Below are 54,241 nucleotides of genomic sequence, written 5' to 3' on the forward strand. Positions count from 1 at the left end.
CGCCCGGCACCGACACCCGGGTCGGGCCGCCCGCGCTGAGCGTGACCTTCTTGCCGAGCACCGAGACATGACCGAGCACGTTCGACTCGGCGACGGGCTGCTTGCCGGCCTCGCAGTGTGCCTTGGAGGTCACCTTCTCGACCTCGATGAGCGAGAGCCCCGGGAGTCCGGGCACATGGATCCGGGCCTTCGCCAGGTTGGTGTACCCCTCGGCCTTGTGCTCGTCGACGGTGGCGGCGGCGGTGGCCACATCGGCGCGCAGGACGCTGACCGGGCGGCCCTCCACCCCGTCCAGGTCCACGGTCAGCGCGGTCTTCTCGGCACTGGCCGGGGCCTGCACCTCGTTGAGCGTGGCCTTGAGGGGCACCTGGACGGACTTGTTGAGGAGCGAGATGTCGAGCCCGGTACGGAGCACGACCGCGCTCGCCCTGCCCTCGCCGCCGGTGGTGGGTGTCGCCGGGGCTGCGTGCGCGGGGACAGCGGCGAGCAGAGCGACGGGGGCGGCGGCGACCGCCAGTGCGGCGAGACGGAAGGTGTTGCTGTTCAAGATGGTGGAACCCCCACAAGAGACATGGAGCCACCGGCACGGTCCAATGGGGGACATCGCCCGCGCCGGCGGCCTCGACTCCGTGAATCTTTACGCACTGTGGGTGAACCGGCGGACACCTGGCGTGAGTTCACCCCAAAGGGTGGTTTCCGCGCGCATATTCGAATCTTTCGGAACGTACGTTCCTCCACGCCCCGCCCGCGTCACCCGTTTCACCGAGCGCGAGCCGTACGGCGGGCGGGAGCGCCGGAGCATCCGCAGAAGTGCTTCAACGAGCCGGAGCCCGTATCCGTCACCGCCGGTCAACCCCGCGCACCGCCCTGCGCACCTCAGCCGACCACGCGTCCGTTCAGCACGATGTGGCGCGGGGCCGCCAGCACCCGGACGTCGGCGCGCGGGTCCTGGTCGTACACGACCAGGTCCGCCGGAGCGCCCTCCTCAAGCCCCGGCCGCCCCAGCCAGCGCCGCGCTCCCCACGCGGTGGCGGAGAGCGCCTCCAGGGGCGGGATGCCCGCCTTCACCAGCTCGGCGACCTCGCCCGCGACCAGGCCGTGGGCCAGCGAGCCGCCCGCGTCGGTGCCGACGTAGACGGGGATGCCCGCGTCGTACGCGGAGCGCACGGTGTCGTAGCGGCGCTCGTACAGCTGCCTCATATGGGCCGACCAGCGGGGGAACTTGGCCTCGCCGCCCGCCGCGAGGTCGGGGAAGGTGGCGATGTTGACCAGGGTCGGCACGATCGCCACCCCGCGTTCGGCGAACAGCGGGATGGTGTCCTCGGTGAGGCCGGTGGCGTGCTCGATGCAGTCGATGCCCGCCTCCACCAGGTCGGTGAGCGACTCCTCGGCGAAGCAGTGCGCGGTGACCCGGGCGCCCAGCCGGTGCGCCTCGGCGATGGCCGCCTCGACCTCGCCGCGCGGCCAGCAGGCGGTCAGGTCCCCGGCGTCGCGGTCGATCCAGTCCCCCACCAGCTTGACCCAGCCGTCCCCGCGCCTGGCCTCCTGGGCGACGTAGGCGACGAGGTCGCCGGGCTCGATCTCGTGGGCGTAGTTGCGGATGTAGCGGCGGGTCCTGGCGATGTGGCGACCGGCCCTGATGATCTTCGGCAGGTCCTCGCGGTCGTCGATCCACCGGGTGTCGGAGGGCGATCCCGCGTCCCGGATGAGCAGGGTTCCGGCCTCCCGGTCGGTGAGCGCCTGCTTCTCGGCGGTCGCCGCGTCGACCGGACCGTGCCGGTCCAGGCCCACATGGCAGTGCGCGTCGACCAGACCGGGCAGCGCCCAGCCCGCGACGGTCGGCGCACCGTCCGCGGCCGGCGGCCGCTCGTAGGTGATCCGCCCGTCGACGGCCCACAGTCCGTCCCGCACCTCGTCCGGGCCGACGAGGACCCGCCCCTTCACCCGCAGCACCCGCTGCCGCTCCTGATCACTCATACGCGGCACTGTACGAGGCCATCGGTAGGCTGCCGGAGGTGCCCGGAGGGACCCGCCGCCCGGCCACCCGCAACATGACCGACCGCCGACCGAACCCGAAGAGAGCACCACCGTGACGCACCCCTTCCTCGACCTCCCGCCGCTGACCGCCGAGCACTTCGCGGCCATCGAGCGGCGGGTGGCCGCGCTCCTCGCCACCGAGCAGGACGTCGTCATCGCCCAGGGCGAGGCGCTGCTGCCGCTGGAGGGATGCATCCGCAGCGGCGCGCGGCCCGGCTCGACCGCGCTGAACGTGGTCACGGGCCCCTACGGGCAGACCTTCGGCAACTGGCTGCGGGACTGCGGCGCCGAGGTCGTCGACCTCGCGGTGCCCTTCCACACGGCGGTGACCGCCGATCAGGTCGCCAAGGCGCTGGCCGAGCACCCGGAGATCGACTTCGTGTCGCTGGTGCACGCGGAGGCGGCGACCGGCAACACCAACCCGGTCGCGGAGATCGGCGAGGTGGTCCGGGCGCACGGGGCGCTGTTCATGCTGGACGCGGTCGCCTCGGTGGGCGCCGAGCCGCTGCTTCCGGACGTCTGGGGCGTGGACCTGTGCGTGATCGGCGCGCAGAAGGCGATGGGCGGTCCGGCCGGGGTGTCGGCGGTGTCGGTGAGCGAGCGGGCCTGGGAGCGGATCGCCGCCAACCCGGCCGCCCCGCGCCGCTCCTACCTCTCCCTGCTGGACTGGAAGGAGCGCTGGATCGACGGCGGCCGCAAGGCTCTGCCGCACGCCCCGGCGCAGCTGGAGATGCTGGGGCTGGAGGCCTGCGTGGAGCGGATCGAGGCCGAGGGCCCCCAGACCGTGATGGCCCGGCACGCCTCGGCCGCCGCCGCGACCCGGGCCGGGGCGGTGGCGCTGGGCGGGGGGCTTGAGCCCTACGTCCACGACGTACGGGACGCGGCCCCGGTGGCCACGACCCTGCGCGCCCCTGCGGGCACCGACGCGGCCGCACTGGTCGCGCAGGCGCTGGCGGCGGATCCCGCGCTGCCGCTCGTCGCGGGCGGCGGGGCGCTGTCCAGGGAGATGATCCGGGTCAACCATTACGGGGCGGATGCGACGCGGGGCGCGGTGCTGTCCTCGCTCGCGGCTCTGGGGGCGGCGCTGGCCGATGCGGGCCGGCGGGTCGACTTCGAAACTGCCCGCCGTGCGGTATCGGAAACCTGGCCTGGCGCCTGATATCCATAATGCGGGGAGCTGCTTTATCGAAAGCAGCTCCCCGCATTCTTGTTCCCGCTGAATCCACTCCTAAACGCAGAAGTTTTCGCGCCGCCAGAACTCCGTGATTCGGACGCGTCTCGCGAGAGTTACAACCCTGTGACCGAATCCACACCGGAGGCGTTTTGCCCGATAAATTCCGGGCAAAAGGTGAGAAAGCGTAGCCGGTTCGCGCGAGAGTACGCGCCCGCCTGATATCACATACGGGCCCGTCACCCAACCCTCCACGTCGATGCAATTTCGATTTTTGCTGGGTAAATTGAATTCACATGACCGCCGCACCAGCAGATTTTGCCCGTGCCCGAAGCGAATTTCTCAGTATCGACACCCCACGAGTGGAGGACGGAGCCGCGATCTGGCGCATCGCCCGCGACTCCGAGGTCCTGGACCTCAACTCCTCGTACAGCTACCTGCTGTGGTGCCGTGACTTCGCCGCCACATCCGCCGTCGCCCGGGGTGAGGATGGCGAGCCGATCGCCTTCGTGACGGGCTACATCCGGCCCGACCGCCCCCAGACCCTCGTCGTCTGGCAGGTGGCCGTCGACCGGGAGCACCGCGGCAAGGGGCTTGCCGCCTCCCTGCTGGACGCGCTGACCGCCCGGGTCGCCGCCGGCCAGGGCCTGTCGTCCGTCGAGACGACGATCACCCCGGACAACACCGCCTCCGACCGGCTGTTCACCTCCTACGCCCAGCGGCACGACGTCGCCCTGGAGCAGGAGGTCCTCTTCGACGGCGGGCTGTTCCCCGAGGGGACCCACCTGCCGGAGGTCCTCTACCGCATCGGCCCGTTCACCCCCTGAGCCACCCGGCCACGACGGCCGCCCGGGCCGCCCCCGGTCGCGGCCCGGTATCCCCCACCCGACCCGACGCGCCCCGTACGCCCGGTCCCCACGACTTCTCGCGCCGGCCGACCGTCCGGCGCGGCCCCGGCCGCCTCCGTGCGGCCGGGAGCACCGACCATCGCCCGTCACACCCCCTCACGCAGGAGATCCGCTGTGACCATCACCCCGCCCGCACTGAGCGTCTTCGAGACCCTGGAGTCCGAGGTACGGAGCTACTGCCGCGGCTGGCCCGCCGTGTTCGACCGCGCGCAGGGCGCCCGGATGACCGACGAGGACGGCCACTCCTACCTCGACTTCTTCGCCGGGGCCGGTTCGCTGAACTACGGCCACAACAACCCGGTGCTGAAACGCGCGCTGATCGACTACATCGAGCACGACGGCGTCACCCACGGCCTGGACATGGCGACCACCGCCAAGCGCGCCTTCCTGGAGACGTTCCAGAACGTCATCCTTCGCCCGCGGGACCTGCCGTACAAGGTGATGTTCCCCGGCCCGACGGGCACCAACGCCGTGGAGTCGGCGCTGAAGCTGGCCCGTAAGGTCAAGGGCCGCGAGTCCGTCGTCTCGTTCACCAACGCCTTCCACGGCATGTCGCTGGGCTCGCTGGCCGTCACCGGCAACGCCTTCAAGCGGGCGGGCGCCGGTATCCCGCTGGTGCACGGCACCCCGATGCCGTTCGACAACTACTTCGACGGTACGGTCCCCGACTTCCTGTGGTTCGAACGGCTGCTGGAGGACCAGGGTTCCGGTCTGAACAAGCCCGCAGCCGTGATCGTGGAGACGGTCCAGGGCGAGGGCGGCATCAACGTCGCCCGCGCCGAGTGGCTGCGCGCCCTCCAGGACCTGTGCCACCGCCAGGACATGCTGCTGATCGTCGACGACATCCAGATGGGCTGCGGCCGTACCGGCGGCTTCTTCTCCTTCGAGGAGGCCGGGATCGTCCCGGACATCGTCACCCTGTCGAAGTCCATCAGCGGCTACGGCCTGCCGATGTCGCTCTGCCTGTTCAAGCCCGAGCTGGACATCTGGGAGCCGGGCGAGCACAACGGCACCTTCCGCGGCAACAACCCCGCCTTCGTCACGGCCGCCGCCGCGCTGGACGCCTACTGGGCGGACGGCCAGATGGAGAAGCAGACCCTGGCCCGCGGTGAGCAGGTCGAGCAGGCACTGCTGGCCATCTGCGCCGAGGAGCCGACCGCGCACTTCCGCGGCCGGGGCCTGGTGTGGGGCCTGGAGTTCGAGGACCCGGCGCGTGCCTCGGCGGTCTGCACCCGCGCCTTCGAGCTGGGGCTCCTGCTGGAGACCTCGGGCCCGCAGAGCGAGGTCGTCAAGCTGCTGCCGCCGCTGACCGTCACCTCCGAAGAGCTGGACGAGGGCCTGCGCACGCTGGCCCGCTGCGTCCGCGAAACGGCCTGACCCGGCACCCCCGGGCAGGCGGGAAAAGAGAGGCCCCGGGCCGCGAGGCCCGGGGCGCTGAAGAGAGAAAGGCAACCGCTCACCGTGATCGTCCGATCGTTCAAGGACATCGAGAACACCGACCGGCACGTCAAGGCCGCTTCCGGCACCTGGGAGAGCAAGCGCATCGTGCTCGCCAAGGAGAAGGTCGGCTTCTCGCTCCACGAGACCGTCCTGTACGCGGGTACGGAGACCTCGATGTGGTACGCGAACCACATCGAGGCAGTGCTGTGCACCGAGGGCGAGGCCGAGCTCACCAACGACGAGACCGGCGAGAAGCACTGGATCACCCCCGGCACGATGTACCTGCTGGACGGACATGAGCGGCACACCATGCGGCCCAAGACCGACTTCCGCTGCGTGTGCGTCTTCAACCCGCCCGTCACCGGACGGGAGGACCATGACGAGAACGGTGTCTACCCACTGCTGACCGAGGAGGGCTGAACCATGACCACCGAAGCACGCACCGATCTGTACCCCTCGCGCGGCGCCGCCGAGATGACCACTCCCCGCCAGGACCCGGTCATCTGGTCCGCGCCGGGCGCACCGGGTCCGATCGCCGCCAAGGACCTCCAGGGCTATGAGCAGGACGGATTCCTCACCGTCGACCAGCTCATCACCCCGGACGAGGTCACCGTCTACGAGGCGGAACTGAACCGGCTGGTCTCCGACCCGGCGGTCCGCGCCGACGAGCGTTCGATCATCGAGCCGAAGTCGCAGAGCGTGCGGTCCGTCTTCGAGGTCCACCGGATCAGCGAGGTCTTCGCCGCCCTGGTCCGCGACGAGCGCGTGGTGGGCCGGGCCCGCCAGATCCTCGGCTCGGACGTGTACGTCCACCAGTCCCGGATCAATGTGAAGCCGGGCTTCGGGGCCTCGGGCTTCTACTGGCACTCGGACTTCGAGACCTGGCACGCCGAGGACGGTCTGCCGAACATGCGGACCGTGTCCGTGTCGATCGCGCTGACCGAGAACTACGACACCAACGGCGGGCTGATGATCATGCCCGGTTCGCACAAGTCGTTCCTCGGCTGTGCGGGCGAGACGCCGAAGGACAACTACAAGAAGTCGCTCCAGATGCAGGACGCGGGCACCCCGTCCGACGAGGCGCTGACGAAGATGGCCGACCGCCACGGCATCAGGCTCTTCACGGGCAAGGCCGGTTCGGCGACCTGGTTCGACTGCAACGCCATGCACGGCTCGGGCGACAACATCACCCCGTACCCGCGCAGCAACGTCTTCATCGTGTTCAACAGCGTGGAGAACGCGGCGCAGGAGCCGTTCGCGGCGCCGATCCGCCGCCCCGAGTTCATCGGGGCGCGGGACTTCACCCCGGTGAAGTAGCGGTACGCGCAGGCACCACGGGGCCCGGGACGGTACGCCGTCCCGGGCCCCTGCCGCGTAACTCGCTGGACCGGAGCCGGGCAAGCGGAGAGGGTGGCGGCCATGACTTCCCGCATACGCCACATCACGATCGACTGCGCCGACGCCTACGCGCTCGGCGGCTTCTGGGCCCAGGTGCTCGGGGCGCCGCTCTCCGACGACGACTTCCCCGGCGATCCGGAGGCGCTGGTCGAAACGCCCGGCGCGGCGATCCTCTTCGTCCAGGTGGCCGAGAAGAAACAGTCCAAGAACCGGGTCCATCTGGACATCCAGCCGCAGGACCGCTCCCGGGACGAGGAGGTCGAACGGCTGCTGGCGCTCGGGGCCACGCTCGTGGGCGACCACCGCAGACCGAACGGGCGGGGGTGGGCCACGCTCGCCGATCCGGAGGGCAACGAGTTCTGTGTGGAATGCGGTGCTGCCGAGCGGGCGGCACTGAGCGGGACCCGGCTGCCGGTGACCGCCGAGGACGTGACCTCGGCGGTGCGGCTCGCGGTGGACGCGCTGGCCGGGGCCCCGGGGGACCGCTGGGACACGCCCGCCGGAACGCTGGTGTGGACGTGCTGGGAGACGGTGGAGCACCTGAGCGACGATCTCTTCGCGTACGCCGTCCAGTTGGGTCCGCGTACGCCTCCGCTGGACGGTGAGGTGCCCTACCGGTGGGCCGCCGACCGGACGGGCGGACCGGCCAACTCGGTCTTCGCCGACCGTGCGGCCGGGCCCTCCGGGCTGCTGGCCACGCTGGAGGCGAGCGGGGCGCTGCTGGCCTCGATGGTGCGGACGACGCCGCCCGAGGTGCGCTCGTACCACGGATACGGGATCTCCGATCCGGAGGGGTTCGCCGCGATGGGCGTGGTGGAGACCCTGGTGCACACGCATGACCTGGCCGAGGGCCTGGGGCTCGGGTGGGCGCCGCCCGGCGCGCTCTGCGACCGGGTGCTGGCCCGGCTCTTCCCCGACGCCCCGGCGGGCGGCGACCGGTGGACCGTACTGCTGTGGGCCACCGGTCGCGCGGAGCTGCCGGACCACCCGCGCCGCACCTCGTGGCGGTGGGACGGGCGGCCTCCGGCGGAGCGTCGGACCGCGTCCAGCGCCGGGTAGTCGGTGTGGCCCTTGGGGTCGCCGCCGAAGGAGGCCGACGGGTCGGGGGTGAAGGGGCGGGGTGAAGGGGCCCCAGGCCTTGAGCCGGGCGGGCAGGCCCGGGGGGGCTCTGGTCGGGTGCCGGGGCTGGTTCAGGCGTACGCGGCGGGCGTCAGGCCAGGACCTCCAGCACCCGGTCCACGTCTGCCTCGGTGTTGTAGAGGTGGCAGGAGATCCGCAGATTCCCGGCCGGGGCCGAGACCGCGATCCCGGCGGCCACGAGCTCGCCCTGACGGCCGTCGAGGCCCGGCACCGCGACGATCGCCGACTCCCCCGGGACGGCCTGGTGCCCGAGCTTCGCCAGCCCGGTACGCAGCCGGGCCGCGAGCCCGGTGGCGTGCGCGTGGAGCACGTCGGTGCCGACCTCCGCGAGCAGGTCCAGGGAGTGCTCGGCCCCGTGGTACGAGAGGAAGGCGGGCGGCTCGTCGAAGCCGCGGGCCGTGGGAGCCAGACGTTCCAGCGGGCCGTAGTTGCTCACCCAGGGCGCACCGGCGGACACCCAGCCCGCGAAGAGCGGCGGCAGCGTGTCCTGCGCCTCCTCGGTGACGGTCAGGAACGACGTACCCCGGGGGCAGAGCAGGAACTTGAAGCCGCCGGTGACGGTGTAGTCGTACGCCCCGGCGTCCAACGGGAGCCAGCCCGCCGCCTGGGTGGCGTCCAGCAGGGTCCGGGCGCCGTGCGCCGCGGCGGCCGCGCGGACGGCGGCGAGGTCGGCCACCCGGCCGTCGGCCGACTGCACCGCGGAGAAGGCGACGAGCGCGGTGGAGGGGCGGACGGCCGCGGCGAGGTCCGCGAGCGGGGCGTACCGCATGCGCAGATCACCGCGGAGCGCGAAGGGGCTGACAACAGAGGCGAACTCCCCCTCGGGGCAGAGGACTTCGGCCCCGGGCGGCAACGAGGCGGCGATCAGCCCGACATGGACGGTGACCGAACCGCCGGTGGCGACCCGGTCCGGCCGGACCCCGGCGAGCCGGGCGAAGCCCACCCGCGCGGCTTCCACCGCCTCGAAGCTGCCCGCCCCCACCCGCCGCCCGGCGGCGTTCTCGTCGGCAAGGGCCTTGACCGCGGCGATCGTCCGCCGGGGCAGCAGACCCCAGCTGGAGGTGTTGAGGTAGGTGACCTCGGGGGCGAACTCGGCGGCGGCCACTCGGCTGAGCGAAGAGATCGTCATGCGCCCAGCCTGGAGCCCCCTCAACCCAAAGTCAATTGACAAAAGTCAAGGGGTGCACCCAAGTCATGCTTATGGGTGGGGCTCCGTGTGGACGGACAGGAGGGCTCAGCTTCCCTGAACCTCACAGACGCCGTCCGCGTCACAGGCCGCCGCGTCCCCGCCGACGGCGGTCAGCCCCGTGTCCGGGCGGTCCTTCCAGGCCTGCTCCAGCGCCTGGACGAAGACCTCGGACGGCTGGCCGCCGGAGATCCCGTAGCGCCGGTCCAGCACGAAGAACGGCACGGCGTTGGCGCCCAGTTCGGCCGCCTCGCGCTCGTCGGTGCGGACCTCGTCGGCGTACGCCCCGGGGTCGGCGAGCACCGCGCGGGCCTCGTCGGCGTCGAGTCCGGCCTCCACCGCGAGGGCGAGAAGCACCTCGTCGTCGAAGACGGAACGCTCCTCGGCGAAGTTCGCCCGGTAGGCGAGGGTCAGCAGCTCGTCCTGACGGCCCCGGGCCTTGGCCAGGTGCAGCAGCCGGTGGATGTCGAAGGTGCTGCCGTGGTCACGGCCCTCGGTGCGGTAGCCGAGCCCCTCGGACCGCGCGCTGGCCGCGACGTTCGCCTCCATCGCGGCGGCTTCCTCGCGGGTGCGGCCGTACTTCTCGGCCAGCATGTCGATCACCGGCGCGGTGTCGCCCTTGGCCCTGCCGGGGTCGAGCTCGAAGGAGCGGTGCACGATCTCGACCTCGTCCCGGTGGGCGAACTCGGCGAGGCCCTTCTCGAAGCGGGCCTTACCGATGTAGCACCAGGGACAGGCGATGTCCGACCAGATCTCGACGCGCATGACTCTTCTGCTCTCCAGGGCTCGTGGGGGGGGCGGAGGGGGCCTCCGCGGATCAGGTCACCGGTGCGAACACCGAACCGCACCGGGTGATTCCCGCACCGCCCGCTCCTCCCCCGCCCCCGCCGTCAGGCGCGGCCCCCGCCGACCCGGCGGGGCAGCCCCAGCGGGTTGGCCTCGCGCAGTTCCGGCGGGAGGAGCGCTTCGGGGGTGGACTGGTACGTCACCGGGCGCAGCCAGCGTTCGATCGCCGTGGCGCCGACCGAGGTGGCGGTGGACGTGGTTGCCGGGTAGGGGCCGCCGTGGTGCTGGGCGGGGGCGACGGCCACGCCGGTCGGCCAGCCGTTGACCAGGATGCGGCCCGCGAGCGGGGTGAGGGTGGCGAGGAGGCGGGCCGCGTCGGGGTCCGGGGCTTCGGTCGCGGTGTGGAGGGCGGCGGTGAGGTTCCCGGGGAGGCGGGCGAGGACGGCGGCGACTTCGTCCCTGGAGGCGTACCGGGCGATCACGGTGACCGGGCCGAAGCACTCCTCCAGCAGCGCGTCGTGCGGGCCCTCCGCGGTCAGCCGCGCGGCCGGAACGGTGAGGAACCCGGCGGAGACGGTGTGCTCCCCGCCCGCACCGGGGGTGACGGGGGCCTCGACGTCCGGGAGCGCGGCCCGTTCGCGTACGCCGGTGACGAAGGCGTCCCGGATGCGGTGGTCGAGCATCACCCCGGAGCCGGTGGAGCTGACCGTCTCGGTGAGGGTCTTCAGCAGCCGGTCGCCCGCCGCGCCCTCGGGGACCAGGACGAAGCCGGGCTTGGTGCAGAACTGGCCGACGCCCAGGGTCATCGAGCCGCCGAGCCAACCTGCTCGCGCGGGTTCCCCGTCCGGGGGTCGACGCTCCAGACTGGTCCTGCGCTCCCTGTGCTCACCGTGTTCCTCCCGGTCCTGGGCCGCACACCAGGAACGTTCGGTATTCTGAACAGAGTTCCTGGTCGTGAATGTGCTGGGACTCTATTTCCGGGCGTTCCGTGTTGGCAATCGTCCGTGCCGCCCGTCGTGGCGGCAGCCGTGGTGACAAGCTTTTCGAAGGGGGCGAGGGCGATGTCGGTCGCCGAGTCCGGTGGAGCGCAGGTCAAATCCGCGGTGCGGACGGTGGAGCTCCTCGAATACTTCGCGGGTCGGCCCGGCATGCACTCGCTCGCCGCCGTGCAGGAGGCCGTCGGCTATCCCAAGTCCAGCCTCTACATGCTGCTGCGCACCCTGGTCGAGCTGGGCTGGGTGGAGACGGACGCGACGGGCACGCGGTACGGGATCGGGGTGCGCGCCCTGCTGGTGGGCACTTCGTACATCGACGGCGACGAGGTCGTGGCCGCCGCCCGGCCCACCTTGGACCGGCTCTCCGACGACACCACGGAGACCATCCACCTGGCCCGCCTCGACGGCACGAACGTGGTCTACCTCGCCACCCGCCAGTCCCAGCACTATCTGCGCCCCTTCACCCGGGTCGGCCGCAGGCTGCCCGCCCACTCCACCTCGCTCGGCAAGGCGCTGCTCGCCACCCACAGCGACGAGCAGGTCCGCAAGATGCTGCCCGAGACGCTGCCCGCGCTGACCGAACACACCATCACCGACCGCGAGAAGCTGATCGAGGAGCTCCGCCTGGTCCGCGAGCAGGGGTACGCGGTCGACCGCGAGGAGAACACCGTCGGCCTGCGCTGCTTCGGCGTGGCGATCCCCTACCGGACGCCCGCGCGCGACGCGGTCAGCTGCTCGGTGCCGGTCGCCCGGCTCACCCCCGGGCACGAACAGACGGTCAAGGACGCCCTGTTCGACGCCCGGGACCGGCTCGCGCTCGCCACCCGGAGGCTCTGATGACCGAGATCTCCCTGCGCGCGGTGGAGGACGGCGATCTGCCGCTGTTCTTCGCCTGGATGAGCGACCCCGCGGCCACCCGCGTCGCCGCGTTCACCCCGGAGGACCCCACCGACCGCGCCGCCTTCGACGCCCACTGGGCGCGGCTGCGCGCCGGGGCCGGCGGGGTGGTGATGCGCACGGTGGTGGCCGACGGTTCGGTGGTGGGCCATGTCGGGGCGTACGGCACCGACGACGACCGGCAGGTCACGTACTGGATCGGCCGTGCGCACTGGGGCCGGGGACTGGCGACGGCCGCCCTGCGGGCGTTCCTCGACGAGACGCCCACGCGGCCGCTGCACGCGCGGGCGGCGGCCGACAACCTAGGCTCGCGCCGGGTGCTGGAGAAGTGCGGCTTCGTGGTGACCGGCACGGACCGCGGGTTCGCCCGCGCCCGGGGCGAGGAGATCGACGAGGTGCTGGTGACGCTCCGGGGATAGGGCTCAGGGCGGGAGGCTCTCTCCCCCGGATGGCGGAGGCGGATCGTCGCCGGGCAGGACGTGCGGGGCACGGCCGGCGCGGGAGCGTGGAGCCATGACAGCGAACCGGCCCTCCGCAGCGCCCCCTCCCGTCCAGCACCGCGCCGGGACGGGCAAGACACCCTCGTACCGCACCGCACCGCCCGAGACGCCCCCGTACCGCATCAGCAGAGCGCGCGTCGTGCTCCGGGCGGTCGCCATGGTGTCCTGTCTGCCCTACATCGCGCTCAAGGTCGCCTGGATGGCGGGCAGTCAGCTCGGTATCCCGGACGGCAGCGCGCTGCTCGACGGCGGCACCACGCTGCGCGTCGCCAACGGGGCCACCGTGCTGATGGACGGCGCCGTCATCGTCCTCGCTCTGCTGCTCACCCGGCCCTGGGGCAAGCGGGTGCCGGCCTGGCTGCTGGTGCTGCCGATGTGGGTGGCGAGCGGTCTGCTGCTGCCGATCATGACGGGCTTCCCGATCCAGATGGCCCTTGGACTCTTCGGCGGTGGCGACGGGCGGCCGGTCGGCGAGGGGAACTCCGACGCGTTCCTGGACCCGTGGGTCTTCGGTGTCGTCTACGGCGGCTTCATCGTCCAGGGCCTCGCCCTCGGCAGCCTCTTCGCGCTGTACGCCAGGGAGCGCTGGGGCCACCTGTGGCAGGGGAGGCTGCGGGATCTGCCGGACAGCCCGACCACGCCCGCCCTGCGCGCGACCGCCGTCGCCGTCGCTGGGGCGGCCCTTCTCCCCGGCGTCACGCACCTGTTGTGGCTCTCCGGTTCGACCGCCGGGCTCAACCCGGGCCGGGCCGCGGCCCGCACCAGCGATTTCTACGTCCTGGAAGCCGTCAGCCTGCTCTTCGTGGTGGCCACCGTCGTCGGGGTGCTCCTGCTCGCCTTCCGGCGTACCGGCCGCCTCTCCCTGCGGCTGCCGCTCGTCCTGGCCTGGGCCGGTTCGGCGGCCACGGCCTGCTGGGGCGGCTGGTTGAGCGTCACCGGGCTGATCGGCGCGGGCGAAGCGGCGGACCGGCCGATGCCGGCGACGACGACGGTCTACGCTGTCCAGATGCTGGCCGGGGCGCTCGTCATGACACTTGGCGCGTACTTCTTCGCGGAGCGCGCGGCGGCTTCCGCGCTGCCCGCGGCCGCCGATGCCCCTGCCCCGCCGTCCGACAGCCGGGTGTCATGAGGGCGGTCGCCCCGCTGTTCGGCCGGCGGGCGCGGCTGCGCTGGCTGCATCTGATCATCGGCGGCGCGCTGCTGATGCCGTACTTCCTGGTCAGCACGGTCCTGGTCGGCATGGCGAGCGGTGGGGAACAGCTCCTCTCCTCGCTGCCCGCCCAGTTCGTCGCGTTCGCCCTCGCCCTGCCGATGGCGGCGGTCACCGGCTTCTTCGCCCTGGTCCGGCCGCTGTCCGTGGCCGCCGCCCGCGCCCTGTGCGGGGTCCCGCCCGCCCTGCTGGCCGACGGGCCCGCCCGGACCCGGCAGGCCCGGGTGCGTGCGGCCGGCTGGTACACCCTGCATCTGGCGCTCGGCGGGATCGTCAGCGGGATCACGCTGGCACTGCCGCCGTTCGCGGTGACGGTGGCCGCCCTGCCGTTCTTCGCGGGGCTGCGCGACACCTGGCTGTACGGCGGGCCCGATGCGCTGCGGGAGCCGTGGGCCCTGGCCTTCGCGCCGCTCGCCGGGCTCGCGATGCTGGTGGCGATGGCGCTGGTCGCGGCGGCGGCCGGGGAGCTGCTGGCCCGACGGGCCCCGGCTCTGCTGGGGCCGACCCCCGAGGACCGGCTGGCCGCCGCCGAGCGCCGGGCCGCGGACCTGGCGGTGCGCAACCGGCTCGCCCGGGAGCTGCACGACTCGGTGGGCCACGCGCTGAGTGCCGTGACCCTTCAGGCGGGGGCGGCGCGCCGGGTCCTGGACCGCGATCCGGAGTTCGTCCGCGAGGCGCTGACCGCCATCGAGGAGACGACACGGCGGACGGTCGGCGAGCTGGACTCGGTACTGGGGCTGCTGAGGCGGGACGGAGAGCCGGACGAGGGCGGGGAAGCGGCTTACGGGCCGGGGCTGGACGCGCTGGACGGGCTGCTGGCGCACTGCGGGGTACCGGTGGCGTACGAGCGGGAGGGCGATCCCGGTGCCCCGGACAACGTGGACCCGGCGGTCTCGCGGGAGGCGTACCGGATCGTCCAGGAGGGGCTGAGCAACGCCCTGCGGCACGGCGGGGGCGGCCCGTCCCCCGTGCGGCTGCTGATCGCGATACGGGAGAGGGAGCTGGAGATCGTGGTGGAGAACCCGGTGGGCGAGCGGCCCGCCGTCGTGCGGCCCGGAGGCGGCCGCGGGCTGCGCGGCATCGCGGAGCGGGCCGTCCTGCTGGGCGGCCGGACGGAGGCGGGTCCGTACGACGGCGGCTGGCGGCTGACCGCCCGGCTGCCTCTGGCGGCCGGGCGTACGACCGACGGACATGCGGAGGAACAGCGATGAGCGAGGCTCCGGTACGGGTGGTGCTGGCGGACGACGAGCGGATGGTGCGTACGGCGCTGCGCGCGATCCTGGACGCCGAGGAGGGCATCGAGGTCGTCGGGGAGGCCACCACTGGTGCGGAGGCCGTCTCCGTGGTGCGGGAGCTGCGGCCCGACGTGGTGCTGATGGACGTGCGGATGCCGGAGATCGACGGCATCCGGGCCACCCAGCAGATCCTCGCCACGCTGGAGGACCCGCCGAGGATCGTCGTCGTGACGACCTTCGAGAACGACGCGTACGTGTACGAGGCCCTGCACGCCGGAGCGGCCGGGTTCCTGCTGAAGCGGGTCGCGGCCGAGGAGCTGGTGCAGGCGGTGCGCCTGGTGGCGTGCGGCGACTCGCTCCTCTACCCGGCGGCGGTACGCACGCTGGCCGCCGAGCACGCCGCGCGGCAGGCGCCCGGGGCCCCGGCGTGGGTGGCGAGGCTGACCGGGCGGGAGGCGGACGTACTGCGGCTGATGGCGGCGGGGCTGACCAACGCGGAGATCGCGGAGCAGCTCGCAGTGGGCCCGGCGACGGCGAAGACCCATGTGGCGTCGGTCCTCGCGAAGACCGGCGCCCGGGACCGTACGCAGGCGGTCATCGCGGCGTACGAGTCCGGCTTCATCACCCCGGGCTGAGCGGCGGCCCCCGTGCACCGCGTGAGAAATCGGTGAGAAGGGGCACGTGGGGGAACGGCCGGAACCGACCCGCTCGTCCCTCCAACGGGATGAACAAGACAATCAGGCGCGCTTCGGCCTTCTGCCTGCTCATGGTGCTCGCCCTGCTGGTGCGGGCGACATGGGTGCAGGGCTACCAGGCCAAGGCGCTCGCAGACGACGAGCACAACCGGCGGAACACCATCGCGCAGTACGCGCAGCCGCTCGGGGACATCATCGTGGCCGGTTCGCCGGTCACCGGATCGAAGGGGACCAGTGGCGGCGACCTCCGGTACAAGAGGACCTACCCGCAGGGCGAGCTCTATGCGGCCGTGACGGGCTACAGCTCGCAGGCGTACGGCGCGACCCAGCTCGAAGGCATCTACAGCGACGTCCTGGACGGCACGGACGACCGCCTGAAGAACCCCAAGGACCTGCTCACCGGCGAGCAGGCCACCCCGGGCAACGTCCTGACCACCATCGACCCGGGCGTCCAGAAGGCGGCCTACGAGGCGCTCGGCGACGACAAGGGCGCGGCGGTGGCCATCGATCCGAAGACCGGGCGCATCCTGGGCATGGTCTCCACACCCTCGTACGACCCCTCGACGATCAGCGGTACGGGAGACGGCGACGCTTGGAAGAAGCTGCTGGACGACCCGGACAAGCCGCTGGTCAACCGGGCGCTGCGGCAGCCGCTGGCGCCGGGCTCGACGTTCAAGCTGGTGGTCGCGGCGGCGGCGCTGGAGAACGGGCTGTACGGCTCGGTCGACGAGGCGACCAGGAGCCCCGACCCGTACACCCTTCCCGGCACCACCACCGTCCTCCGCAACGAGAACGCCTCCGCCCCCTGCGAGAACGCGACCCTGCGCACCGCGCTCCGCTACTCCTGCAACAACGTCTTCGCGAAGGCGGCCGCCGACCTCGGCCAGGACAAGGTCAAGGAGATGGCCGACGCGTTCGGGTTCGACACCGAGAAGCTGGACGTCCCGGTGCGGGCCGCGAAGAGCGTCTACCCGACCGGTATGGACAAGGCCCAGACAGCCCTGACGGGCATCGGCCAGTTCGAGGTCACCGCGACCCCGCTCCAGATGGCGATGGTCACCTCGGCCCTGGCCAACGGCGGTGAGCTGGCCGCGCCGCACATGGTGTCCCAGGTGACGGACGGGGACGGCACCGTACTGGAGGAGACCGGCGACGGCGACACTAAGCGCGTGGTGAAGGAGTCGACCGCCGAGCAGCTGCGCAGTGCGATGGTGACGGTCGTCGAGGAGGGCACCGGCACCAACGCCCGGATTCCCGGAGCCGAGGTCGGCGGGAAGACGGGGACCGCGCAGAACGGCGTGGACAACAGCAACACCCCGTACGCCTGGTTCACCTCGTACGCGAAGGACGACCGCAGCGGCAAGGAGGTCGCGGTCGCGGTGATCGTCGAGGACTCCGGATCGGCGCGCTCCGAGGTGAGCGGCAACGGCCTGGCCGCACCGATCGCGCAGAAGATGATGAAGGCGGCGCTGGAGCGGTGAAGGCAACGGGTACGGGGGGGGGCGGCGGCCGGGGCGCATCGCGCAGCGGCTCCCGTGCCCCCAGCGCCTCTTAGCGCCTCCCAGGGCATCCGTTCCTAGGGCATCCGCCCGATGCCACCGGACCGTCTTACTCCGCAGCATGAGCCGCACACGGCCCGCGGCCTGCGCCGCACGGCGCGGGCGCGGAGCGCGGGGACGGAGGGAGCGGAGGCATGGGCGGTCCGGCGGTGGTGCGGGTCCTGCGGGACCGGACGGCGGCGCGTTGTCTGGCGGGGGTGGTCATCTCCGGATTCGGTACGTCGGCGATGTGGCTCACGGCCGGGATCTGGGTCAAGTCGCTGACCGGGTCGAACAGTCTGGCGGCGCTGACCGTGTTCGCGTTGTGGGCCCCGGCGCTGGCCGGGCCCGCGCTCGGCGCGCTCGCCGACCGGCTGCCCCGGAAGGCGTTGCTGGTCCGGGTGAATCTGGCGCTGGCCTGCCTGCTGGGCGCGCTGGTGCTGGTGGACTCGGTCCGGAGCGTCTGGCTGGTCTTCGTTGTGCTGGTGCCCTACGGGGCGGGCGGGGTCCTCCTCGACGCGGCGGAGTCGGCGCTCGTCGCACGGGCCGTGGGCGCGGAGCTGCTGGCGGACTTCAACGGGCTGCGCATGACGGCCAACGAGGGCATGAAGCTGATCGCCCCGCTGGCGGGCGCGGGGCTGTACGCACGGTTCGGCGGCCCTGCGGTGGCGCTGCTGGACGCGGTGACGTGCGCGCTGGCGGCCCTGGTCTTCGCCCGCCTGCCGGTACGGGAGGCTCCGCGGGCCCCGGCGGAACCGGGGTCGTGGCGTGGCGAACTCGCCGCCGGGCTGCGGCGGATACGCGCGTCGCCGGTGCTGTGCCCACTGGTGGCGGCCGGGGCGGCGACGATGCTGCTGGCGGGGATGAACGGGGCGATGACGTACGCCTACGTCGACGAGGTGCTCGGCCGGGCCCCGGCGTACACGGGGGTGCTGTACGCGGTGCAGGGCGCCGGTTCGGTGGCGGTGGGTGTGCTGGCGGGACCGCTGCTGCGCCGACTGCCGGAGCGGGTGTTCGCGGCGGGCGGGATGGCGTTGTTCGCGCTGGCGGTGGGGGCCCGGGCGGTGCCTGGGGACGCGGTGGCCATGGCGGCGAGCGCGGCGATCGGGTTCGGGCTGCCGTGCGTCCTGATCGCGGCGACGGTGGCGGTGCAGCGGGAGACCCCGGACGCGGTGCTGGGGCGGACGGCGGCGACGGCGAGCTCCCTGATGACGGCGCCGAACGCGGTGGCCCTGGCACTGGGGGCGGGGCTCGTCGCGGTGGTGGACGTGCGGGTGCTGACGGCGGTGGCCGGGGCGGCGGGGGTGGTGGCCGCGGTGGTGCTGGTGCGGCATCGCGCGGCGGGGGCCGGGGCAGAGAACTCCGTATGACCACTCCCCCGGCCGAGGCGCTCGGTTACCGGCCGCGGGACGATTCGGAGCCGTACGCGGCGAGGCTGGTGGCCGAGCAGGGCGAGCCGGACCCCGGCGATCCGGCCCACTCCCGGGTCGGCGGCCACTTCGTGACCGACCCGCCGATCCGGCCGCGCTGAGAGGCCCGCGAAAGGGCGGCCGACGGAAAACGGCGCGACGCGGGGACGTCCGGGCGGGCACGATACGGGCATGCCGAGACCTTCCGGATTCCAGTACGAACAGCACGGCGACTCCTCCGTCACCATCACCCACCACGGCCGCCCGGCGGGAACCCTGCGCGGCAGCCGCGCGGAGAAGTTCCTGGCCGAGGTGGTGTCCGGCGACGCGCAGCTGGTGATGGCGCGCTGGACCGGCGCGTACAAGCACGGCAACGAACGCATGGCCCGCAACCACCCGCGCAATCGCCGCTGAGACGTGAAGGGGAGACCGAGAGGCGGGGAGGTGGGGAGGCGCTCAGGGAGTGAGGGGGAAAGGGTGCGCAGGGAGTGAGAGAGAAAGGTAAGGGAACGGCAAAGCCGGGTCGTTCGTTACCCCCTGCATGACCGCAATGACCCCCGGCTCGAACATCCCTCTCTCCGCCGCCCGCGTGGCGGTGGACGTCGCCGCTCCGGTGCGGCTCGACGTTTCGGGCCTGCTGCTCACCGCCGACGGCAAGGTGCGCTCCGACGACGACTTCATCTTCTACAACCAGCCCTCGGGCCCGGGTGTGACCTACCGCGCGGGCGGGGGCTCCGCGCCCGACGCGATCGTGGTGGACACCACCGCCGTCCCGCCCGGCATCGAGAAGATCGTCGTGACCGCGAGCCCGGACGCCGCGGGCCAGACCTTCCAGGGCATCGAGCCCACCGCCACCGTGCGCAACGCGGACGACGGCAGTGCGCTCGCCACCTTCACCCCGCCGCCGCTGAGCACCGAGACGGCGCTCGTGGTCATCGAGGTCTACCGCCGCAACGGCGCCTGGAAGGCCCGCGCGGTCGGCCAGGGTTACGCCAACGGCCTGGCCGGGATCGCCACGGACTTCGGCGTCTCGGTCGAGGAGCCCGAAGCCCCCGCCGCCCCGCCGGTCCCGGCGGCCGCCGCCCCGCCCGCGCCGGTCGCCGCCCCCGTCGACCCGCGCATCGCGCCGCCCGCGCCCCCGGCTCCCCCGGTGGCGCCCGCCGCGCCCATGGGCACCGGGAAGATCAACCTGGACAAGGGCCGGGTCAACCTCCAGAAGAACCAGACCGTGTCACTGGTCAAGGGCGGCGCACCGCTGCTCTCGCGGGTCAGGATGGGCCTGGGCTGGGAGCCCGCGTTCCGGGGCAAGGACATCGACCTGGACGCGTCGGTGATCGCCTACGGCCCCAACCGCAACCACCTGGACAGCTGCTACTTCGGCCGCCTCACCATTCTGAACGGGGCGGTCAAGCACTCCGGCGACAACCTCACCGGTGAGGGCGCGGGCGACGACGAGACGATCGTCGTGGACCTGGGCCGACTCCCCGCCGAGGCGACGGGCCTGGTCTTCACGGTGAATTCGTTCACCGGCCAGAAGTTCAACGAGGTCGCCAAGGCCTACTGCCGTCTGCTCGACGACGCGACGGGCGAGGAGCTGGTCCGCTTCGACCTGACCGGCGCCGAGCCGCAGACGGGCGTGATGATGGCCAAGCTCATCAAGCAGTTCACCGGTGAGTGGGAAATGACCGCGATGGGTGATTTCGTAAAGTCGCGGACGGTGCGCGGCATGGTGAAGCCCGCCGCCCAGGCCCTCTAGCACCTGCTCCCTCCGCTCCAACGGAGTCCGGGGCGCCCGAAGTGATTCAGGCGCCCCGGATCCGAAGAGGGCAGCGGCTGCTCGCGCTCGTCTCGCGACTCAGAGCTTGGTCAGCTTGGAGTACGGGCTCAGGATCCTTCCCTGTCGCCCCGAGAAGTCGATGAGGACTGCGTCGTTGTCGCCCTCGACAGCAAGAATCCTGCCGAGCCCGAACTGGTCGTGCGACACCCTGTCGCCCACATCGAAGCATTCGACCGGTGGGGCCTCCTGGGCCGGGCGGTTGAAGGGACTGGAAGGCAGGTGACGCCGGGATCCGGCTGACTGTTTCATTACGTCGAGTATGCGCCCTGCGGAGGCCCGACGCCATGCCCGCCCGCTCCCGGGGTCCTAGACGTACCGCATTCGTAATCCGCGCTCACCGGGTCCGGTCAGCGCTTGCTGCCGCTCCCAGCAGCGGAATCAGGCGGAACACAGAGGCGGGGCGCCGGGTCGAAAAGCCCCCCGAACGTGTGGCGTTTCCCCTCCCCGGCGGACCACGGTCGAACCGGCGGACCACGGTTGCACCGGGGGTCGACCCGACGATCAACGCGGCGACGCCCCGGCGTCCCGGGGTGTCGCGCGCGCTGGTGCGCCCCGTCTAGCCGCCCGCGCGCGAGCGGGCCTTGAAGGCGGCCTTCCGGGCCTCCTTGGCGGCCTTCTTGTCGCTGTGCAGCCGCCCCATGGCCTCCAGGACGTCGGCGGTGGCCGGGTGGTCGACGCGCCAGACCTCGTCGAAGAAGCCGCTGTGCTGCGCGGCGAGCCCCTCGACCAGACCCTGGAGCTCGTCCAGTTCGCCGTCCGTGTCCAGCTGGGCGGCGATGGTGTCGATGGCCAGCCAGAAGATCATGGCCTCCGGCGGGGCGGGGACATCGGCCGCACCCCGCTCCGCGAGCCAGACGCGGGCCAGGCCGCCCAGCTCGGGGTCGCCCAGCACCGCGCGTACGGCGGGCTCCGCCTCGGGCCCGGCCAGGGCGAGGGCCTGCTGGCAGTGGAGGCGGCGCAGCGGGGCGCCCTCGTCCGTGCCGCGTGCGGCGGCCAGCAGCTCGGCGGCGGCCGATACCGCGCCCTCGGGGCCGTACCCCGCGAGCCAGAGCTTGACCTCGGCGCGGGCGGCGGACTCCGGGTAGTGGGCGATGCCGTCGAGGAGGACGTCGGCGCCCTTGCCCGCGAGATCGCCGACGGCGGGGGCGTCGACCCCGGCCTCCAGCATCCGGGCCCGGATGCCGTAGAGGCCGAGGGGGGTGAGCTTGACCATGCCGTACCGGGTGACGTCCTCCTCGTCGGCCCCGGCGGCGTCCACCGGCGCGTCGCCCTCCTCGATCATCAACGCCTCGTCCACCGGCCGGTACTCGACGATCCCGATGGGTTCGAGCAGCCGGAACTGGTCGTCGAGGCGCATCATCGCCTCCGACACCTGCTCCAGGATGTCGTCGGTGGGCTCGCCCATGTCGTCGGGGACGATCATCGACGCGGCGAGGGCGGGCAGCGGCACCGGCCCGTCGCCCGCGCCGTTGTCCGCGAGGGTGAGCAGGTAGAGGTTGCCGAGAACACCGTCGAGGAACTCCGCCTCGGCCTCCGGGTCCCAGTCCAGGGCGTCGAAGTCGATGGAGCCGTCCTCGCCGACGAGATCGGCGAAGTCGTCCAGGACGGGCGCGGTGGCGTCGGCGTGCACGGCGTCCAGCCCGTCGAGCCAGATGCCGAGGACGTCCTGCGGGGAACCGCCGGTGAGCAGCGCCAGATTCTCCCCCGCGGCAACTGTGCCCTCACCGTCGCCGTCCTCGGCGCCCTCCTCCTCGGGGTCGGTGACGTCGAGGAGCCCGGTGTCCACGGCGAGCCGCCAGGCCTCACTGGCGTATGCGGCACCGTCCTCGTCGGCCGGAAGCCCGAGGTGTTCGGCGGCGGCGGGGAGCTGCGCCTCGACGAGCTCGCCGCCGGCGCCGACACGGGTGTCCGGCCCGGCCCAGCGGGCGAGCCGGACGGCACGGACGAACAGCGGAGCGGCGAGCGCGTCCCGTGCCAGTTCGGCCTCGGGGTTCAGCCGCACCGGCGGCAGGGAGGGACGCTCTGCGGACATCGGGGGTTCTCCTCGGTGCGTGCTCGGGGGCATACGGAGTGCGTACGCGGTTCAGCCGCCCAAGCCTAGACGCATTTGGCCGTCCGCCGCCCGGCGTGCTTCTACGCGCCCGCGCCCGGCTCCAGACTGAGCGCGGGGGTGTAGCGGTTCACGCCTCCGCCGGTCATACCCGGGTACTTCTGGACGCGTTCCCACAGCGGCGACGGGGAGCCGGCGCCCTCACCGGGTGCGGCGAGGGCCGCGATGTGGTGCTCGGCGGTCTCCCACTCGGCGTAGTTGAGGACCCGGGTGCCGTCGGTGCTGATGTGGAAGTGCGCGGCGATGCCGCCCTCGGGCGTCCGGATGTCGCCGCCGAGCGCCTCGAACACCGCGTCCACCCAGTCGCGTTGCCGGGCCGGGTCCGGCCCGTCGAACTCGACGTCCACGATGACGACGCACCCCGGCTCCCGGGTGTCGCCCTCGGCCCGGCGCCCGGAGCGGTAGAGCTCGTACGTGTGGAGTGCGACGCGCTCGATGCCGGGGACGGCGGCGTCGATCTCGGCGTTGCGGGCGTCACGGTTGTTCCGCACGAAGTCCTCGTAGGCCTGTTCGCCGGTCCACTGGGAGTAGTGCAGCAGGGTCGCGCCGTCCTCCCCCGCGTAGACGCTGTAGGAGAGCAGCCCGGGGTGCGGCCAGTCCCGGCTCTCCCAGGTCTTCCGGATGGCGTCGACGGCCTCTCGCTGCCGCTGCGGTGTACCGACGTTCCAGGTGCTGGCCTTGGCGATCCGGGCGTCGGCCCGGGACAAGTCGGGCCGGTCGGTGATGCGCGTGGCCTTGACGGTGGTCATGGCGGTGCTCCCCTCTCCCGCCGCGGCTGTGCGCCGCGGCACTGCCCCCACCGTCACACCTCAAGTCACCTTGAGGTCAAGGCGCTTCGGCCCTGCGGACGCGCACCCGCCGAAATTCCCGCCTCAGCTCGTGAGTTCGGTGCGCCAGGCCGTCGTGTTGAGTTCGTCCATCAGCCGGATGTCGTGGCCCTCCAGCGGGAAGACCCGCACGGGGAGGCCGGGGGCGGCGGAGATGGCCAGGGCGTCGCCCTCGATGAGGTCGCCGCCCTCGGGGGTGGAGACCCAGGCGAGGATCGACTTCACGGTGAGCCCGGGGTCCAGGAGAAGCTTCCTGGGGCCGGGGTCGCTGCCGAAGTGCGAGCCGTCCTCGTTGACCTTGACGGGGAGGGGGCGGCCGTCCTCGCCGAGGGCCTGGACCCAGGGGTAGCCGTCGACCGCGTACGGCTTGCGGCCGCAGTTGGTGAGGGTGAGGACGACGGCCCGGTGCATCATCGCGGTCTCCACCGGGCCCATGTCCACGACGACCCCGGAGGCGGGGCACTTGCCGGGCGGGGCGGACGTCGGGGCCTCGGCCGGGGCGCCCCGGCCCGGTGCGTCCGCTCCCGGGGCGGGAGCCGGGGGCAGCGTCTCGGCGTGGACGCCGCCCGGGCGGGACGCGGAGGTGGACGGGGTGGGGTCGGGTTCGCCCTCGCCGGCCGGGACGAGGAAGCCGGAGCAGCCGGTCAGCGTCAGGAGCGCCGCCGCAGGCAGGACGGGCGAGGCCCGTCTCCGTATCCGTACGCGCTCGCCCATGGTGTCCGCCCCTCGCCGCAGCCGTCGTCTGTGCGTTCGATCATGGCAGAGGGCGGGGGCCGTAAGAACTGTTCAGCTCTCCTTGCCTATTGCACCAAGGAGATCTAAGTAGACCTTCATGGTTGCCGGAGTCGACACTTCGGACATGACCGCCACCGCACCGCGCCCCTTCGGCCGCACCCTCTGCGCCATGATCACGCCCTTCACCGCCACCGGTGCCCTGGATCAGGACGCCGCCCGCGCGCACGCCGCGCGGCTGGTGGCACAGGGCTGCGACGGGATCGTCCTCAGCGGGACCACCGGGGAGTCCCCCACCACGACGGACGCCGAGAAGTCCGCCCTGCTGCGGGCCGTCCGCGCGGAGGTCGGCGACGGGACGCCGCTGCTCTCCGGCGTCGGCGGTCCGGACACCGCGCACACCGTGCGGCTCGCGCGGGAGGCCGAGGAGGCGGGCGCGGACGGGCTGCTGGTGGTCGCCCCGTACTACAGCCGTCCGCCGCAGGCCGCGATCGAGGCGTACGTCCTGCGCGTGGCCGAGTCCACCGGGCTGCCGCTGATGCTGTACGACATCCCCGGCCGCACCGGCGTCCGGATCGAGCCGGACACCCTGCTGCGGCTCGCCGGGCACCCGCGTGTCGTAGCGGTGAAGGACTGCTCCTACGACCTGCTCGGCTCGACGAGGGTGATCGCCCGCACCTCACTGGCGTACTACTCGGGCAGCGAGGAGCTGAACCTCCCGCTGTACGCGGTGGGCGGCTCGGGTTACGTCAGTACGGTCGCGAACGTGGCCCCGCGTCAGATGCGGGCGCCGCTGGACGCGTTCGACGCGGGCCGCACCGACGAGGCGGCCCGGCTGAACGGGCTCACGGCCCGGCTCGTCGAGCTGATGATGGCGAGCGGGCTGCCCGGGACCGTCACCGCGAAGGCGCTTCTGGACGCGGGGCCGGTCCGGGAACCGCTACAGCCCGCCGGGCGCGGGGCGACCGACGGGCTGCGGGCGGCGTACGAGGAGCTCCTCGCGGCCTAGGAATGCCTGGTGAGCAGGTCAGTTGTGGGCGTGCAGGACCTCGTTCAGCCCGCCCCACACCGCGTTGTTCGGGCGGGCCTCGACGGCGCCGGTGACCGAGTTGCGGCGGAAGAGGATGTTCGAGGCACCGGAGAGCTCGCGTGCCTTGACGATCTCGCCGTCCGGCAGCGTGACGCGGGTGCCGGCGGTGACGTACAGACCGGCCTCGACGACGCACTCGTCGCCGAGCGCGATCCCGACGCCCGCCTCCGCGCCGACCAGGCAGCGCTCACCGATGACGATGCGGACGTTGCCGCCGCCGGAGAGGGTGCCCATGGTGGAGGCGCCGCCCCCGATGTCCGAGCCGTCGCCGATGACGACGCCCGCGGAGATCCGGCCCTCGACCATGGAGGTGCCGAGCGTGCCCGCGTTGAAGTTGACGAAGCCCTCGTGCATGACGGTGGTCCCGGCGGCGAGGTGCGCGCCGAGCCGCACACGGTCGGCGTCCGCGATGCGTACGCCCTTGGGGGCGACGTAGTCCGTCATCCGCGGGAACTTGTCGACCGAGGTGACCTGGAGGTGGAGGCCCTCGGCGCGGGCGTTGAGCCGCACCCGCTCCAGGTCGTCGACGGCGACCGGGCCGAGCGAGGTCCAGGCGACGTTGGACAGCAGGCCGAAGAGCCCGTCGAGGTTCTGGCCGTGCGGCTGGACGAGCCGGTGCGAGAGCAGGTGCAGGCGCAGGTAGGCGTCGTGGGCGTCGAGCGGCTTGTCCTCCAGCGAGGAGATGACCGTGGAGACGGCGACGACCTCGACCCCGCGCCGGGCGTCCACGCCGATGGCCTTGGCGGCGCCCTCACCGAGGCGGTTCACGGCTTCGTCCGGGGTGAGCCGCTGCGTACCGGCGGGGCCGGGGGACGAACTCAGCTCGGGGGCGGGGAACCAGGTGTCGAGGACGGTGCCGTCACCGGCGAGGGTGGCGAGGCCGGCGGCGACGGCGCCGGTGGTACGGGCAGAACCCTGGGAAGTCGTGTCGGTCATGAACAGCAACCTAACCGGCCGGGGCCCGCTCGGGCGAACCGGTCTCAGCTTCCGGCCGCCGCAGGACCGGCCGCCCCCGCCCCCCGGGCCCCGGCAGCCGCCTCGCCGCCAGCACCGCGGCCCCCGCACCCGCCGCGAGCAGGGCGCAGACCGGCCAGAGCAGCGCGGGCGCGGCCGTGTACAGGGCGGCCCCCAGCGGCGGGGCGAGCACCTGGCCGCTGATGGAGGCCCCGGCGTACAGACTCTGGAAGCGGCCCTGCGCGTGGGCGGGGGCCCGGTCGGCGACGTAGGCGGTGGCGGGGGTCTTGTAGAGGATCTCGCCGAGGGTCAGCGACAGCATCATCGTGACGGCGAAGAGCACGCCCGCGCCGGGGATCAGGATCGCGTAGCCGAGTCCGACGAGGAGCAGTCCGACGCCGACGGTGCCGAGCGGGGAGCGTTTGCGCAGGGCGTGGGCCGCGGGGAGTTCGAGGCAGAGGATCACCCCGCCATTGATGGCGAGCAGCCAGCCGTAGAGCTGGGTGGTGTGCCCGTGGTCGGCCAGGAAGACCGGCAGGGTCGCATACTGCTGGCGGTAGACGAGGTCGACGCAGACGATCGCGGCGAGCAGTACGAGCACGGCGGGCCTGGCCCGCAGTTCCCGCCAGATGCCCGGCGCGTCGGGGTCATGGGCGGGTGCGGAGTGGGCGCTGCCGCGGGCGGGCAGGATCCGTGAGGCGTAGGCGGCGAAGAGCAGGGTGCCGATTCCGTCGGCGACGAAGAGCCAGTCGTACGAGAACCGGGTGGCGACCAGGGCGCCGAGCGGCGGTCCGACGGCGAAGCCCCCGTTGCTCGCGAAGCGGGTGAGGGCGAAGCTCTGGCGGCGGCTGCCGCCCTCGGGGACGGAGACCGCGACGAGGGCCGCGCTGGCCGCGCGGACGACGCCCGCCGCGTACTGGGCGACGGGCAGCACCGCGTACAGCGCGGTGACCGGCAGCGCGGGCAGGACGAGGAGCGCCGCCCCGCTGACACAGGCCCCGGTGAGCAGGGCGCGGCGGTGGCCGAAGCGGTCGCCGAACCAGCCGCCGGTGAAGTTCCCGGCGACCAGGCCGATGCCGCCGATACCGCTGATGACTCCGGCCTGGGTGACGGTCAGGCCGCGCGGCCCGACGAGGTAGACGAAGAGATAGACGAAAGTGAAGCTGACGACGGCGTTGAAGAACGCCCCGAGCGCCAGCAGCCGTACCGTTCGCGGCACTCCGCGCACCATGCCCATGCCCCGCCACCCCCGTGAGCCAGTGAGTTCCCTAAGGGAACGGACTATGGCAGCATGATTCCATCAAGGTCAACCCGCTACTGGAGGGACGACCATGCCCCAGCGCACCAGCCTGGCCGACGCCGACTGCTCGATCGCGCAGGCCCTCGACGTCGTGGGCGACTGGTGGACCCTGCTGATCGTGCGGGACACCGCGCGCGGGGTGCACCGGTTCGACGCGCTCCAGCAGGAGCTGGGCGTCTCGCGCAAGGTGCTGACCGAGCGGCTGCGGCTGCTGGTCGACGCGGGGGTGCTCACGCGGGAGCCGTACCAGGACCGCCCGGTCCGGTACGAGTACCGCCTCACCCCGCGCGGCCGGGCACTGCTGCCCGTGCTGATCGCCCTCCAGGACTGGGGCGACACCTGGGTGCTGGGAGAAGGGGAAGCGATGGCGACGACGGCGGAGGCCTCGCGGGAGGCTGCCCGGGTGCGGGGGCTGAGGGGGACGCGGCTGCCGGAGCTGCTGCTGACGGGGAACGACGGGCAGCCGCACGACCCGGTCGCCGACACCCCCTGCACCGTTCTGTACTGCTTCCCCAGCGCCTACGCCCACCGCGACGCCTATCCGCCGGGCTGGGCGGGAATCCCGGGGGCGAGCGGCTGCACCCTCGAATCGTGCACGTACCGCGACCAGTTGGCGGAGTTCACCACGGCGGGCGCGACCGTGCACGGGGTATCCGTGCAGCGCCCGGACGAACAGCGCGCGTTCGCGGAGAAGGAGGGGCTGCGCTTCCCGCTGCTCTCGGACGCGGATCTGGCACTGACGGCGGCGCTGCGGCTACCGACGTTCCGGGCGGCGGGGGTGAGCAGGCTCAAGCGGCTGACGCTGGTGGTGGACCGGGACCGGACGATCCGCGAGGTGCTGTACCCGATCACGGACATCGAGGCGAGCGTACGGGCGGCGCTGGAGGCGGTACGGGGGCGCGCGGCGGACTGAGCGGGGCGGACGGCGAGCCCCGCGGCCGCGACAGCGGTCGGCCCGTCACGGTACGGGCCCGCGCAGGCCCCAGGGCCCGTCGCGCCCGGCGGGCGGGCATGCGACGACAGGCCCTGACGGCCCCTCACCCCCGCCCGTCGGCCACGCGCGCCAGCATCTCCCGGGTGTGGTCCGCGTCGAAGCTGCCCCCGGTCAGCAGCACCTGGAGGCAGATGCCGTCCATCAGCGCGACCAGCGCCCGCGCGGTCTCCGGGTCGGTGCGCCGGGACAGCACCTCGACGGCGGCCTCGGTCCACTCGGCGGCGACCGGGCGCAGCGCGGGGCGCCGCAGGGCCGCGAGATACAGCTCGTACTCCAGCTCGATCGCCCCGCGTTCGCCCGCGAACCACTGGCCCAGCAGCCGGGTCAGCTCGTCCGCGAGACCGGCGCCGGGTGCGGCCGCGCCCGTCGCGGGAGGAGCGGCGAGGACCTCGCTGCCGCGCAGCGCCTGGGCGAAGGTCTCGTTGCAGCGGCGCAGGGCGGCGATCAGGAGCTCGTCGAGCGAGCGGAAGTGGTACGTGGTCGAGCCCAGCGGCACATCGGCCTCGGCGGCGACCGTGCGATGACTCAGCCCGGCTATACCGTCGGCCGCCATCACGGCGAGCGCCGCGTCGATGATGCGCGTCCGCCGGTCGGGGTCGTACCGCCGGGCCATCAGTGGGCCCCTCCGACGTTGAGCACGACGACCCCGGCGACGATCAGGGCGACGCCCGTGATCTTGACGAGGCTGCTGGACTCCCCCAGGAAGAGGATGCCGATGAGGGCGACGGCCGCGGTGCCGACGCCGGCCCAGATCGCGTACGCGGTGCCCACGGACAGCGTCTTGAGGGTCTGCGCGAGCAGGGTGAACGCGATGAGATAGCCCACCGCGGTGCCGATCGAGGGCCAGAGCCGGGTGAAGCCCTCGCTGTACTTCATGGCCGTCGTCCCGGCCACCTCCGCCGCGATGGCCGCGGCGAGCAGTCCGTATGCGTATCCCATGTGTACGACAGTACACAATGTTGCGTACGCCCGTACATATCATCGGATCGCGCCGGGACGCTACCGTGTCCCGACCGACGATCGACGGAGCGGAGACGCAGTGGCGCAGGATGCAGGGTGGGGTGGCGGTCCTTACGGGGGCGCGCCTCACGGTGGGGGACCCTTCCACGGGGGAGCGCAGGGACCGGGCGGATGGGACGGCGGATGGGCCGCGCCGCCCAAGCCGGGGGTGATACCCCTGGCGCCGCTGAGGATCTCCGACATGCTCAGCGGCGCCTTCTCGACACTGGGGCGCTACTGGAAACCGCTGATCGGGGTGGCGCTCACGCTGTTCGGCGCGGCGACGCTCGTGATGGGTGCGGCGGTGGCCGTCGCGTTCGCCGCCATGGCGGCCAACTGGGACGAGCTGACGTCCGAATCGGCGGCCTCCCCCGACACGGCGGAACTGATCCCGTTCGGCATCGCGTTCGGGGTACTCGTGGTCATCGGGATCATCGTGTACCTGCTGGCGTCGGCCGTCGTACAGGCGGCGGTCCCGGTGGTCCTCCAGGAGGCGGTCCTCGGCCGCCCGATCCGCTTCGGCGCGGTGTGGAGCCGCGCCTGGTCGCGAGCCTGGGCGATGATCGGCACGGTGTTCCTGGTCGGGCTCATCGTGAGCGTCCCGTTGGTGCTCGCCATGGCCGGCGTCTTCGGGCTGATGATCTACGCCATCTCCCTGGGCGACGCGGACGGCATCCTGCCGCTCATGTGGTTCGGCATCGCGGGCGCACTGGCCGTCGGTCCGGTGGCGGTCTGGCTCTGGGTGAAGTTCGCCCTCGCCCCGACCGTCGTGGTCTTCGAGGGCCAGCGCCCGGTCGCGGCCCTGCGCCGCTCCGCCCAGCTGGTGCGGGACAGCTGGTGGCGGGTCTTCGGCGTCACACTGCTCGCCTACACGCTGGCGTCCATGATCGGCTACATGATCCAGATGCCGTTCCAGATGCTCGGCATGCTCCCCGGCATCTTCGACCCCGCCGACGTCGACTCCGACCCGAGCGGCGGGGAGCTCATCGCACTGTTCGGCGGCCTCATGGTGCTGTCCCTGATCAGCCAGATGATCGCCCAGCTGTTCTCGGCGGTCTTCCCGCCGCTGGTGGTCGGCCTGCTCTACGTGGACCGCCGGATGCGCGCCGAGAACCTGGGCCCGGTCCTGGCCGAGGCGGCGGCGCTGACCCTGCCCGAGCAGTACGGCCCGCCGCCGCCCGCCCACGCGTAGGTCGTGTCCTTCCGGACAACGCCCAGGGCGGGCCTCTCTCAGCCGTTCCTCAGTCGGTCAGCGTCCGCTTCGGGCGCAGCACACAGAACTCGTTGCCCTCCGGGTCGGCCAGCACCACCCAGGTGCTGTCCGGCCCCTGGCCGACGTCCACCCGCCGGGCGCCGAGCGCGATGATCCGCTCGACCTCGGCGTCCCGGTCGTCCGGAGTCAGATCGATATGCAGCCGGTTCTTGACCGTCTTCCCCTCCGGCACGGGCAGGAAGCACATCCCCGGGAACGCGGTCTCGTCCGCGCCGATGACGATCTCCTCCTCGTCCTCGAAGAGCACCTTCCAGTCCAGCACCGCGCTCCAGAAACGGGCCATGAGCGGCAGATCGTGGGCATCGACGGCGAGGTGGTACAAGCGAACGGCCATACCCGCCAGTATGCCTGGCGGGTATGGCCGTTCACCACTGCTGTCCGGGGACGCGTCAGACGTTGAACCCCAGCGCGCGGAGCTGCTCGCGTCCGTCGTCGGTGATCTTGTCCGGGCCCCACGGCGGCATCCAGACCCAGTTGATCCGCAGCTCGTTGACGATGCCGTCGGTGGCGGACTTCGCCTGGTCCTCGATGACATCGGTCAGCGGGCAGGCCGCGGACGTCAGGGTCATGTCGAGGGTGGCGATGTTGGCGTCGTCGACGTGGATGCCGTAGATCAGGCCCAGGTTGACGACGTCGATGCCCAGCTCGGGGTCGACGACGTCGTACAGCGCCTCGCGGACCTCCTCCTCGGAGGCCGGCTTCATGGTCGCGGTCTCGTTGTCGCTCATGCGGTCTTCCCTTCGGACAGCGCCTTGGCCGTCGCGTCCTTCCACGCCATCCAGCTCAGCAGCGCGCACTTGACCCGGGCGGGGTACTTGGAGACGCCGGCGAACGCGACCGCGTCCTCCAGCACCTCCTCCATCGCGTCGTCCGGCTCCAGCTGGCCCTTGGACTGCATCAGCTCCAGGAAGGTGTCCTGGATCTTCTGCGCCTGGGACAGCTCCTTGCCGACGAGCAGCTCGTTCAGCACGGAGGCGCTGGCCTGGCTGATGGAGCAGCCCTGGCCCTCGTAGCTCACGTCGGCGATGGTCTCGCCGTCGTACTTCACCCGGAGCGTGATCTCGTCACCGCACGTCGGGTTGACGTGGTGCACCTCGGCGTCGCCGTCCCGCAGGCCACGCCCGTGGGGGTGCTTGTAGTGGTCCAGGATCACTTCCTGGTACATGGAATCAAGCTTCACCAGTCAGCCCTCAGCCGAAGAAGTTCCGGACGTGCTCCAGACCGTCCACCAGGGCGTCGACCTCGGCGGGCGTGGAGTACAGATAGAACGACGCTCGTGTCGTCGCGGGAATTCCGTACCGCAGGCAGACCGGCCGCGCGCAGTGGTGGCCGACCCGGACGGCGATGCCCAGCTCGTCGAGGACCTGGCCCACGTCGTGCGGGTGGATGTCGCCGAGCGTGAAGGAGATCGTCGCCCCGCGGTCCTCGGCCGTCGCCGGACCGATGATCCGCAGGTCCGGGACCTCCAGGAGGCGCTTCACCGCGTACTCGGTGATCGCCTTCTCATGCTGGTAGATCTTCTCCATGCCGATCGCCGAGAGGTAGTCCACGGCCGCACCGAGGCCGACGGCCTGGGCGATCGGGGGCGTACCGGCCTCGAACTTGTGCGGCGCCGGAGCATACGTCGACGAGTGCATCGACACGGTCTCGATCATCTCGCCGCCGCCGAGGAACGGAGGCAGGTCCTCCAGGAGCTCCTGCCGTCCCCACAGCACGCCGATGCCCGTCGGGCCGACCATCTTGTGGCCGGTGAAGGCCACGAAGTCGGCCTGGAGGGCCTGCACGTCGAGCACCATGTGCGGGGCCGCCTGCGAGGCGTCGATGCAGACCAGCGCGCCGACCTGCTGGGCGCGGCGGATGATCTGCTCGACCGGGTTGACCGTGCCCAGGATGTTGGAGACCAGCGTGAAGGAGACGATCTTCGTCTTCTCGGTGATGATCTCGTCGATGTTGGACAGGTCGAGGCGGCCCTCGTCGGTGATGCCGAACCACTTCAGCTTCGCGCCGGTGCGCTGAGCGAGCAGCTGCCACGGCACGATGTTGGAGTGGTGCTCCATCTCCGTAGTGACGATCTCGGTGTCGCGGTCCACCCGATAGGGCTCATCCGCCCAGCCGAGCATGTTCGCCACGAGGTTCAGCGACTCGGAGGCGTTCTTCGTGAAGATCACCTCGTCACGGCTGGGTGCGTTGATGAAGGCTGCGACCTTGTCGCGGGCGCCCTCGTACAGCGCGGTGGCCTCCTCGGCGATCGTGTAGACGCCGCGGTGCACGTTCGCGTTGTGGCGCTCGTAGTACGTGTTGAGCGCGTCGAGGACCTGGCGCGGCTTCTGCGAGGTCGCCGCGGAGTCCAGGTAAACGATCTTCTTGCCGTCGTGGACCGTGCGGTCCAGGAGCGGGAAGTCCTTGCGGATCGCCTCGGTGTCGAGGAGGCCGGTGAGCCCCTGTCGGGCGTCAGTCACGCGGAAGCGCCACCCTTCGTGTATGCCTCGTAGCCCTCGTTCTCCAGCTGGTCGGCGAGCTCGGCGCCGCCGGAGGCCGCGATCCGGCCGCCCGCGAAGACGTGCACGAAGTCGGGCTGGATGTACTTCAGGATGCGGGTGTAGTGGGTGATCAGCAGGGTGCCGACCTCACCGGTCGCCCGGACGCGGTTGACGCCCTCGGAGACGGTCTTGAGCGCGTCGACGTCGAGGCCGGAGTCGGTCTCGTCCAGGACGGCGATCTTCGGCTTGAGGAGCTCCAGCTGAAGGATCTCGTGGCGCTTCTTCTCACCGCCGGAGAAGCCCTCGTTGACGTTGCGCTCGGCGAAGGACGGGTCCATCTGGAGCCCGGCCATCGTCTCCTTGACCTCCTTGACCCACGTACGGAGCTTGGGGGCCTCGCCGCGGACGGCGGTGGCGGAGGTGCGCAGGAAGTTGGAGACCGAGACACCGGGGATCTCGACCGGGTACTGCATGGCGAGGAACAGGCCGGCGCGGGCCCGCTCGTCGACGGACATCTCCAGGACGTCCTCGCCGTCCAGGGTGACCGAGCCGCTGGTGATCGTGTACTTGGGGTGACCCGCCAGCGAGTACGCGAGGGTGGACTTGCCGGACCCGTTGGGGCCCATGATGGCGTGGGTCTCGCCCTGCTTCACGGTCAGGTCGACGCCCTTGAGGATCTCCTTCGTGGCGTTGTCGGCCTCGACGGTGACGTGCAGGTCGCGGATTTCAAGCGTTGCCATGGGTGACTCAGGACTCCTGGGTGACGGAGACGAGCACATCGTCCCCTTCGATCTTTACGGGGTATACGGGGACGGGGCGCGTCGCGGGAAGGCCGGACGGCTTGCCGGTGCGGAGGTCGAACGACGATCCGTGCAGCCAGCACTCGATCGCGCAGTCCTCCACCTCGCCCTCCGAGAGGGAGACGTTCGCGTGCGAGCAGATGTCGTTGATCGCGAACACCTCGCCCTCGGTGCGGACGACGGAGACCGGTGTGCCGTCGAGCTCCACCCGCTTGGGGGTGTCGTCCTCCAGCTCACTCAGCGCACAGGCTTTGACGAAGGCCATCAGACGGACGCCTTCAGCTCGGTCTCGATCTTGTCGAGCAGACGCGCTTCCACGTCCGGCAGGCCGATCTGCTGGACCAGCTCGGCGAAGAAGCCGCGCACGACCAAGCGGCGGGCCTCCTCGGCCGGGATACCGCGGGACTGGAGGTAGAAGAGCTGCTCGTCGTCGAAGCGGCCGGTCGCCGAGGCATGTCCGGCGCCGACGATCTCGCCGGTCTCGATCTCCAGGTTGGGCACGGAGTCGACCCGGGCGCCGTCGGTGAGGACGAGGTTCCGGTTCATCTCGTAGGTGTCGGTGCCCTCGGCCGCGGCCTGGATGAGGACGTCGCCGATCCAGACGGCGTGCGCGCCGTCGCCCTGGAGGGCGCCCTTGTACACCGCGTTGGACTTGCAGTGCGGGGTGTTGTGGTCGACCAGGAGGCGGTGCTCCTGGTGCTGGCCCTTGTCGGTGAAGTACAGACCGAAGAGCTCCGCTTCGCCGCCGGTGGCCGCGTAGGCGACCCGGGGGTGCAGCCGGACCACGTCGCCGCCGAAGGTGACGACGATCGACTTGAAGGAGGCGTCCCGGCCGACCAGCGCGTTGTGCTGGCCGACGTGGACGGCGGTGTCGTCCCAGTCCTGGACGGAGACGACGGTCAGCTTCGCGCCGTCGCCCAGTACGTAGTCGACGTTGGCGGCGAGCACCGCGTCACCGGTGTGGTCGATGACGACGACGGCCTCGGCGAAGGCGCCCAGCTCGATGACCTGGTGGCCGTAGGCGACGCCGCCCTCGCCGTGCACGGCGATCCGGATCGGCTCGGTGAGCACGGCTTCCTTGGCGACCGTGACGACCGAGGCCTGCTCGAAGGAGCTGTACGCCTGGGCGGCGACCCGGTCGACCGGCGTACCGGCCTTGCCGAGCCGGGAGTCGTCGCGGCCGACGGTCTCGACGGTGACGCCCTCGGGGGCCTCGATCGCGACCTTCACGCCGCCGCCGTTCGCGACGGCGGTGCCGTCGTGCAGCCCGCGCAGCCGCTCCAGCGGGGTGAAGCGCCACTCCTCCTCGCGGCCATGCGGGACGGGGAAGTCCGCGACGTCGAAGGACGGGGGTGCGCTCATACGGGTGGCGACGGTCGACTCGGCGGCGACCGCGATGGAACCGGCGGTGGTGGAGCCCGCCGGGATGTTCTGAGCCTCAGCCATGGCTGTCGTAGTGCTCGCTTTCTCAGTCAAGAAGGGGTGGTTCGGTGGGGGCCGGTCCGAACGGGACCTAGCCGACCGAACCCTCCATCTGCAGCTCGATCAGCCGGTTCAGCTCCAGGGCGTACTCCATGGGCAGCTCCTTCGCGATCGGCTCGACGAAGCCGCGCACGATCATCGCCATGGCCTCGAACTCCGTGAGTCCGCGGCTCATGAGGTAGAAGAGCTGGTCCTCGGAGACCTTGGAGACGGTCGCCTCGTGGCCCATCGACACGTCGTCCTCGCGGACGTCGACGTAGGGGTAGGTGTCGGAACGCGAGATCGTGTCGACCAGCAGAGCGTCGCAGAGGACGTTGGACTTCGCGCCCGGCGCGCCCTCCCCGATCTCGATCAGACCGCGGTAGGACGTACGGCCGCCGCCTCGCGCCACCGACTTGGAGACGATGTTGGAGGAGGTGTTCGGGGCCATGTGGACCATCTTGGCGCCGGCGTCCTGGTGCTGGCCCTCGCCCGCGAAGGCGATGGACAGGGTCTCGCCCTTGGCGTGCTCGCCCATCAGGTAGACGGCGGGGTACTTCATGGTGACCTTGGAGCCGATGTTGCCGTCGACCCACTCCATGGTCGCGCCCTCGTAGGCCACGGCCCGCTTGGTCACCAGGTTGTAGACGTTGTTCGACCAGTTCTGGATGGTCGTGTAGCGGCAGCGGCCGCCCTTCTTCACGATGATCTCGACCACGGCGCTGTGCAGCGAGTCCGAGGAGTAGATCGGGGCGGTGCAGCCCTCGACGTAGTGGACGTAGGCGTCCTCGTCGACGATGATCAGCGTCCGCTCGAACTGGCCCATGTTCTCCGTGTTGATACGGAAGTAGGCCTGGAGCGGGATGTCCACGTGGACGCCCTTGGGGACGTAGATGAACGATCCGCCGGACCACACGGCCGTGTTCAGCGAGGCGAACTTGTTGTCGCCGACCGGGATGACGGTGCCGAAGTACTCCTTGAAGAGCTCCGGGTGCTCCTTCAGCGCGGTGTCGGTGTCCAGGAAGATGACGCCCTGCTCCTCCAGGTCCTCGCGGATCTGGTGGTAGACGACCTCGGACTCGTACTGCGCGGCGACACCGGCGACGAGGCGCTGCTTCTCCGCCTCGGGGATGCCGAGCTTGTCGTAGGTGTTCTTGATGTCCTCGGGCAGGTCCTCCCAGGAGGCCGCCTGCTTCTCCGTGGACCGCACGAAGTACTTGATGTTGTCGAAGTCGATGCCCGACAGGTCCGAGCCCCAGCTGGGCATCGGCTTCTTGTCGAAGAGCCTGAGGCCCTTGAGCCGCAGCTTCAGCATCCACTCGGGCTCGTTCTTCTTCTCCGAGATGTCGCGGACGACAGCCTCGGACAGACCGCGCTTCGCCGCCGCGCCTGCCGCGTCGGAGTCGGCCCAGCCGAATTCGTACGTGCCCAGACCCTCGAGCTCAGGGTGGGCAGTCTCCGTGGGGAGCGTCATGCGGGGTTCCTCCCGGCCGTGCTTGCAGATGCTGAATGGGTGGTCTTGGGGGGTGCTGCGTGGCCACTGCGCGGCACGTATGTCGTGCACACGCCGTCGCCGTGGGCGAGGGTGGCCAGACGCTGCACATGGGTCCCGAGGAGGCTGGAGAAGAACTCCGTCTCCGCCTCGCACAGCTGCGGGAACTGCTCGGCGACATGCGCCACCGGGCAGTGGTGCTGGCACAGCTGCTCGCCCTGCTGGTGGCCGGGCGCGCTTCGCGCCGTAGCAGCGTACCCGTCGGCCGTCAGGGCCCTGGCCAGCGCCTCCGTACGGCGCTCGGGCTCCGCCGCCTCGACCGCGGCGCGGTACGCCTCGCCCGTCGCGGCCATCCGGGCACGGGCGAAGGCGATGACCGCGTCTTCACCCCCGGACTCGGCGATGAAGCGCAGGGCGTCGGCGGCCAGCTTGTCGTAGGACTGGTCGAAGGCGTCCCGGCCGCAGTCCGTCAGGGCGAACACCTTGGCGGGCCTGCCGCGGGTCCGTGCTCCGTAGACCCGCTGTTCACGGGCTTCGACGACATCGTCGGAGACGAGGGCGTCCAGGTGGCGGCGGACGGCGGCCTGGGTGAGGCCTACGCGCTTGGCGAGATCGGCGACGGTGGACGGGCCGTGGTCCAGGATGGAGCGCGCGACCCGGTTGCGCGTCGAGCGCTCTCCGGTCGCGAGTTCCTCCTGGGGAGCCCGTCCGTCGTATTTCACAACACCATTGTTGCGTAATTCGTTCGACCCTGACAACCACGGTCCGAAACGATCTACGGTGTGGTTCGTCACTTAGGGTTACCTAATCTGGCCCCGGGGCGGGGTCCCCGCCGGGCCCTGCCTAGACTTCCTTGCCATGGAGAACGAGCCCGTCGTACAGGTCAGCGGCCTGGTGAAGCGGTACGGCACGAAGACCGCGGTGGACGGCCTCGATCTGGCGGTCCCGGCCGCCGCGGTGACCGCCGTGCTCGGCCCGAACGGCGCCGGGAAGACCACCACGATCGAGACCTGCGAGGGCTACCGCCGCCCCGACGCCGGCACCGTACGGGTCCTCGGGCTCGACCCGGTCGCCGAGGCGGAGCGGCTGCGCCCCCGGATCGGGGTGATGCTCCAGTCCGGCGGGATCTACTCCGGCGCCCGGGCCGAGGAGATGCTCCGCCACATGGCGAAGCTGCACGCCCACCCCCTCGACGTGGACGCCCTGATCGAGCGCCTCGGCCTCGGCTCCTGCGGCCGCACCACCTACCGGCGGCTCTCCGGCGGCCAGCAGCAGCGGCTCGCCCTGGCCATGGCGGTCGTCGGCCGGCCCGAGCTGGTATTCCTGGACGAGCCGACGGCGGGCCTGGACCCGCAGGCCCGCCGCTCCACCTGGGACCTGGTGCGCGAGCTGCGCGCCGACGGGGTCTCCGTGGTGCTCACCACCCACTTCATGGACGAGGCCGAAGCCCTCGCCGACGACGTCGCGATCATCGACGCGGGCCGGGTCATCGCCCAGGGCAGCCCCGAGCAGCTCTGCCGGGGCGGCGCGGAGAACACCCTGCGCTTCACCGGCCGCCCCGGGCTCGACCTCGGCTCGCTGGTCAAGGCGCTCCCCGACGGCTCCGGGGCGGCCGAGCCGCTGCCGGGGACGTACCGCATCACCGGGAGCATCGACCCGCAGCTGCTGGCCACCGTGACCTCCTGGTGCGCCCAGCACGGCGTGATGCCCGAGGGCATCTCCGTCGAGCGGCACACCCTGGAGGACGTCTTCCTCGAACTGACCGGCAAGGAGCTGCGCGCATGAGCGCCGGTACGTACACCCCGCGCCCCGGCGCCGCCCCGCTCCCCCGGATGATCGCCGCGCAGACGGCGCTGGAGACCCGGATGCTGCTGCGTAACGGCGAGCAGCTGCTGCTGACGGTGATCATCCCGACGCTGCTCCTCGTGCTGTTCAGCGCGGTCGACATCGTGGACACCGGCTCGGGCGCTTCGGTCGACTTCCTGGCCCCGGGCGTCCTCGCTCTCGCCGTGATGTCCACCGCCTTCACCGGCCAGGCCATCGCCACCGGCTTCGAGCGCCGTTACGGGGTCCTCAAGCGGCTCGGGGCCTCGCCGCTGCCACGCTGGGCGCTGATGACCGCGAAGACCCTGTCGGTGCTGGTCACCGAGGTGCTCCAGATCGTGCTGCTGACGGCCATCGCCTTCGCGCTGGGCTGGTCGCCCTCGGGCGACCCGCTGTCCGTCCTGCTGCTCCTCGTCCTGGGGACCGCCGCGTTCTCCGGGCTCGGGCTGCTGATGGCCGGAACGCTGAAGGCCGAGGCGACGCTCGCCGCCGCCAACCTGGTGTTCCTGCTGCTGCTGGTCGGCGGCGGGGTGATCGTGCCGCTGGACAAGTTCCCGGACGCGGTGCAGTCGGTGCTGGGGCTGCTCCCCATCTCGGCGCTCTCCGAGGGGCTGCGGGACGTCCTCCAGCACGGCGCGTCGATGCCGTGGGCCCAGGCCGGAATCCTCGCGGTCTGGGCGGTGCTGGGGCTGGGCGCGGCGGCCAGGTTCTTCCGCTGGGAGTAGGGCCGGCAGCGGGGACCTTCACGGGCAAGCGGGTACGAACCCACCCCTCGTGAAATCATGCACAAGCCCCGTCCTACGATGGTCCGCGTGGAAACCCCCATCTCCCTCATCGCCAAGCGCTGGACGCCGTCCACCCGGGTGGTGAAGCGCGCAGCGCTCTCCGCCGTCATGATGAGCGTCTTCATCATCGTCACGGGCGGAGCGGTCCGGCTGACCGGTTCGGGGCTCGGCTGCGACACCTGGCCCAAGTGCACCGACGACAGTCTGTTCGCGACGCCCGAACAGGGTCTGCACGGCGCGATCGAGTTCGGCAACCGGATGCTGACCTACGTCCTGTCGGCGGCCGTCGGCTGGGCGATCATCGCGGTCAGCTGCCTCAAGCCGCGCCGCCGCAAGCTGACCCGGCTGGCCTGGTCGCAGTTCTGGATCGTGCTGGGGAACGCGGTCCTCGGCGGGATCACGGTCTGGGCGGGCCTCAACCCGTGGACGGTGGCCGGGCACTTCCTGCTCGCCAACGCCCTCCTCGCGGTCACGGTGATCACCTGGGTGCGGGTCGGCGAGGGCGACGGACCGCCGCGCCCGCGCGCGCCCCTGCCGGTGCGACGGCTGGCCTGGGCGATCGTGGCGACCACGGTGGTCCTGATCGTGCTCGGCACCACGGTGACCGGTTCCGGCAAGCACGCGGGCGACAGCAGCGACGTGCCGCGCATGCCGTGGGACTGGTCGGCGGCCGCCCATGTGCACGCCATCGCCGCCTGGGTGGTCTGCGCCCTGGCCATCGCCATGTGGCTGGCCCTGCGGGTGGTGGACGCGCCCGCCGACACCCGGGCCCGCGCCCGCGATCTGCTGGTCGTGCTGCTCGCCCAGGGCGCGATCGGGTACGTCCAGTACTTCACCGAGGTCCCCGAGATCCTGGTGGGCATCCACATGTTCGGCTCGGCCATCATGTGGATCGCCGTGATCCGCCTCGTGATGAGCATGCGCGAGCGCGACGACGAGGCACCCGCCCCGCTGCCCGGCCCGTCCGCCGGGCGACCGGAGACGGCGACGGCCACAGCCGTCTGAGAGAGCTCTCTACCGGAGGGGGCGACGGGCTGGGTGCCCGTCGCCCCTCCCGTATGACGGCTCCTCACCCCAGCCCGTACACCCGGCGCGCGTTTCCCGACCCGATCATCGCGGCGACCCGGGCCGCGTCGCCCCGGGTCCACGCGCCGTCCGCCACCCAGTCCCCCAGCACCCGGCCCAGCGCCTCGCGGAACTGCCGCGCGCCCACCAGGTGCAGCTCCGGCAGCCCCCGGGCCCCGCTGGAGAACAGCAGCTTGCCGAACGGCGCGAGCTCCAGGATCTCCGCCAGCACGCCCGCGGCCCGCGCCCCGGTCCGCGCCGGCACGGTCCCCAGGTCGGCGTAGACGTGCGGGTACCGGCCCGCCAGCGCGGCGGCCTGCCGGTGGTACGGGTACCCGTGCAGCAGGACCAGGTCGCAGCCGTGGCCCTCGGTCGCGGCGGCGAAGTCCGCGAGGCACGCCGGGTCCCCGGCGCCCAGGCGCAGTTGCAGCGGCAGCCCGCAGGCGACCGCGCTCCACCGCAGATGGTCCAGCAGCTCCGGCTCGGCGGACGCCCCGCGGCCGCCGCCCCGCAGCACCGCGCCCCGGCGGGCGGCCCGGCGCTCCGCGTCCCGCCGGGCGAGCCAGCGCCCGGCCGCCGCCCGCACCCGGACCGGCCCCGGCGGCTCGGGCGCGGCTGCGCGGGCGTCCGGGGCACGGGTGACGGAGCTGAACGCGACAGCCGAGGAGGCGGCGGTGTGCACGGCCTCGCCGAGGTTGACCAGGAAGGTGTCGACGGTCCCGGAGGTGTCGGCGACCTGCTCGGCGAGGACTTCCAGGCGGACGATCTCGCGGGCCTCGGACCCGGCCGCCGATGCCATCTCGGCCGGGCCCGTGAGGTCGCCGGGGAGACCGGTGTCGACGAGGTGGGCGGTGACGCCGGTGGCGCGCAGCAGCCGGCGGGAGGTCTCCGCGACGCCCAGCTCCCGGCGGCGGGCCAGATAGCGGGCGGGCGGGCAGTGCGCTTCGAGGCCCAGCAGGGGCGGGCACCAGCGGCGCACGGCGAAGCCGGTCTGGGTGTCGAAGAAGGTGGTGCCGGGGGCGGCCGGGGCCGGGGCGGCGGTGAGCCGGGCCTCGAAGGTGCCGAGGCCCAGCTCCGTACGGAGGATGCCGTGGCAGTTCTGGTCGACCAGGTCGGCCACGGGCACGGTGTCGGTCATCCGGGGCTCCCTGGGACGGCGTGCGTATGCACGGCCTAACGGGTGAACCCCGGGTCAGGTGTTGCCCGGGAGGCGGGGAAAGCGCCCGTGCCGCTCAGCGGTCGTTGGAGGGGCCGCCGATCTGCATCCCGGCCATCCGGGACCACTCGTACGGGCCGGTGCGGACCTTGAGTGCGAACTCGCCGTCGAACTCCTCGTGAAGCGTGATGCCGGACTTCTTCGCCGCGCTCTCGGCGACGGCGTAGGTCGGTGCGACGAGGTCGCCCCAGGCGCCGTCCTCGCCGACCAGGACGATACGGGCGCCCGCCTGGCCGATGTAGGCGAGCTGCCCCTCGGCGCCGCCGTGCTCCTTGGCGAAGGAGCCGATCTCGCGGGCGAGCTTCGCCGCCCTGCGCTCCGCGCGCGCCGCCTTCCTGGCGTCGGTGCGCGAGGTCTGCTCGGTGTCTGCCGCTTCTGCTGCCTTCTCTGCCATGGACAGGATGCTACCGACGAGTAGATCAACTGGCGACGGGCGGGTCACGTGGCTTGTGCCACGTGACCCGCCCGTCGGCCCTTGAGAGTGCTCAGCGGAGGAAGGGGTCCACCGCGACGGCGAGGAAGAGGAGGGAGACGTAGGTGATGGACCAGTGGAACAGCCGCATCTCCTTGAGCTTGCCGCCGGTCACCCCGGCCCTGGCCCGGTTCTGCAGGCCGTGGGCCTCCCAGAGCCAGAAACCGCCCGCCAGCAGGGCCACCGCTGTGTAGAACCAGCCGGTGTAGCCCAGCGGGGTGAGCAGGAGGGAGACTCCGACCATCACCCAGCTGTAGATGACGATCTGCCGGGCGACCACCCGGTTGGAGGCGATGACCGGGAGCATCGGGACGCCGACCCGGGCGTAGTCCTCCTTGACCTTCATCGACAGCGGCCAGTAATGCGGCGGCGTCCAGAAGAAGATGACGGCGAAGAGGATGACGGCGGCCCAGGAGAGGGAGTTCGTCACGGAGGACCAGCCGATGAGCACCGGCAGGCAGCCCGCGATCCCGCCCCAGATGATGTTCTGCGAGGTGCGGCGCTTCAGCAGCATCGTGTAGACGACGACGTAGAAGAGGAGCGCGCCGAGCGCGAGGGCTGCGGAGAGCCAGTTGACGAGCAGCCCGAACCAGAGGGTGGAGACCACCCCGAGGGAGATGCCGAACACCAGGCACTCACGCGGGCTGACCATCCCGGTGACCAGCGGGCGCTGCGAGGTGCGGTCCATCAGCGCGTCGATGTCGCGGTCGATGTACATGTTGAGCGCGTTGGCACCGCCGGCGGAGAGATAGCCCCCGACGGTGGTGGTGAGAACGAGCCACAGGTCGGGTACACCCTGGGCAGCGAGGAACATCACCGGAACGGTGGTGATGAGCAACAGCTCGATGATTCGTGGCTTGGTAAGCGCCACGAATGCCTTGACGCGGGCCCCGAACGGGCGATGGCCCCCTGGGCTGGGAGTCAAGGCGACCCCTGCGGGTCGGGACTCGACGGCCGTCACGCACACCCCTGACAGAGAAATCCCAGCAAGCTCCGGGCGTGGAGGCCCGGTGAAGACTTGCGCGAACCCGACCACTGTAGACGTTGGGGATACGCCGTCCTTCGCGGGGGTGGGGTCGTGTTGGGGGTGACTGTGTACCCGGGGGGGGCGCTTTCCGCCGGGAGGCGAACCGACCGGCTCGCCCGCACCCTGGAAAGTGCTCGGAAGGTGTCCCCCGCGGCGGGGGTAGGCTCGACAGCGCCCGGTGCGGTAACAGTCACCGGTTTACGACAGTGGAGAGGAGCCCTGACTCAGGGTGAGCATCAAGCCGACCACCACAGACCTCCAGTGGACCGATTTGGACCAGCGGGCCGTGGACACCGTCCGCGTCCTCGCCGCGGACGCCGTACAGAAAGTCGGAAACGGCCACCCGGGCACGGCGATGAGCCTGGCTCCTGCCGCGTACACCCTCTTCCAGAAGGTGATGAGGCACGACCCGGCGGACGCCGACTGGACCGGTCGCGACCGGTTCGTCCTCTCCGCGGGCCACTCCAGCCTGACCCTCTACATCCAGCTCTACCTGGCCGGTTACGGCCTGGAGCTCGATGACCTCAAGGCCTTCCGCACCTGGGGCTCCAAGACGCCGGGCCACCCGGAGTACGGCCACACCGTCGGCGTGGAGACGACTACCGGGCCGCTGGGCCAGGGTGTCGCCAACGCCGTGGGCATGGCGATGGCCGCCCGCTACGAGCGCGGCCTCTTCGACCCGGAAGCGGCTCCCGGCACCTCCCCGTTCGACCACATGGTGTGGGTCGTCGCGGGTGACGGCTGCCTCCAGGAGGGCATCTCGGCCGAGGCCTCCTCGCTGGCCGGGCACCAGAAGCTGGGCAACCTGGTCCTGCTCTGGGACGACAACCACATCTCCATCGAGGGCGACACGGAGACCGCGGTCTCCGAGGACACCCTCAAGCGGTACGAGGCGTACGGCTGGCACGTCCAGCGTGTCGACCAGCTGCCCAGCGGCGACCTGGACCCGGCGGGTCTGTACGCGGCGCTCCAGGCGGCCAAGGCCGAGACCGAGCGCCCCTCGTTCATCGCGGCCCGCTCGATCATCGCCTGGCCCGCCCCGAACGCCCAGAACACCGAGGCCGCGCACGGCTCGGCGCTCGGCGACGACGAGATCGCGGCGACCAAGCGGGTCCTCGGCTTCGACCCGGAGCAGACCTTCGAGGTCTCCGACGAGGTCATCGGCCACACCCGCCAGGCCCTGGACCGCGGCCGCGAGGCCCGTGCCGAGTGGGACAAGGCGTTCGCCGCGTGGCGCACCGCCAACCCGGAGCGCGCCGCCGCCTTCGACCGGATCTCCGCGGGCGAGCTGCCCGAGGGCTGGGAGGAGAAGCTCCCCTTCTTCGAGCCCGGCAAGGGCCTGGCCACCCGTGCCGCCTCCGGCAAGGTGCTCCAGGCGCTGGGCGAGGTCGTGCCCGAGCTGTGGGGCGGCTCCGCCGACCTCGCGGGCTCGAACAACACCACGATCGACAAGACGTCGTCGTTCCTCCCGGCCGGCAACCCGCTGCCGGAGGCCGACCCGTACGGCCGGACGATCCACTTCGGCATCCGCGAGCACGCCATGGCCGCCGCCATGAACGGCATCGCCCTGCACGGCAACACCCGCATCTACGGCGGCACCTTCCTGGTGTTCTCCGACTACATGCGCAACGCGGTGCGGCTCTCCGCGCTGATGCACCTGCCGGTGACCTACGTGTGGACGCACGACTCGATCGGTCTCGGCGAGGACGGCCCGACGCACCAGCCGGTCGAGCACCTGGCCGCGCTGCGCGCCATCCCGGGCCTGAACATCGTGCGCCCGGCCGACGCGAACGAGACCGCCATCGCCTGGCGCGAGATCCTGCGCCGCTACACCAAGGTCTTCGGCAAGGGCGCTCCGCACGGTCTGGCGCTGACCCGGCAGGGCGTGCCGACGTACGAGGCCAACGAGGACGCGGCCAAGGGCGGTTACGTCCTGTTCGAGGCCGAGGGCGGCAAGCCGCAGGTACTGCTCATCGCCACCGGTTCCGAGGTCCACGTCGCCGTCGAGGCGCGCGAGCAGCTCCAGGCGGCCGGGGTGCCGACCCGGGTGGTCTCGATGCCGTCGGTCGAGTGGTTCGAGGAGCAGGACCAGGCGTACAAGGACAGCGTGCTGCCGCCGTCGGTGAAGGCGCGCGTCGCCGTCGAGGCGGGCATCGGCCTGACCTGGTACCGCTACGTCGGTGACGCCGGTCGGATCATCTCGCTGGAGCACTTCGGGGCCTCGGCCGACGCGAAGGTGCTCTTCCGCGAGTTCGGCTTCACGCCCGAGAACGTGGCCGCCGCCGCGCGGGAATCTCTCGCCGCCGCCACACGCTGACGCCGTTGTATACGACTAGTAGGAGATGCAACTCATGACAGACGCACTCAAGCGCCTCTCCGACGAGGGCGTGGCGATCTGGCTCGACGACCTGTCGCGCAAGCGGATCACCTCCGGCAATCTGGCCGAGCTGATCGACCAGAGCCATGTCGTCGGCGTCACCACCAACCCGTCGATCTTCCAGAAGGCGATCTCGTCGGGCGACGGTTACGAGCAGCAGCTCACCGACCTCGCGGCCCGCAAGGTCACCGTCGAGGAAGCCCTCCGTATGATCACGACGGCGGACGTCCGCGACGCCGCCGACATCCTGCGCCCGGTCTTCGACGCGACGGACGGCCAGGACGGCCGGGTCTCCATCGAGGTGGACCCGCGCCTGGCGCACAACACCACGGCCACCGTCGCCGAGGCCAAGCAGCTGGCCTGGCTGGTGGACCGGCCGAACACCCTGATCAAGATCCCGGCGACGAAGGCCGGTCTGCCGGCCATCACCGAGGTCATCGGCCGGGGAATCAGCGTGAACGTGACGCTGATCTTCTCGCTGGAGCGCTACCGCGCGGTCATGGACGCCTACCTGGCGGGCCTGGAGAAGGCCAAGGCCGCGGGCCTGGACCTTTCCAAGATCCACTCGGTCGCCTCGTTCTTCGTGTCCCGCGTGGACACCGAGATCGACAAGCGGCTGGACGCCATCGGCTCGGACGAGGCGAAGGCGGCCAAGGGCAAGTCCGCGCTGGCCAACGCCCGGCTGGCCTACGAGGCGTACGAGGAGGTCTTCTCCTCCGACCGCTGGGCCGCGCTCGACAAGGCGCAGGCCAACAAGCAGCGCCCGCTGTGGGCCTCCACCGGCGTCAAGGACCCGGCGTACAAGGACACGCTGTACGTCGACGACCTGGTCGCGCCCAACACGGTCAACACCATGCCGGAGGCGACCCTGGACGCGGTGGCCGACCACGGTCGGATCACCGGCGACACCGTCACCGGCGGCTACGACCAGGCCCGCGCCGACCTCGACGCGGTCAGCAAGCTCGGCATCTCGTACGACGACGTCGTGCAGGTGCTGGAGGACGAGGGCGTCGAGAAGTTCGAGGCGTCCTGGAACGACCTGCTCAAGTCGACCGAGGCAGAGCTCGACCGCCTCGCCCCTTCGGAGGGCTGACCACTTTGTCTGGTGTTCCCGGAGCCAACCCGCTCCGTGACGCCCAGGACCGACGGCTCCCGCGTATCGCGGGGCCGTCGGGCCTGGTCATCTTTGGCGTCACGGGCGATTTGTCCCGTAAAAAGCTGATGCCCGCCGTCTACGACCTGGCCAATCGCGGCCTGCTGCCGCCGGGCTTCTCGCTCATCGGTTTCGCTCGCCGCGACTGGGAGGACGAGGACTTCGCCCAGGTCGTCCATGACGCCGTCAAGGAGCACGCCCGTACGCCGTTCCGCGAGGAGGTCTGGCAGCAGCTCATCCAGGGGATGCGCTTCGTCCAGGGCAACTTCGACGACGACGAGGCGTTCGAGACGCTGAAGGCGACCATCGAGGAGCTCGACAAGGCGCAGGGCACGGGCGGCAACTTCGCCTTCTACCTGTCGGTGCCGCCGAAGTTCTTCCCCAAGGTCGTCCAGCAGCTCAAGAAGCACGGCCTGGCCGACCAGAGCGAGGGTTCCTGGCGGCGTGCCGTCATCGAGAAGCCGTTCGGCCACGACCTGGCCAGCGCGCAGGAGCTCAACCAGCTCGTGCACGCCGTCTTCCCGCCCAACGAGGTCTTCCGGATCGACCACTACCTGGGCAAGGAGACGGTCCAGAACATCCTGGCGCTGCGGTTCGCCAACACGATGTTCGAGCCGATCTGGAACCGGTCCTATGTCGACCACGTACAGATCACGATGGCCGAGGACATCGGCATCGGCGGCCGGGCCGGTTATTACGACGGCATCGGCGCCGCCCGTGACGTCATCCAGAACCACCTGCTCCAACTGCTGGCGCTGACCGCGATGGAGGAGCCCGGCTCCTTCCATCCCAAGGCCCTGGTCGCCGAGAAGCTCAAGGTCCTCACCGCCGTCGAGCTGCCCGAGGACCTCGGCAAGCACACGGTGCGCGGCCAGTACGCGCACGCCTGGCAGGGCGGCGAGGAGGTCCTCGGCTATCTGGAGGAGGACGGCATCGACCCCAAGTCGACGACCGACACCTTCGCCGCGATCAAGCTGACGATCAACAACCGCCGCTGGGCGGGCGTCCCGTTCTACCTCCGGACCGGCAAGCGGCTCGGCCGCCGGGTCACGGAGATCGCGGTCGTCTTCAAGCGCGCCCCGTATCTCCCCTTCGAGTCCGGCGCGACCGAGGAGCTCGGCGGCAATGCCCTGGTCATCCGGGTCCAGCCGGACGAGGGCGTCACCGTGCGCTTCGGCTCCAAGGTCCCCGGCACCTCGATGGAGGTCCGGGACGTCACGATGGACTTCGCGTACGGCGAGTCCTTCACGGAGTCCAGCCCGGAGGCGTACGAACGGCTCCTCCTGGACGTCCTGCTCGGCGACGCCAACCTCTTCCCCCGTCACCAGGAGGTCGAGCTCTCCTGGAACATCCTCGACCCGATCGAGGAGTACTGGGACAAGCACGGCAAGCCCGCGCAGTACGCGGCCGGGACCTGGGGTCCGGCCGAGGCGGACGAGATGCTCGCACGCGACGGACGGAGCTGGAGGCGGCCATGAAGATCGATCTCACGGAAACCACGTCCAGCAAGATCAACCAGGCGCTGGTCTCGGCCCGCCGGGCCATCGGCACCCCCGCCATCGGCATGGTGCTCACGCTGGTCATCGTCACCGACGAGGAGAACGCCTACGACGCGCTCAAGTCGGCCGGTGACGCCTCGCGCGAGCACCCCTCGCGGATCATCGCGGTGATCAAGCGGGTCAGCCGCTCCCCGCGGGCCCGGCGGGACGCCCGCCTGGACGCCGAGGTCCGGGTCGGTTCCGACGCGGGCACCGGCGAGACCGTCGTCCTGCGGCTCCACGGCGAACTGGCCAACCACGCCCAGTCGGTGGTCCTTCCGCTGCTGCTGCCGGACGCCCCGGTCGTGGTGTGGTGGCCCGAGGGCGCCCCCGCCGACCCGGCGAAGGACCCGCTCGGGGCCCTCGCCCAGCGCCGGATCACCGATGCCTACTCCGCCGAGCGCCCGCTCGACGAGCTGGCGGTGCGGGCGGCGGCGTACAGCCCGGGCGACACCGACCTGGCCTGGACCCGGATCACGCCGTGGCGCTCGATGCTGGCCGCCGCGCTCGACCAGCAGCCCGCCGAGGTCATCGGCGCGACCGTGGAGGGCGAGAGCGACAACCCGAGCTGCGAGCTGCTGGCCATGTGGCTCGCGGACCGGCTGGCCGTCCCGGTGGAGCGCACGCACTCCGGGGGGCCGGGGCTCACCGCGGTCCGGATGGAGACGAAGAACGGCGTCATCGTCCTGGACCGCCCCGACGGCTCGCTGGCCACGCTCTCCATGCAGAACCAGCCGGACCGCGCGGTGGCGCTCAAGCGGCGCGACACCGCAGAGCTGCTGGCGGAGGAGCTGCGCCGGCTCGACCCGGACAACACCTACGAGTCCTCGGTCAAGTTCGGCATCGAGAAGCTGCACCAGGGTGGCGACGTCACGGCCACGCCCCTCGGCCACGCGTCGGACACGGCGGGCTCGGCGGACAAGGCGGAGAAGTCCGCCGAGCCGAAGGCGCCCGCGGCGAAGAAGGCCCCGGCCAAGAAGGCGGCCGCCAAGTGACGCCTCCTCAGCTCGTCGTGCACCGTGACAAGGAGCTGATGGCACAGGCCGCGGCGGCCCGGCTGATCACGAAGGTCGTGGATGCCCAGGCCGCCCGTGGCCATGCCTCGGTGGTGCTGACCGGCGGGCGCAACGGCAACGGCCTGCTGGCCGCGCTCGCCGCCGCGCCCGCCCGGGACGCGATCGACTGGGCGCGCCTGGACCTGTGGTGGGGCGACGAGCGGTTCCTGCCCGAGGGCGACCCGGAGCGCAATGTCACCCAGGCCCGCGAGGCGCTGCTCGACGCGGTGCCGCTGGACCCGGCCCGGGTCCACCCGATGCCCGCGTCGGACGGCCCGCACGGCAAGGACGTGGGCGACGCGGCAGCGGCGTACGCGGCCGAACTGGCCGCCGCGGCAGGCCCTGAGGACCACGGCCCGGTGCCCACGTTCGACGTGCTGATGCTGGGCGTCGGCCCGGACACGCATGTGGCTTCGCTCTTCCCTGAGCTGCCTGCCGTACGGGAGACCGAGCGCACCGTCGTCGGTGTGCGCGGGGCGCCCAAGCCTCCGCCGGTCCGGGTCTCCCTCACACTGCCCGCGATCCGCGCGGCGCGTGAGGTGTGGCTGCTGGCGGCGGGCGAGGACAAGGCGGAGGCCGCGGCCATCGCCCTGTCCGGGGCCGGGGAGATACAGGCCCCGGCGGCGGGCGCGTACGGGCGCAGCCGGACGCTGTGGCTGCTGGACGCGGCGGCGGCCTCGCAGCTGCCGCGCGCGCTGTATCCGCCGGCCTCTGCCTGAGCCTCGGCACTTCGCAGGCCCGGACCGCTTCTACCGAGCGGTCCGGGCCTGCGGCGTGACGGGCCCGGCACTCGCAGAGGCCGGGAACATCACCCCGCGGACAGCTCGGTCTCCACACCGCACTCCTCGAACAGAGCGAGAACGCTCGCGGTGAAATCGCTGCCCAGCACTTCGCGGGAGGCCGCGAAGTTCCACCACACCAGGCGGAACGGAGCCGCTCCGTCGCGCCGCATGGTCCGAAGGCAGTCGAAGACCGCGTCGCGGTTCGAACCGAAGTAGCCGCCGGGCCCGTTGACGGCTTCTCCCAGGGCGCAGTAGAAGCCTGCCCTCGTGCTGATCCCGGTGCTGTCGATGACCGCCGTCCCGTCGGTCTCGTAGCGCGTCGCATCCCGCCCGGAATCGAACCAGGCGGTCTGCACGACGTGCAGCCAGCTCTCGTGCCAGTCGGACGGGTAGCGGGCCCATTCTCCGCGCTCGACGGGTCGGCCCGTGGCCCACTTCCGCCAGATCTCTCCGGCCCGGGGGTACTCGCAGGTGTGCCCGAAGGAGTAGTCGAGGTCGGGGCGGTCCGCGCCGGAGGGCACGAGCTCGTGCCGGAACGCGGCGATCACCCTCCCGAGGTGGTACGCCCCGATCGTCCTCCCCTGCCGGTCGACGACCTGGAGCTCGGCCCACTCGGTCTTCCGCCGGGCACGGCCGACCTGGTGCGCTCGGACGAAGGTGACGGTGAGGGTCTCCGGCGGCTCCGGGTCCTCCTCCATGAAGTAGTCGCGAAGGTCCTCGGCGGCCAGAAGGACCTTTCCGGACTCCTTGTCGACAAGCCGGTACAGGATGTCCTGCGTGTCGTCGATGCCTTCGCTCTCGGGGCTCATGCGTGACCATTCCGTTCAATGTGAAAGCCGAAGCCGCGCGACACGTTGGCGCAGCCCGCGGCATGAAAGGCTCGGCCCATGGTGCATATCGGAACCGTGGTGATGGGCGCGTCCGACGTACGGCGGGCCGCCGCCTTCTGGAAGGCGGCACTGGACTACACCGAGCGCGAGCCGGGCTCGGACGACTGGGTGGTGCTGGTCCCGGTCGAGGGCCCGGGTGTCGGGGTGGCGCTGGGCCGCTCCGCCTCCCCCGTCCAGGAGGTCCCCTGGGTCCACCTCGACCTCTACTCCGACGTCCAGGAGGCCGAGGTGGAGCGGCTGATCGGGCTCGGTGCCGAAAGGGTCGCGTGGGAGCTGTACCCCCCGGACCCGGACTTCGTGGTGCTCGCCGACCCCAACACACCTCACTACCAGTTCTGAGGGTAAACCCTGGTCACCCCTTGTCAAGCCACGTAAAAGCCCCGCCCGGCAACTGGTGCCGAACGGGGCGTTTTTGCTGTCCGTGCGGTGCACTACGGGGCCCGAAGCGCGTCCCCGGGGGTCGGGCCCGCCCCGAGCGTCACCGCGTGGTCAGGGCACGCGTAGAGGGTCGTCCCGGGGCCACTGGCGCTCTGTATGTAGCGGACGGGGATCGGGGCGCGCGTGACGGTCTTGCACTCGATGCAGAGCGCGACGTGTCCCGCGAGGACTTCCGGGAACAGCTCGTCGGCGGTCACGCTGCCACCCGCTCACGGCGCACAAGCGAGCCGAGCGGCATCGTCGGATGGTCGTAGTCCACACCGATCCGTGCGAACGCTGCGGCGTAGCTCCGTTCCCGTTGCGGGGCGGGCAGTCCGCGCGTGTGCGCGTCATTGAAGATGGCGCGTACTTCCTCGGCTGACGGAGCGGTCCACGGGCGGGACCAGGGCGACACGGGGGCGGGGGTGGTGGTGGGAACCGGCGGTGCGGCGGAAGGTTCGGCCGAGTGGCGGCCCTCGGCGGGCAGCAGTAGCCGCAGCACCCACAGCAGTGCACGGGCGATAGAGTCGCGCATGTCGTTTCAGCTCCCTAAAGCTGTCTCGGCGTAGCCCCGGCGGACCGATACCAGCGGTCTTCCGGGGCGCTTTCAGCTCCGAAGGTAGCGACACCTGTATACCCCTGTCTACGCACAGGGGTATACAGGTGCATCTATGGCCCTATGTGTAGGGGTGGCTAAGGTTCCCCCGTGATGGAGTTCGACCCGACGCAACCGAAGTGGCAGCAGATCGCAGACGCGGTGAGGCAGCGCATTGCCAGCGGCCAATACCCCGCCCGTCACCTGGTTTCCGAAGTGCAGCTAGAGAACGAATTTGGCGTAGCTCGAACAACGGTCCGTAAGGCGACGGCGGCCCTGCGGGATGAGGGCTTGATCATCACTACCCCCGGCATGGGCTCTTTCGTGCGCGACCGCAGCGAGGATGAGCGCCAGGACACGCAGTAGCCCCGGCCAGCATCCGGGGGACGCCGACCGGGGCGGTATGAGGTGCTGCTACTCGTCGCCCTTCTTCGGGGGCAACACGAAGCCCCTGGTAGGCCCACTCTGCCGCCGGGGGGCAGGGTCGGGAGTGGACGGCCGGAACTTCGCCGCCAGGGCTGCCAGCGCGTCAGCAGTGGTGTCCTTGCGGGTTGCCGGATCGGCCTTGTCGAACACGCGCCATGGGCCCGTCAGGTTCTCCGGGTCTTCCGGCGCGACGACACCCGGGATGCCCAACTGCCGCAACACGTGGTCTACCTGTCGGGCCTGTTCCGCGTCCATGTGGTCACCTTCCGTTGTGTGCGGGCAGCGTAGCTACTCGCCAGTGGTCGCGCAGTTGCCCGGACGAATCGGGCCGCAGCCACCGGGCGGCGTGTGCTGGCACTGTGCCACCACGGACACCAGGGACTTCGTGGGGCTCGTCCACAGGTCCGAGTCCGTCTCGTACCCGGCCTGTTCGATGGTCGCGATGGTGCGGGTGATGACGTGCTCGTCGAAGCGCTCGGGGTCGGGGCGCTCGGGATAGTGGTGCACGAACCGGCCCAGCCCCTCACACAGCTTGGCGTACAGCTCGGTGTGCAGGATCAGGGCGTGCCACCCCTCGTCCACGACCTTGGAAGGGGCGATCCTGGTGGTGGGGAACTGCGCTGCGGCGTCCACGAACTTGATCGCCTCCGCGACGATCCGTTGCGCCGTACCCTCGGTCATACCGGGGTTGTTGTCGATGACCGTTGCGACGACACCCCCAAGCCCTTCGGGGGTGAGTAACGCGAGTGCGTTTCGCATCTGTGTTGCCTTCCTTGTTGGGTTGGCCCGTTCCGACCGTGCGTCCTGTCCAGGGGTTAGAACGGTCGGAACGGGGGTCGAGCCCCATCCCTGCCGGGATTCCGAATCGAGTACGGGGGAGCCTCGACTACGGCCACGTCCGGCAGGGACGGGAGTTCAGGGGCCAAGCGGCTGGTTGTTCACCTTTGCTTGGACGGGAGAGCCACCAAGGGAAGAAGGGTGTACCTCATGAAGTCCCCTTCATTCGAACGCAGTTGTGGCACTCGTCCGAGCGGAACGGCGACGGAGGGTGGATCGGTCCGGGCGGGCGAACGACGCCGCTCTGTACGTCCAGCGCACCCCCGCACGGCGTCCACCATCCTTCGGGGCTGCTCGCGTACGCCGTGCCCGTAAAGAGGTCCACAGCGGGCTTCTCGGCCGTCTCAATGGTCATCGACGCCCCCAGCGGGCACGCTCGTTCTCCGACGCAACCAAGGGGCGAAGGCGCTGCATGGTCGGGCTCTGCGAACGGTCATCGCTGGCCGTCTCGACCGTTTCCGCCATGTCCGGGCACTGCGAGGAACCACACGTGCACCGGGGCCACAGGAGCGCCGACCGGACGGGCGGCTCACCACGTTCGGGGAAGTCCTGACGGGGCACCATGCCTGCCCTGGTCTCCCAGCGCTCGCGTTGCCGTTCGACCTGGCCACCCGGGGGCACTGCGAGCCGGCGGGGAGCGAGCGGGCTCCCTTCAGCGCCGCTGTGCTCTTGTTCCATGTCCGAGCCCTCCTTGCGGTGTCATCCCTTGCGGTGGTCGGCGCTCGCACTAGGCAACCGTCTGACCACGCACAGCGGTACCGTTGGGGAGAGGGCAGGAGTTAAGAGCGTTAAGCAGTCAGAGCACGGGAGTTGGGGACCAGTGACGACACGGCAGCCGAACGCCGGACTTGAGCGGCTGTACCGCGAGAGCGGGTGGACCCTGCGGCA

General features: G+C 71.5%; 59 protein-coding genes and 1 pseudogene (2 of these 60 only partly in view). 30 read left to right on the forward strand and 30 right to left on the reverse strand.

Features of this window, described 5'->3' with window-relative positions:
• Together RI138_RS05730 and RI138_RS05735 are read right to left on the reverse strand one after the other, a co-directional pair.
• Nucleotides 1-547, reverse strand: the 5' portion of a protein-coding gene (locus RI138_RS05730) for an SCO1860 family LAETG-anchored protein (protein WP_311119017.1). 467 nt of this gene lie to the left of the window's left edge; the window shows 547 of its 1,014 coding nt (coding positions 1-547); it begins with the start codon at nt 545-547; its stop codon lies beyond the left edge, outside the window.
• Nucleotides 548-876: 329 nt separating this feature from the next.
• A complete protein-coding gene (locus RI138_RS05735) occupies nt 877-1,977 on the reverse strand; it encodes an amidohydrolase family protein (RefSeq protein WP_311119018.1) in 1,101 nt (366 codons plus the stop codon).
• Between the two features lie 112 nt (nt 1,978-2,089).
• Here RI138_RS05735 and RI138_RS05740 point away from each other — a divergent pair, with 112 nt between their 5' ends.
• From RI138_RS05740 to RI138_RS05765, 6 genes are all read left to right on the forward strand, one after another.
• Nucleotides 2,090-3,196 (forward strand): pyridoxal-phosphate-dependent aminotransferase family protein, encoded by a 1,107-nt coding sequence (locus tag RI138_RS05740; RefSeq protein WP_311119019.1) that lies wholly within the window; start codon nt 2,090-2,092, stop codon nt 3,194-3,196.
• Between the two features lie 308 nt (nt 3,197-3,504).
• Nucleotides 3,505-4,035, forward strand: coding sequence for a diaminobutyrate acetyltransferase (gene ectA, locus RI138_RS05745; RefSeq protein ID WP_096628141.1), 531 nt, complete (start codon nt 3,505-3,507; stop codon nt 4,033-4,035).
• A 195-nt stretch (nt 4,036-4,230) separates the two neighbouring features.
• Nucleotides 4,231-5,493, forward strand: a complete 1,263-nt coding sequence (gene ectB, locus RI138_RS05750; RefSeq protein ID WP_311119020.1) for a diaminobutyrate--2-oxoglutarate transaminase — start codon at nt 4,231-4,233, stop codon at nt 5,491-5,493.
• Between the two features lie 84 nt (nt 5,494-5,577).
• Complete coding sequence (locus RI138_RS05755) at nt 5,578-5,976, forward strand: ectoine synthase (protein ID WP_096628138.1); 399 nt, start codon at nt 5,578-5,580, stop codon at nt 5,974-5,976.
• A 3-nt stretch (nt 5,977-5,979) separates the two neighbouring features.
• Nucleotides 5,980-6,873: an ectoine hydroxylase gene (gene thpD, locus RI138_RS05760; RefSeq protein ID WP_096628136.1), complete on the forward strand. Its 894-nt coding sequence runs from the start codon at nt 5,980-5,982 to the stop codon at nt 6,871-6,873.
• Nucleotides 6,874-6,975: 102 nt separating this feature from the next.
• Nucleotides 6,976-8,013, forward strand: a complete 1,038-nt coding sequence (locus RI138_RS05765) for a VOC family protein (protein WP_311119021.1) — start codon at nt 6,976-6,978, stop codon at nt 8,011-8,013.
• Between the two features lie 151 nt (nt 8,014-8,164).
• On the opposite strand, the gene RI138_RS05770 is transcribed toward RI138_RS05765, so the two are convergent.
• The 3 genes and pseudogenes from RI138_RS05770 to RI138_RS05780 form a co-directional block, all read right to left on the reverse strand.
• Nucleotides 8,165-9,223: an aminotransferase class V-fold PLP-dependent enzyme gene (locus RI138_RS05770; RefSeq protein WP_311119022.1), complete on the reverse strand. Its 1,059-nt coding sequence runs from the start codon at nt 9,221-9,223 to the stop codon at nt 8,165-8,167.
• Between the two features lie 105 nt (nt 9,224-9,328).
• Nucleotides 9,329-10,045 (reverse strand): DsbA family oxidoreductase, encoded by a 717-nt coding sequence (locus RI138_RS05775; RefSeq protein WP_311119023.1) that lies wholly within the window; start codon nt 10,043-10,045, stop codon nt 9,329-9,331.
• Nucleotides 10,046-10,170: 125 nt separating this feature from the next.
• Nucleotides 10,171-10,884: pseudogene (locus tag RI138_RS05780) on the reverse strand (aldehyde dehydrogenase family protein); the annotation flags it as partial.
• 243 nt (nt 10,885-11,127) lie between these two features.
• On the opposite strand from RI138_RS05780, the gene RI138_RS05785 reads away from it, so the two are divergent.
• From RI138_RS05785 to RI138_RS05830, 10 genes are all read left to right on the forward strand, one after another.
• Complete coding sequence (locus tag RI138_RS05785; protein WP_311119024.1) at nt 11,128-11,898, forward strand: IclR family transcriptional regulator; 771 nt, start codon at nt 11,128-11,130, stop codon at nt 11,896-11,898.
• Nucleotides 11,898-12,377, forward strand: a complete 480-nt coding sequence (locus tag RI138_RS05790; RefSeq protein WP_311119025.1) for a GNAT family N-acetyltransferase — start codon at nt 11,898-11,900, stop codon at nt 12,375-12,377. Before RI138_RS05785 ends, RI138_RS05790 begins: the two co-directional genes overlap by 1 nt.
• A gap of 94 nt (nt 12,378-12,471) precedes the next feature.
• Complete coding sequence (locus RI138_RS05795) at nt 12,472-13,587, forward strand: hypothetical protein (protein WP_398862440.1); 1,116 nt, start codon at nt 12,472-12,474, stop codon at nt 13,585-13,587.
• Complete coding sequence (locus tag RI138_RS05800) at nt 13,584-14,879, forward strand: sensor histidine kinase (protein WP_311119026.1); 1,296 nt, start codon at nt 13,584-13,586, stop codon at nt 14,877-14,879. The genes RI138_RS05795 and RI138_RS05800 overlap by 4 nt, the downstream gene beginning before the upstream one ends.
• Nucleotides 14,876-15,538, forward strand: coding sequence for a response regulator transcription factor (locus RI138_RS05805; protein ID WP_311119027.1), 663 nt, complete (start codon nt 14,876-14,878; stop codon nt 15,536-15,538). Before RI138_RS05800 ends, RI138_RS05805 begins: the two co-directional genes overlap by 4 nt.
• Before the next feature lie 89 nt (nt 15,539-15,627).
• Nucleotides 15,628-17,079 (forward strand): peptidoglycan D,D-transpeptidase FtsI family protein, encoded by a 1,452-nt coding sequence (locus RI138_RS05810; protein ID WP_311119028.1) that lies wholly within the window; start codon nt 15,628-15,630, stop codon nt 17,077-17,079.
• Between the two features lie 212 nt (nt 17,080-17,291).
• Nucleotides 17,292-18,506 (forward strand): MFS transporter, encoded by a 1,215-nt coding sequence (locus tag RI138_RS05815; RefSeq protein ID WP_311119029.1) that lies wholly within the window; start codon nt 17,292-17,294, stop codon nt 18,504-18,506.
• Nucleotides 18,503-18,667 carry a hypothetical protein gene (locus RI138_RS05820; RefSeq protein WP_311119030.1) on the forward strand — a complete coding sequence of 55 codons (165 nt, stop codon included), beginning with the start codon at nt 18,503-18,505 and terminating at the stop codon, nt 18,665-18,667. The genes RI138_RS05815 and RI138_RS05820 overlap by 4 nt, the downstream gene beginning before the upstream one ends.
• A 70-nt stretch (nt 18,668-18,737) precedes the next feature.
• Complete coding sequence (locus RI138_RS05825; RefSeq protein ID WP_096628121.1) at nt 18,738-18,959, forward strand: hypothetical protein; 222 nt, start codon at nt 18,738-18,740, stop codon at nt 18,957-18,959.
• Nucleotides 18,960-19,086: 127 nt separating this feature from the next.
• Entirely contained in the window at nt 19,087-20,301 is a 1,215-nt protein-coding gene (locus RI138_RS05830; RefSeq protein WP_311119031.1) for a TerD family protein, read from the forward strand.
• Nucleotides 20,302-20,400: 99 nt separating this feature from the next.
• Here RI138_RS05830 and RI138_RS05835 read toward each other — a convergent pair whose 3' ends face one another.
• The 4 genes from RI138_RS05835 to RI138_RS05850 all read right to left on the reverse strand — a co-directional run bounded on the left by RI138_RS05835 (nt 20,401) and on the right by RI138_RS05850 (nt 24,033).
• Entirely contained in the window at nt 20,401-20,631 is a 231-nt protein-coding gene (locus RI138_RS05835) for a hypothetical protein (protein WP_003969918.1), read from the reverse strand.
• 307 nt (nt 20,632-20,938) lie between these two features.
• Nucleotides 20,939-22,414, reverse strand: coding sequence for a hypothetical protein (locus RI138_RS05840; protein ID WP_311119032.1), 1,476 nt, complete (start codon nt 22,412-22,414; stop codon nt 20,939-20,941).
• Between the two features lie 101 nt (nt 22,415-22,515).
• Nucleotides 22,516-23,241: an antibiotic biosynthesis monooxygenase gene (locus RI138_RS05845; protein WP_311119033.1), complete on the reverse strand. Its 726-nt coding sequence runs from the start codon at nt 23,239-23,241 to the stop codon at nt 22,516-22,518.
• Between the two features lie 123 nt (nt 23,242-23,364).
• Entirely contained in the window at nt 23,365-24,033 is a 669-nt protein-coding gene (locus RI138_RS05850) for a DUF4232 domain-containing protein (RefSeq protein WP_311119034.1), read from the reverse strand.
• 145 nt (nt 24,034-24,178) lie between these two features.
• Between RI138_RS05850 and RI138_RS05855 the strand changes: the two genes are divergently transcribed.
• Nucleotides 24,179-25,060 carry a 4-hydroxy-tetrahydrodipicolinate synthase family protein gene (locus tag RI138_RS05855; protein WP_311119035.1) on the forward strand — a complete coding sequence of 294 codons (882 nt, stop codon included), beginning with the start codon at nt 24,179-24,181 and terminating at the stop codon, nt 25,058-25,060.
• An 18-nt stretch (nt 25,061-25,078) separates the two neighbouring features.
• Here RI138_RS05855 and dapD read toward each other — a convergent pair whose 3' ends face one another.
• On the reverse strand, nt 25,079-26,077 hold the full coding sequence (gene dapD / locus RI138_RS05860) for a 2,3,4,5-tetrahydropyridine-2,6-dicarboxylate N-succinyltransferase (RefSeq protein ID WP_311119036.1): 999 nt from the start codon (nt 26,075-26,077) through the stop codon (nt 25,079-25,081).
• A 10-nt stretch (nt 26,078-26,087) separates the two neighbouring features.
• Nucleotides 26,088-27,332, reverse strand: coding sequence for an MFS transporter (locus tag RI138_RS05865; protein WP_311119037.1), 1,245 nt, complete (start codon nt 27,330-27,332; stop codon nt 26,088-26,090).
• Nucleotides 27,333-27,426: 94 nt separating this feature from the next.
• On the opposite strand from RI138_RS05865, the gene RI138_RS05870 reads away from it, so the two are divergent.
• Complete coding sequence (locus RI138_RS05870) at nt 27,427-28,308, forward strand: winged helix-turn-helix transcriptional regulator (RefSeq protein WP_311119038.1); 882 nt, start codon at nt 27,427-27,429, stop codon at nt 28,306-28,308.
• Nucleotides 28,309-28,432: 124 nt separating this feature from the next.
• Here RI138_RS05870 and RI138_RS05875 read toward each other — a convergent pair whose 3' ends face one another.
• Nucleotides 28,433-29,002 carry a TetR/AcrR family transcriptional regulator gene (locus RI138_RS05875; RefSeq protein WP_311119039.1) on the reverse strand — a complete coding sequence of 190 codons (570 nt, stop codon included), beginning with the start codon at nt 29,000-29,002 and terminating at the stop codon, nt 28,433-28,435.
• On the reverse strand, nt 29,002-29,328 hold the full coding sequence (locus RI138_RS05880) for a DMT family transporter (protein ID WP_096632658.1): 327 nt from the start codon (nt 29,326-29,328) through the stop codon (nt 29,002-29,004). The genes RI138_RS05875 and RI138_RS05880 overlap by 1 nt, the downstream gene beginning before the upstream one ends.
• Nucleotides 29,329-29,590: 262 nt before the next feature.
• Between RI138_RS05880 and RI138_RS05885 the strand changes: the two genes are divergently transcribed.
• A complete protein-coding gene (locus RI138_RS05885; RefSeq protein WP_311119040.1) occupies nt 29,591-30,580 on the forward strand; it encodes a hypothetical protein in 990 nt (329 codons plus the stop codon).
• A gap of 49 nt (nt 30,581-30,629) precedes the next feature.
• Here RI138_RS05885 and RI138_RS05890 read toward each other — a convergent pair whose 3' ends face one another.
• The 9 genes from RI138_RS05890 to RI138_RS05930 form a co-directional block, all read right to left on the reverse strand.
• Nucleotides 30,630-30,995 (reverse strand): VOC family protein, encoded by a 366-nt coding sequence (locus tag RI138_RS05890; protein WP_311119041.1) that lies wholly within the window; start codon nt 30,993-30,995, stop codon nt 30,630-30,632.
• Between the two features lie 55 nt (nt 30,996-31,050).
• Nucleotides 31,051-31,389: a metal-sulfur cluster assembly factor gene (locus RI138_RS05895; protein WP_003969897.1), complete on the reverse strand. Its 339-nt coding sequence runs from the start codon at nt 31,387-31,389 to the stop codon at nt 31,051-31,053.
• Nucleotides 31,386-31,841: a Fe-S cluster assembly sulfur transfer protein SufU gene (sufU, locus tag RI138_RS05900; RefSeq protein ID WP_096632664.1), complete on the reverse strand. Its 456-nt coding sequence runs from the start codon at nt 31,839-31,841 to the stop codon at nt 31,386-31,388. The genes RI138_RS05895 and sufU overlap by 4 nt, the downstream gene beginning before the upstream one ends.
• Nucleotides 31,842-31,851: 10 nt before the next feature.
• Nucleotides 31,852-33,120 carry a cysteine desulfurase gene (locus RI138_RS05905; RefSeq protein ID WP_096632666.1) on the reverse strand — a complete coding sequence of 423 codons (1,269 nt, stop codon included), beginning with the start codon at nt 33,118-33,120 and terminating at the stop codon, nt 31,852-31,854.
• Nucleotides 33,117-33,881: a Fe-S cluster assembly ATPase SufC gene (sufC, locus tag RI138_RS05910; RefSeq protein WP_096632668.1), complete on the reverse strand. Its 765-nt coding sequence runs from the start codon at nt 33,879-33,881 to the stop codon at nt 33,117-33,119. Before sufC ends, RI138_RS05905 begins: the two co-directional genes overlap by 4 nt.
• Before the next feature lie 7 nt (nt 33,882-33,888).
• A complete protein-coding gene (locus RI138_RS05915; protein WP_014156911.1) occupies nt 33,889-34,206 on the reverse strand; it encodes a bifunctional 3-phenylpropionate/cinnamic acid dioxygenase ferredoxin subunit in 318 nt (105 codons plus the stop codon).
• Nucleotides 34,206-35,387, reverse strand: coding sequence for a Fe-S cluster assembly protein SufD (gene sufD, locus RI138_RS05920; protein ID WP_311119042.1), 1,182 nt, complete (start codon nt 35,385-35,387; stop codon nt 34,206-34,208). Before sufD ends, RI138_RS05915 begins: the two co-directional genes overlap by 1 nt.
• A gap of 67 nt (nt 35,388-35,454) precedes the next feature.
• Complete coding sequence (gene sufB / locus RI138_RS05925; protein WP_010070354.1) at nt 35,455-36,876, reverse strand: Fe-S cluster assembly protein SufB; 1,422 nt, start codon at nt 36,874-36,876, stop codon at nt 35,455-35,457.
• Entirely contained in the window at nt 36,873-37,616 is a 744-nt protein-coding gene (locus tag RI138_RS05930) for a helix-turn-helix transcriptional regulator (RefSeq protein WP_311119043.1), read from the reverse strand. Before RI138_RS05930 ends, sufB begins: the two co-directional genes overlap by 4 nt.
• Nucleotides 37,617-37,752: 136 nt before the next feature.
• Between RI138_RS05930 and RI138_RS05935 the strand changes: the two genes are divergently transcribed.
• The 3 genes from RI138_RS05935 to RI138_RS05945 all read left to right on the forward strand — a co-directional run bounded on the left by RI138_RS05935 (nt 37,753) and on the right by RI138_RS05945 (nt 40,508).
• The gene (locus RI138_RS05935; protein ID WP_311119044.1) at nt 37,753-38,679 is read left to right on the forward strand and encodes an ABC transporter ATP-binding protein; all 927 of its coding nucleotides are present in this window, start codon (nt 37,753-37,755) and stop codon (nt 38,677-38,679) included.
• On the forward strand, nt 38,676-39,443 hold the full coding sequence (locus RI138_RS05940; RefSeq protein WP_096632676.1) for an ABC transporter permease: 768 nt from the start codon (nt 38,676-38,678) through the stop codon (nt 39,441-39,443). The genes RI138_RS05935 and RI138_RS05940 overlap by 4 nt, the downstream gene beginning before the upstream one ends.
• Before the next feature lie 78 nt (nt 39,444-39,521).
• Entirely contained in the window at nt 39,522-40,508 is a 987-nt protein-coding gene (locus RI138_RS05945) for a COX15/CtaA family protein (protein ID WP_311119045.1), read from the forward strand.
• 64 nt (nt 40,509-40,572) lie between these two features.
• Here RI138_RS05945 and RI138_RS05950 read toward each other — a convergent pair whose 3' ends face one another.
• From RI138_RS05950 to RI138_RS05960, 3 genes are all read right to left on the reverse strand, one after another.
• On the reverse strand, nt 40,573-41,706 hold the full coding sequence (locus tag RI138_RS05950) for an amidohydrolase family protein (RefSeq protein WP_311119046.1): 1,134 nt from the start codon (nt 41,704-41,706) through the stop codon (nt 40,573-40,575).
• A gap of 94 nt (nt 41,707-41,800) precedes the next feature.
• Entirely contained in the window at nt 41,801-42,178 is a 378-nt protein-coding gene (locus RI138_RS05955) for a hypothetical protein (RefSeq protein ID WP_096632843.1), read from the reverse strand.
• A 91-nt stretch (nt 42,179-42,269) separates the two neighbouring features.
• Nucleotides 42,270-43,223 (reverse strand): heme o synthase, encoded by a 954-nt coding sequence (locus RI138_RS05960; protein ID WP_179500355.1) that lies wholly within the window; start codon nt 43,221-43,223, stop codon nt 42,270-42,272.
• Between the two features lie 289 nt (nt 43,224-43,512).
• On the opposite strand from RI138_RS05960, the gene tkt reads away from it, so the two are divergent.
• From tkt to pgl, 5 genes are read left to right on the forward strand one after another with little or no spacing between them, the layout of a single operon-like run.
• Nucleotides 43,513-45,600 (forward strand): transketolase, encoded by a 2,088-nt coding sequence (gene tkt, locus RI138_RS05965; protein WP_311119047.1) that lies wholly within the window; start codon nt 43,513-43,515, stop codon nt 45,598-45,600.
• Between the two features lie 34 nt (nt 45,601-45,634).
• Nucleotides 45,635-46,753, forward strand: a complete 1,119-nt coding sequence (gene tal, locus RI138_RS05970) for a transaldolase (RefSeq protein WP_311119048.1) — start codon at nt 45,635-45,637, stop codon at nt 46,751-46,753.
• 5 nt (nt 46,754-46,758) lie between these two features.
• Nucleotides 46,759-48,291 carry a glucose-6-phosphate dehydrogenase gene (gene zwf / locus RI138_RS05975; protein ID WP_096632846.1) on the forward strand — a complete coding sequence of 511 codons (1,533 nt, stop codon included), beginning with the start codon at nt 46,759-46,761 and terminating at the stop codon, nt 48,289-48,291.
• Nucleotides 48,288-49,346 (forward strand): glucose-6-phosphate dehydrogenase assembly protein OpcA, encoded by a 1,059-nt coding sequence (gene opcA, locus RI138_RS05980; protein WP_311119049.1) that lies wholly within the window; start codon nt 48,288-48,290, stop codon nt 49,344-49,346. The genes zwf and opcA overlap by 4 nt, the downstream gene beginning before the upstream one ends.
• Nucleotides 49,343-50,125: a 6-phosphogluconolactonase gene (pgl, locus tag RI138_RS05985; RefSeq protein WP_311119050.1), complete on the forward strand. Its 783-nt coding sequence runs from the start codon at nt 49,343-49,345 to the stop codon at nt 50,123-50,125. The genes opcA and pgl overlap by 4 nt, the downstream gene beginning before the upstream one ends.
• Nucleotides 50,126-50,214: 89 nt before the next feature.
• Here pgl and RI138_RS05990 read toward each other — a convergent pair whose 3' ends face one another.
• Nucleotides 50,215-50,997 (reverse strand): barstar family protein, encoded by a 783-nt coding sequence (locus tag RI138_RS05990; protein ID WP_311119051.1) that lies wholly within the window; start codon nt 50,995-50,997, stop codon nt 50,215-50,217.
• Between the two features lie 78 nt (nt 50,998-51,075).
• On the opposite strand from RI138_RS05990, the gene RI138_RS05995 reads away from it, so the two are divergent.
• Nucleotides 51,076-51,417: a VOC family protein gene (locus RI138_RS05995; protein WP_311119052.1), complete on the forward strand. Its 342-nt coding sequence runs from the start codon at nt 51,076-51,078 to the stop codon at nt 51,415-51,417.
• Nucleotides 51,418-51,509: 92 nt separating this feature from the next.
• On the opposite strand, the gene RI138_RS06000 is transcribed toward RI138_RS05995, so the two are convergent.
• Nucleotides 51,510-51,713 (reverse strand): hypothetical protein, encoded by a 204-nt coding sequence (locus tag RI138_RS06000; protein ID WP_311119053.1) that lies wholly within the window; start codon nt 51,711-51,713, stop codon nt 51,510-51,512.
• Nucleotides 51,710-52,030, reverse strand: a complete 321-nt coding sequence (locus RI138_RS06005) for a hypothetical protein (protein WP_311119054.1) — start codon at nt 52,028-52,030, stop codon at nt 51,710-51,712. The genes RI138_RS06000 and RI138_RS06005 overlap by 4 nt, the downstream gene beginning before the upstream one ends.
• 174 nt (nt 52,031-52,204) lie before the next feature.
• On the opposite strand from RI138_RS06005, the gene RI138_RS06010 reads away from it, so the two are divergent.
• Complete coding sequence (locus RI138_RS06010) at nt 52,205-52,456, forward strand: GntR family transcriptional regulator (protein ID WP_398864209.1); 252 nt, start codon at nt 52,205-52,207, stop codon at nt 52,454-52,456.
• Nucleotides 52,457-52,504: 48 nt separating this feature from the next.
• Here RI138_RS06010 and RI138_RS06015 read toward each other — a convergent pair whose 3' ends face one another.
• Complete coding sequence (locus tag RI138_RS06015) at nt 52,505-52,771, reverse strand: hypothetical protein (protein ID WP_311119056.1); 267 nt, start codon at nt 52,769-52,771, stop codon at nt 52,505-52,507.
• Nucleotides 52,772-52,804: 33 nt separating this feature from the next.
• Nucleotides 52,805-53,275, reverse strand: coding sequence for a glycine-rich domain-containing protein (locus tag RI138_RS06020; protein WP_311119057.1), 471 nt, complete (start codon nt 53,273-53,275; stop codon nt 52,805-52,807).
• Between the two features lie 898 nt (nt 53,276-54,173).
• On the opposite strand from RI138_RS06020, the gene RI138_RS06025 reads away from it, so the two are divergent.
• Nucleotides 54,174-54,241: the 5' end (the start) of a tetratricopeptide repeat protein gene (locus RI138_RS06025; RefSeq protein ID WP_311119058.1), read on the forward strand. The gene runs 1,276 nt beyond the window's last position; only the first 68 of its 1,344 coding nucleotides appear in the window; its start codon is at nt 54,174-54,176; its stop codon lies off the right edge, out of view.

Source organism: Streptomyces durocortorensis, from assembly GCF_031760065.1.
Taxonomy (GTDB): domain Bacteria; phylum Actinomycetota; class Actinomycetes; order Streptomycetales; family Streptomycetaceae; genus Streptomyces.

Coding starts and splice junctions, on each gene's coding strand:
- RI138_RS05790 (WP_311119025.1), top strand. CDS start 11,898: ATGACCGAGATCTCCCTGCGCGCGGTGGAGGACGGCGATCTGCCGCTG.
- RI138_RS05845 (WP_311119033.1), bottom strand. CDS start 23,241: ATGACCACCGTCAAGGCCACGCGCATCACCGACCGGCCCGACTTGTCC.
- RI138_RS05880 (WP_096632658.1), bottom strand. CDS start 29,328: ATGGGATACGCATACGGACTGCTCGCCGCGGCCATCGCGGCGGAGGTG.
- RI138_RS05825 (WP_096628121.1), top strand. CDS start 18,738: ATGCCGAGACCTTCCGGATTCCAGTACGAACAGCACGGCGACTCCTCC.
- RI138_RS05835 (WP_003969918.1), bottom strand. CDS start 20,631: ATGAAACAGTCAGCCGGATCCCGGCGTCACCTGCCTTCCAGTCCCTTC.
- RI138_RS05840 (WP_311119032.1), bottom strand. CDS start 22,414: ATGTCCGCAGAGCGTCCCTCCCTGCCGCCGGTGCGGCTGAACCCCGAG.
- sufC (WP_096632668.1), bottom strand. CDS start 33,881: ATGGCAACGCTTGAAATCCGCGACCTGCACGTCACCGTCGAGGCCGAC.
- RI138_RS05830 (WP_311119031.1), top strand. CDS start 19,087: ATGACCGCAATGACCCCCGGCTCGAACATCCCTCTCTCCGCCGCCCGC.
- RI138_RS05820 (WP_311119030.1), top strand. CDS start 18,503: ATGACCACTCCCCCGGCCGAGGCGCTCGGTTACCGGCCGCGGGACGAT.
- RI138_RS05875 (WP_311119039.1), bottom strand. CDS start 29,002: ATGGCCCGGCGGTACGACCCCGACCGGCGGACGCGCATCATCGACGCG.
- RI138_RS06005 (WP_311119054.1), bottom strand. CDS start 52,030: ATGCGCGACTCTATCGCCCGTGCACTGCTGTGGGTGCTGCGGCTACTG.
- RI138_RS05810 (WP_311119028.1), top strand. CDS start 15,628: ATGAACAAGACAATCAGGCGCGCTTCGGCCTTCTGCCTGCTCATGGTG.
- RI138_RS05805 (WP_311119027.1), top strand. CDS start 14,876: ATGAGCGAGGCTCCGGTACGGGTGGTGCTGGCGGACGACGAGCGGATG.
- sufD (WP_311119042.1), bottom strand. CDS start 35,387: ATGGCTGAGGCTCAGAACATCCCGGCGGGCTCCACCACCGCCGGTTCC.
- RI138_RS05870 (WP_311119038.1), top strand. CDS start 27,427: ATGCCCCAGCGCACCAGCCTGGCCGACGCCGACTGCTCGATCGCGCAG.
- RI138_RS05950 (WP_311119046.1), bottom strand. CDS start 41,706: ATGACCGACACCGTGCCCGTGGCCGACCTGGTCGACCAGAACTGCCAC.
- RI138_RS05775 (WP_311119023.1), bottom strand. CDS start 10,045: ATGCGCGTCGAGATCTGGTCGGACATCGCCTGTCCCTGGTGCTACATC.
- RI138_RS05855 (WP_311119035.1), top strand. CDS start 24,179: ATGACCGCCACCGCACCGCGCCCCTTCGGCCGCACCCTCTGCGCCATG.
- RI138_RS05995 (WP_311119052.1), top strand. CDS start 51,076: ATGGTGCATATCGGAACCGTGGTGATGGGCGCGTCCGACGTACGGCGG.
- RI138_RS05895 (WP_003969897.1), bottom strand. CDS start 31,389: ATGAGCGACAACGAGACCGCGACCATGAAGCCGGCCTCCGAGGAGGAG.
- RI138_RS06015 (WP_311119056.1), bottom strand. CDS start 52,771: ATGGACGCGGAACAGGCCCGACAGGTAGACCACGTGTTGCGGCAGTTG.
- RI138_RS05785 (WP_311119024.1), top strand. CDS start 11,128: ATGTCGGTCGCCGAGTCCGGTGGAGCGCAGGTCAAATCCGCGGTGCGG.
- RI138_RS05765 (WP_311119021.1), top strand. CDS start 6,976: ATGACTTCCCGCATACGCCACATCACGATCGACTGCGCCGACGCCTAC.
- RI138_RS05940 (WP_096632676.1), top strand. CDS start 38,676: ATGAGCGCCGGTACGTACACCCCGCGCCCCGGCGCCGCCCCGCTCCCC.
- tal (WP_311119048.1), top strand. CDS start 45,635: ATGACAGACGCACTCAAGCGCCTCTCCGACGAGGGCGTGGCGATCTGG.
- RI138_RS05890 (WP_311119041.1), bottom strand. CDS start 30,995: ATGGCCGTTCGCTTGTACCACCTCGCCGTCGATGCCCACGATCTGCCG.
- RI138_RS05885 (WP_311119040.1), top strand. CDS start 29,591: ATGCTCAGCGGCGCCTTCTCGACACTGGGGCGCTACTGGAAACCGCTG.
- RI138_RS05955 (WP_096632843.1), bottom strand. CDS start 42,178: ATGGCAGAGAAGGCAGCAGAAGCGGCAGACACCGAGCAGACCTCGCGC.
- RI138_RS05795 (WP_398862440.1), top strand. CDS start 12,472: ATGACAGCGAACCGGCCCTCCGCAGCGCCCCCTCCCGTCCAGCACCGC.
- RI138_RS05915 (WP_014156911.1), bottom strand. CDS start 34,206: ATGGCCTTCGTCAAAGCCTGTGCGCTGAGTGAGCTGGAGGACGACACC.
- RI138_RS06020 (WP_311119057.1), bottom strand. CDS start 53,275: ATGCGAAACGCACTCGCGTTACTCACCCCCGAAGGGCTTGGGGGTGTC.
- RI138_RS05815 (WP_311119029.1), top strand. CDS start 17,292: ATGGGCGGTCCGGCGGTGGTGCGGGTCCTGCGGGACCGGACGGCGGCG.
- dapD (WP_311119036.1), bottom strand. CDS start 26,077: ATGACCGACACGACTTCCCAGGGTTCTGCCCGTACCACCGGCGCCGTC.
- ectA (WP_096628141.1), top strand. CDS start 3,505: ATGACCGCCGCACCAGCAGATTTTGCCCGTGCCCGAAGCGAATTTCTC.
- RI138_RS06010 (WP_398864209.1), top strand. CDS start 52,205: ATGGAGTTCGACCCGACGCAACCGAAGTGGCAGCAGATCGCAGACGCG.
- thpD (WP_096628136.1), top strand. CDS start 5,980: ATGACCACCGAAGCACGCACCGATCTGTACCCCTCGCGCGGCGCCGCC.
- RI138_RS05800 (WP_311119026.1), top strand. CDS start 13,584: ATGAGGGCGGTCGCCCCGCTGTTCGGCCGGCGGGCGCGGCTGCGCTGG.
- RI138_RS05735 (WP_311119018.1), bottom strand. CDS start 1,977: ATGAGTGATCAGGAGCGGCAGCGGGTGCTGCGGGTGAAGGGGCGGGTC.
- opcA (WP_311119049.1), top strand. CDS start 48,288: ATGAAGATCGATCTCACGGAAACCACGTCCAGCAAGATCAACCAGGCG.
- RI138_RS05935 (WP_311119044.1), top strand. CDS start 37,753: ATGGAGAACGAGCCCGTCGTACAGGTCAGCGGCCTGGTGAAGCGGTAC.
- RI138_RS05865 (WP_311119037.1), bottom strand. CDS start 27,332: ATGGGCATGGTGCGCGGAGTGCCGCGAACGGTACGGCTGCTGGCGCTC.
- RI138_RS05945 (WP_311119045.1), top strand. CDS start 39,522: ATGGTCCGCGTGGAAACCCCCATCTCCCTCATCGCCAAGCGCTGGACG.
- RI138_RS05770 (WP_311119022.1), bottom strand. CDS start 9,223: ATGACGATCTCTTCGCTCAGCCGAGTGGCCGCCGCCGAGTTCGCCCCC.
- sufB (WP_010070354.1), bottom strand. CDS start 36,876: ATGACGCTCCCCACGGAGACTGCCCACCCTGAGCTCGAGGGTCTGGGC.
- RI138_RS05850 (WP_311119034.1), bottom strand. CDS start 24,033: ATGGGCGAGCGCGTACGGATACGGAGACGGGCCTCGCCCGTCCTGCCT.
- RI138_RS05990 (WP_311119051.1), bottom strand. CDS start 50,997: ATGAGCCCCGAGAGCGAAGGCATCGACGACACGCAGGACATCCTGTAC.